The sequence below is a fragment of the Aeribacillus sp. FSL K6-2848 genome, assembly GCF_038004325.1.
GTDB classification, from domain to species: Bacteria; Bacillota; Bacilli; order Bacillales; family Aeribacillaceae; genus Aeribacillus; species Aeribacillus composti.
Window position 1 is genome coordinate 954,043 of record NZ_JBBOQQ010000001.1, and the last position, 57,164, is coordinate 1,011,206.

62 protein-coding genes and 1 other RNA gene (2 of these 63 only partly in view) are annotated in these 57,164 nt (G+C 39.3%); 49 read left to right on the forward strand and 14 right to left on the reverse strand.

The features are described from left to right. The 8 genes from gpmI to ssrA all read left to right on the forward strand — a co-directional run. Nucleotides 1-961, forward strand: partial view of a 2,3-bisphosphoglycerate-independent phosphoglycerate mutase gene (gene gpmI, locus NSS70_RS04730; RefSeq protein WP_066249157.1) — the 3' portion only. The gene continues 575 nt to the left of window position 1, outside the view; 961 of the gene's 1,536 nt are visible here — the last part of the coding sequence; the start codon falls outside the window, past its left edge; it ends in the stop codon at nt 959-961. Nucleotides 962-980: 19 nt separating this feature from the next. Beyond that, the gene (gene eno, locus NSS70_RS04735; RefSeq protein ID WP_340881035.1) at nt 981-2,273 is read left to right on the forward strand and encodes a phosphopyruvate hydratase; all 1,293 of its coding nucleotides are present in this window, start codon (nt 981-983) and stop codon (nt 2,271-2,273) included. 255 nt (nt 2,274-2,528) lie between these two features. Next, nucleotides 2,529-2,837, forward strand: coding sequence for a YjdF family protein (locus NSS70_RS04740; RefSeq protein WP_340881036.1), 309 nt, complete (start codon nt 2,529-2,531; stop codon nt 2,835-2,837). A gap of 236 nt (nt 2,838-3,073) precedes the next feature. Then, entirely contained in the window at nt 3,074-3,307 is a 234-nt protein-coding gene (gene secG / locus NSS70_RS04745; RefSeq protein ID WP_063386955.1) for a preprotein translocase subunit SecG, read from the forward strand. 154 nt (nt 3,308-3,461) lie between these two features. Continuing rightward, on the forward strand, nt 3,462-4,208 hold the full coding sequence (locus NSS70_RS04750) for an alpha/beta hydrolase (protein WP_063386954.1): 747 nt from the start codon (nt 3,462-3,464) through the stop codon (nt 4,206-4,208). A gap of 30 nt (nt 4,209-4,238) precedes the next feature. Beyond that, nucleotides 4,239-6,521 (forward strand): ribonuclease R, encoded by a 2,283-nt coding sequence (gene rnr, locus NSS70_RS04755; protein ID WP_066249291.1) that lies wholly within the window; start codon nt 4,239-4,241, stop codon nt 6,519-6,521. Between the two features lie 135 nt (nt 6,522-6,656). Then, a complete protein-coding gene (gene smpB, locus NSS70_RS04760) occupies nt 6,657-7,130 on the forward strand; it encodes an SsrA-binding protein SmpB (RefSeq protein ID WP_063386953.1) in 474 nt (157 codons plus the stop codon). A gap of 109 nt (nt 7,131-7,239) precedes the next feature. Further along, nucleotides 7,240-7,570, forward strand: a transfer-messenger RNA (tmRNA) gene (gene ssrA, locus NSS70_RS04765). 413 nt (nt 7,571-7,983) lie between these two features. Here ssrA and NSS70_RS04770 read toward each other — a convergent pair. Together NSS70_RS04770 and purU are read right to left on the reverse strand one after the other, a co-directional pair. Continuing rightward, nucleotides 7,984-8,256 carry a hypothetical protein gene (locus NSS70_RS04770; RefSeq protein ID WP_340733049.1) on the reverse strand — a complete coding sequence of 91 codons (273 nt, stop codon included), beginning with the start codon at nt 8,254-8,256 and terminating at the stop codon, nt 7,984-7,986. A 95-nt stretch (nt 8,257-8,351) separates the two neighbouring features. Next, on the reverse strand, nt 8,352-9,251 hold the full coding sequence (purU, locus tag NSS70_RS04775) for a formyltetrahydrofolate deformylase (protein WP_063386952.1): 900 nt from the start codon (nt 9,249-9,251) through the stop codon (nt 8,352-8,354). A gap of 215 nt (nt 9,252-9,466) precedes the next feature. Here purU and NSS70_RS04780 point away from each other — a divergent pair, with 215 nt between their 5' ends. The 3 genes from NSS70_RS04780 (at nt 9,467) to NSS70_RS04790 (ending at nt 12,659) form a co-directional block, all read left to right on the forward strand. Next, the gene (locus NSS70_RS04780) at nt 9,467-9,784 is read left to right on the forward strand and encodes a MerR family transcriptional regulator (protein ID WP_063386951.1); all 318 of its coding nucleotides are present in this window, start codon (nt 9,467-9,469) and stop codon (nt 9,782-9,784) included. A 144-nt stretch (nt 9,785-9,928) separates the two neighbouring features. Then, entirely contained in the window at nt 9,929-11,308 is a 1,380-nt protein-coding gene (gene fumC, locus NSS70_RS04785) for a class II fumarate hydratase (RefSeq protein ID WP_130156803.1), read from the forward strand. Between the two features lie 589 nt (nt 11,309-11,897). Next, nucleotides 11,898-12,659 carry a FixH family protein gene (locus NSS70_RS04790; protein ID WP_130156801.1) on the forward strand — a complete coding sequence of 254 codons (762 nt, stop codon included), beginning with the start codon at nt 11,898-11,900 and terminating at the stop codon, nt 12,657-12,659. Nucleotides 12,660-13,173: 514 nt separating this feature from the next. On the opposite strand, the gene NSS70_RS04795 is transcribed toward NSS70_RS04790, so the two are convergent. After that, a complete protein-coding gene (locus NSS70_RS04795) occupies nt 13,174-14,166 on the reverse strand; it encodes an ABC transporter substrate-binding protein (RefSeq protein ID WP_340881037.1) in 993 nt (330 codons plus the stop codon). A gap of 161 nt (nt 14,167-14,327) precedes the next feature. On the opposite strand from NSS70_RS04795, the gene NSS70_RS04800 reads away from it, so the two are divergent. From NSS70_RS04800 to NSS70_RS04820, 5 genes are read left to right on the forward strand one after another with little or no spacing between them, the layout of a single operon-like run. Continuing rightward, a complete protein-coding gene (locus NSS70_RS04800; protein ID WP_235600414.1) occupies nt 14,328-15,329 on the forward strand; it encodes a FecCD family ABC transporter permease in 1,002 nt (333 codons plus the stop codon). Continuing rightward, nucleotides 15,326-16,378, forward strand: coding sequence for a FecCD family ABC transporter permease (locus NSS70_RS04805; RefSeq protein WP_339194470.1), 1,053 nt, complete (start codon nt 15,326-15,328; stop codon nt 16,376-16,378). The genes NSS70_RS04800 and NSS70_RS04805 overlap by 4 nt, the downstream gene beginning before the upstream one ends. Nucleotides 16,379-16,389: 11 nt before the next feature. Beyond that, nucleotides 16,390-17,211 (forward strand): ABC transporter ATP-binding protein, encoded by an 822-nt coding sequence (locus tag NSS70_RS04810; protein WP_063386944.1) that lies wholly within the window; start codon nt 16,390-16,392, stop codon nt 17,209-17,211. Continuing rightward, nucleotides 17,199-17,963: an IucA/IucC family C-terminal-domain containing protein gene (locus NSS70_RS04815; RefSeq protein ID WP_082829501.1), complete on the forward strand. Its 765-nt coding sequence runs from the start codon at nt 17,199-17,201 to the stop codon at nt 17,961-17,963. The genes NSS70_RS04810 and NSS70_RS04815 overlap by 13 nt, the downstream gene beginning before the upstream one ends. A 15-nt stretch (nt 17,964-17,978) precedes the next feature. Further along, a complete protein-coding gene (locus tag NSS70_RS04820) occupies nt 17,979-18,230 on the forward strand; it encodes a DUF2573 family protein (RefSeq protein WP_063386943.1) in 252 nt (83 codons plus the stop codon). Between the two features lie 361 nt (nt 18,231-18,591). Here the strand turns inward: NSS70_RS04820 and NSS70_RS04825 are convergent, their stop codons facing one another. Further along, nucleotides 18,592-18,942 carry a spore coat protein gene (locus tag NSS70_RS04825; protein ID WP_063386942.1) on the reverse strand — a complete coding sequence of 117 codons (351 nt, stop codon included), beginning with the start codon at nt 18,940-18,942 and terminating at the stop codon, nt 18,592-18,594. A 14-nt stretch (nt 18,943-18,956) separates the two neighbouring features. Then, nucleotides 18,957-19,220: a hypothetical protein gene (locus tag NSS70_RS04830; RefSeq protein WP_198318588.1), complete on the reverse strand. Its 264-nt coding sequence runs from the start codon at nt 19,218-19,220 to the stop codon at nt 18,957-18,959. Nucleotides 19,221-19,392: 172 nt separating this feature from the next. Between NSS70_RS04830 and NSS70_RS04835 the strand changes: the two genes are divergently transcribed. The 19 genes from NSS70_RS04835 (at nt 19,393) to sufB (ending at nt 38,046) form a co-directional block, all read left to right on the forward strand. After that, complete coding sequence (locus NSS70_RS04835) at nt 19,393-21,774, forward strand: 3-hydroxyacyl-CoA dehydrogenase/enoyl-CoA hydratase family protein (protein ID WP_205419943.1); 2,382 nt, start codon at nt 19,393-19,395, stop codon at nt 21,772-21,774. 18 nt (nt 21,775-21,792) lie between these two features. After that, nucleotides 21,793-22,968 (forward strand): acetyl-CoA C-acetyltransferase, encoded by a 1,176-nt coding sequence (locus NSS70_RS04840; RefSeq protein WP_339198982.1) that lies wholly within the window; start codon nt 21,793-21,795, stop codon nt 22,966-22,968. A gap of 133 nt (nt 22,969-23,101) precedes the next feature. Continuing rightward, complete coding sequence (locus NSS70_RS04845; protein WP_063386989.1) at nt 23,102-24,841, forward strand: acyl-CoA dehydrogenase family protein; 1,740 nt, start codon at nt 23,102-23,104, stop codon at nt 24,839-24,841. Nucleotides 24,842-25,060: 219 nt separating this feature from the next. Then, on the forward strand, nt 25,061-25,420 hold the full coding sequence (locus NSS70_RS04850) for an arsenate reductase family protein (RefSeq protein WP_066249190.1): 360 nt from the start codon (nt 25,061-25,063) through the stop codon (nt 25,418-25,420). Between the two features lie 63 nt (nt 25,421-25,483). Beyond that, nucleotides 25,484-25,867 (forward strand): glycine cleavage system protein GcvH, encoded by a 384-nt coding sequence (gcvH, locus tag NSS70_RS04855; protein WP_063386938.1) that lies wholly within the window; start codon nt 25,484-25,486, stop codon nt 25,865-25,867. A gap of 595 nt (nt 25,868-26,462) precedes the next feature. Further along, a complete protein-coding gene (gene ltrA / locus NSS70_RS04860) occupies nt 26,463-27,722 on the forward strand; it encodes a group II intron reverse transcriptase/maturase (protein ID WP_094245397.1) in 1,260 nt (419 codons plus the stop codon). A 181-nt stretch (nt 27,723-27,903) separates the two neighbouring features. Beyond that, nucleotides 27,904-28,254 (forward strand): toprim domain-containing protein, encoded by a 351-nt coding sequence (locus NSS70_RS04865; protein ID WP_063386937.1) that lies wholly within the window; start codon nt 27,904-27,906, stop codon nt 28,252-28,254. Nucleotides 28,255-28,270: 16 nt separating this feature from the next. Then, nucleotides 28,271-28,582 (forward strand): thioredoxin family protein, encoded by a 312-nt coding sequence (locus NSS70_RS04870; RefSeq protein WP_327862665.1) that lies wholly within the window; start codon nt 28,271-28,273, stop codon nt 28,580-28,582. 114 nt (nt 28,583-28,696) lie between these two features. Further along, a complete protein-coding gene (locus NSS70_RS04875) occupies nt 28,697-29,011 on the forward strand; it encodes an SCP2 sterol-binding domain-containing protein (protein ID WP_339194480.1) in 315 nt (104 codons plus the stop codon). Between the two features lie 265 nt (nt 29,012-29,276). Then, nucleotides 29,277-30,302 carry a methionine ABC transporter ATP-binding protein gene (locus NSS70_RS04880; protein ID WP_063386934.1) on the forward strand — a complete coding sequence of 342 codons (1,026 nt, stop codon included), beginning with the start codon at nt 29,277-29,279 and terminating at the stop codon, nt 30,300-30,302. After that, nucleotides 30,295-30,963 (forward strand): methionine ABC transporter permease, encoded by a 669-nt coding sequence (locus tag NSS70_RS04885; RefSeq protein WP_066249196.1) that lies wholly within the window; start codon nt 30,295-30,297, stop codon nt 30,961-30,963. The genes NSS70_RS04880 and NSS70_RS04885 overlap by 8 nt, the downstream gene beginning before the upstream one ends. Before the next feature lie 18 nt (nt 30,964-30,981). Continuing rightward, a complete protein-coding gene (locus tag NSS70_RS04890; RefSeq protein ID WP_094245247.1) occupies nt 30,982-31,827 on the forward strand; it encodes a MetQ/NlpA family ABC transporter substrate-binding protein in 846 nt (281 codons plus the stop codon). 66 nt (nt 31,828-31,893) lie between these two features. Beyond that, on the forward strand, nt 31,894-32,082 hold the full coding sequence (locus NSS70_RS04895; protein WP_063386931.1) for a hypothetical protein: 189 nt from the start codon (nt 31,894-31,896) through the stop codon (nt 32,080-32,082). Next, complete coding sequence (locus tag NSS70_RS04900; RefSeq protein ID WP_186439304.1) at nt 32,079-32,240, forward strand: hypothetical protein; 162 nt, start codon at nt 32,079-32,081, stop codon at nt 32,238-32,240. Before NSS70_RS04895 ends, NSS70_RS04900 begins: the two co-directional genes overlap by 4 nt. 619 nt (nt 32,241-32,859) lie before the next feature. Continuing rightward, nucleotides 32,860-33,645, forward strand: a complete 786-nt coding sequence (gene sufC, locus NSS70_RS04905) for a Fe-S cluster assembly ATPase SufC (RefSeq protein ID WP_063386930.1) — start codon at nt 32,860-32,862, stop codon at nt 33,643-33,645. A gap of 17 nt (nt 33,646-33,662) precedes the next feature. Further along, a complete protein-coding gene (gene sufD / locus NSS70_RS04910; protein ID WP_066249201.1) occupies nt 33,663-34,973 on the forward strand; it encodes a Fe-S cluster assembly protein SufD in 1,311 nt (436 codons plus the stop codon). Then, nucleotides 34,973-36,193, forward strand: a complete 1,221-nt coding sequence (locus NSS70_RS04915) for a cysteine desulfurase (RefSeq protein WP_339194488.1) — start codon at nt 34,973-34,975, stop codon at nt 36,191-36,193. Before sufD ends, NSS70_RS04915 begins: the two co-directional genes overlap by 1 nt. Further along, nucleotides 36,183-36,617 carry a Fe-S cluster assembly sulfur transfer protein SufU gene (gene sufU / locus NSS70_RS04920; protein ID WP_063386927.1) on the forward strand — a complete coding sequence of 145 codons (435 nt, stop codon included), beginning with the start codon at nt 36,183-36,185 and terminating at the stop codon, nt 36,615-36,617. The genes NSS70_RS04915 and sufU overlap by 11 nt, the downstream gene beginning before the upstream one ends. Before the next feature lie 31 nt (nt 36,618-36,648). Continuing rightward, nucleotides 36,649-38,046 (forward strand): Fe-S cluster assembly protein SufB, encoded by a 1,398-nt coding sequence (gene sufB, locus NSS70_RS04925; RefSeq protein ID WP_063386926.1) that lies wholly within the window; start codon nt 36,649-36,651, stop codon nt 38,044-38,046. 885 nt (nt 38,047-38,931) lie between these two features. Here sufB and NSS70_RS20780 read toward each other — a convergent pair. Together NSS70_RS20780 and NSS70_RS04930 are read right to left on the reverse strand one after the other, a co-directional pair. Further along, complete coding sequence (locus tag NSS70_RS20780) at nt 38,932-39,258, reverse strand: hypothetical protein (protein ID WP_445206707.1); 327 nt, start codon at nt 39,256-39,258, stop codon at nt 38,932-38,934. After that, nucleotides 39,255-39,440: a hypothetical protein gene (locus NSS70_RS04930; RefSeq protein WP_339198991.1), complete on the reverse strand. Its 186-nt coding sequence runs from the start codon at nt 39,438-39,440 to the stop codon at nt 39,255-39,257. The genes NSS70_RS20780 and NSS70_RS04930 overlap by 4 nt, the downstream gene beginning before the upstream one ends. A gap of 471 nt (nt 39,441-39,911) precedes the next feature. Between NSS70_RS04930 and NSS70_RS04935 the strand changes: the two genes are divergently transcribed. Genes NSS70_RS04935 through NSS70_RS04945 form a run of 3 tightly spaced genes read left to right on the forward strand, consistent with a single transcriptional unit; the run spans nt 39,912 to nt 42,570 of the window. Continuing rightward, nucleotides 39,912-40,802 carry a DUF72 domain-containing protein gene (locus NSS70_RS04935; protein ID WP_063387097.1) on the forward strand — a complete coding sequence of 297 codons (891 nt, stop codon included), beginning with the start codon at nt 39,912-39,914 and terminating at the stop codon, nt 40,800-40,802. After that, nucleotides 40,795-42,204 (forward strand): bifunctional metallophosphatase/5'-nucleotidase, encoded by a 1,410-nt coding sequence (locus tag NSS70_RS04940; RefSeq protein ID WP_339198994.1) that lies wholly within the window; start codon nt 40,795-40,797, stop codon nt 42,202-42,204. Before NSS70_RS04935 ends, NSS70_RS04940 begins: the two co-directional genes overlap by 8 nt. A gap of 57 nt (nt 42,205-42,261) precedes the next feature. After that, the gene (locus NSS70_RS04945) at nt 42,262-42,570 is read left to right on the forward strand and encodes a YunC family protein (RefSeq protein WP_063387095.1); all 309 of its coding nucleotides are present in this window, start codon (nt 42,262-42,264) and stop codon (nt 42,568-42,570) included. A 252-nt stretch (nt 42,571-42,822) separates the two neighbouring features. Here the strand turns inward: NSS70_RS04945 and NSS70_RS04950 are convergent, their stop codons facing one another. After that, a complete protein-coding gene (locus NSS70_RS04950; RefSeq protein ID WP_130157080.1) occupies nt 42,823-43,800 on the reverse strand; it encodes a M23 family metallopeptidase in 978 nt (325 codons plus the stop codon). Between the two features lie 196 nt (nt 43,801-43,996). Here NSS70_RS04950 and lipA point away from each other — a divergent pair, with 196 nt between their 5' ends. Beyond that, nucleotides 43,997-44,893 (forward strand): lipoyl synthase, encoded by an 897-nt coding sequence (lipA, locus tag NSS70_RS04955; protein ID WP_063387093.1) that lies wholly within the window; start codon nt 43,997-43,999, stop codon nt 44,891-44,893. 93 nt (nt 44,894-44,986) lie between these two features. Here lipA and NSS70_RS04960 read toward each other — a convergent pair whose 3' ends face one another. Further along, nucleotides 44,987-45,619, reverse strand: a complete 633-nt coding sequence (locus NSS70_RS04960) for a YhcN/YlaJ family sporulation lipoprotein (RefSeq protein WP_094245251.1) — start codon at nt 45,617-45,619, stop codon at nt 44,987-44,989. Between the two features lie 114 nt (nt 45,620-45,733). Here NSS70_RS04960 and NSS70_RS04965 point away from each other — a divergent pair, with 114 nt between their 5' ends. Beyond that, nucleotides 45,734-46,009: a YutD family protein gene (locus tag NSS70_RS04965; protein WP_063387091.1), complete on the forward strand. Its 276-nt coding sequence runs from the start codon at nt 45,734-45,736 to the stop codon at nt 46,007-46,009. A 62-nt stretch (nt 46,010-46,071) separates the two neighbouring features. On the opposite strand, the gene NSS70_RS04970 is transcribed toward NSS70_RS04965, so the two are convergent. Together NSS70_RS04970 and NSS70_RS04975 are read right to left on the reverse strand one after the other, a co-directional pair. Next, nucleotides 46,072-46,353, reverse strand: a complete 282-nt coding sequence (locus NSS70_RS04970) for a hypothetical protein (RefSeq protein ID WP_063387090.1) — start codon at nt 46,351-46,353, stop codon at nt 46,072-46,074. Between the two features lie 58 nt (nt 46,354-46,411). Then, nucleotides 46,412-46,678: a DUF3055 domain-containing protein gene (locus tag NSS70_RS04975; RefSeq protein ID WP_063387089.1), complete on the reverse strand. Its 267-nt coding sequence runs from the start codon at nt 46,676-46,678 to the stop codon at nt 46,412-46,414. A 583-nt stretch (nt 46,679-47,261) separates the two neighbouring features. On the opposite strand from NSS70_RS04975, the gene hepT reads away from it, so the two are divergent. After that, entirely contained in the window at nt 47,262-47,699 is a 438-nt protein-coding gene (gene hepT, locus NSS70_RS04980) for a type VII toxin-antitoxin system HepT family RNase toxin (RefSeq protein ID WP_094245252.1), read from the forward strand. Nucleotides 47,700-47,725: 26 nt separating this feature from the next. Further along, complete coding sequence (locus NSS70_RS04985) at nt 47,726-48,493, forward strand: TIGR01457 family HAD-type hydrolase (protein ID WP_339198996.1); 768 nt, start codon at nt 47,726-47,728, stop codon at nt 48,491-48,493. 50 nt (nt 48,494-48,543) lie between these two features. Here the strand turns inward: NSS70_RS04985 and NSS70_RS04990 are convergent, their stop codons facing one another. Next, entirely contained in the window at nt 48,544-49,026 is a 483-nt protein-coding gene (locus NSS70_RS04990; protein WP_063387086.1) for a phosphatidylglycerophosphatase A family protein, read from the reverse strand. 213 nt (nt 49,027-49,239) lie between these two features. On the opposite strand from NSS70_RS04990, the gene yutH reads away from it, so the two are divergent. From yutH to thrB, 5 genes are all read left to right on the forward strand, one after another. Next, nucleotides 49,240-50,223, forward strand: a complete 984-nt coding sequence (gene yutH, locus NSS70_RS04995; RefSeq protein ID WP_339198999.1) for a spore coat putative kinase YutH — start codon at nt 49,240-49,242, stop codon at nt 50,221-50,223. A 138-nt stretch (nt 50,224-50,361) separates the two neighbouring features. Further along, nucleotides 50,362-51,321 (forward strand): 2-hydroxyacid dehydrogenase, encoded by a 960-nt coding sequence (locus NSS70_RS05000; RefSeq protein ID WP_066249221.1) that lies wholly within the window; start codon nt 50,362-50,364, stop codon nt 51,319-51,321. 147 nt (nt 51,322-51,468) lie between these two features. Then, complete coding sequence (locus NSS70_RS05005; protein WP_186439305.1) at nt 51,469-52,767, forward strand: homoserine dehydrogenase; 1,299 nt, start codon at nt 51,469-51,471, stop codon at nt 52,765-52,767. Beyond that, nucleotides 52,764-53,825, forward strand: coding sequence for a threonine synthase (gene thrC, locus NSS70_RS05010; protein ID WP_063387082.1), 1,062 nt, complete (start codon nt 52,764-52,766; stop codon nt 53,823-53,825). The genes NSS70_RS05005 and thrC overlap by 4 nt, the downstream gene beginning before the upstream one ends. After that, the gene (thrB, locus tag NSS70_RS05015; RefSeq protein ID WP_063387081.1) at nt 53,822-54,742 is read left to right on the forward strand and encodes a homoserine kinase; all 921 of its coding nucleotides are present in this window, start codon (nt 53,822-53,824) and stop codon (nt 54,740-54,742) included. The genes thrC and thrB overlap by 4 nt, the downstream gene beginning before the upstream one ends. Nucleotides 54,743-54,775: 33 nt before the next feature. On the opposite strand, the gene NSS70_RS05020 is transcribed toward thrB, so the two are convergent. Next, complete coding sequence (locus tag NSS70_RS05020; protein WP_375338782.1) at nt 54,776-55,039, reverse strand: NifU family protein; 264 nt, start codon at nt 55,037-55,039, stop codon at nt 54,776-54,778. A gap of 121 nt (nt 55,040-55,160) precedes the next feature. Here NSS70_RS05020 and NSS70_RS05025 point away from each other — a divergent pair, with 121 nt between their 5' ends. Beyond that, complete coding sequence (locus NSS70_RS05025) at nt 55,161-55,484, forward strand: YuzD family protein (protein ID WP_066249224.1); 324 nt, start codon at nt 55,161-55,163, stop codon at nt 55,482-55,484. Nucleotides 55,485-55,696: 212 nt separating this feature from the next. Here NSS70_RS05025 and NSS70_RS05030 read toward each other — a convergent pair whose 3' ends face one another. Then, entirely contained in the window at nt 55,697-56,767 is a 1,071-nt protein-coding gene (locus NSS70_RS05030) for an NAD(P)/FAD-dependent oxidoreductase (RefSeq protein ID WP_063387078.1), read from the reverse strand. Nucleotides 56,768-56,990: 223 nt separating this feature from the next. On the opposite strand from NSS70_RS05030, the gene NSS70_RS05035 reads away from it, so the two are divergent. Beyond that, nucleotides 56,991-57,164, forward strand: partial view of a YuzB family protein gene (locus NSS70_RS05035; protein ID WP_094245256.1) — the 5' portion only. 63 nt of this gene lie beyond the right edge of the window; 174 of the gene's 237 nt are visible here — the first part of the coding sequence; it begins with the start codon at nt 56,991-56,993; its stop codon lies off the right edge, out of view.

Here is a 57,164-nt window from a genome sequence, read left to right on the forward strand (position 1 = left end):
TAAAAGATGGGATCGAGTAGAAAAAGCATACAGAGCGATGGTGTATGGCGAAGGACCAGCTTATAAAAACGCATACGAATGTATTGAAGATTCTTATGCACACGGGATTTATGATGAGTTTGTCATCCCTTCTGTTATGACAAAAGAAGACGGCAGTCCTGTTGCAACCATTCAAGATGATGACGCGGTCATTTTCTATAATTTCCGTCCGGATCGCGCTATTCAAATTTCGAATACATTCACAAATGAAGATTTCCGTTCCTTTGATAGGGGACCGAAACATCCAAAACGTTTATTCTTCGTTTGTTTGACGCATTTTAGCGAAACGGTGAAAGGATATGTTGCCTTCAAGCCGGTTAACTTGGACAACACAATTGGCGAAGTCATTTCCCAAGCCGGATTGAGGCAGCTGCGCATAGCAGAAACAGAAAAATATCCGCATGTTACGTTCTTTATGAGCGGAGGCCGGGAAGAGAAGTTTCCTGGCGAAGAACGGATTTTAATTAATTCACCGAAGGTAGCCACGTATGATTTAAAACCGGAAATGAGCGCATATGAAGTAACTGATGCGCTTTTAAAAGAAATTGAGGCTGACAAGCATGATGCGATCATATTGAATTTTGCCAATCCGGACATGGTCGGCCACTCCGGCAAACTTGAGCCAACGATAAAGGCAGTCGAAGCGGTTGATGAATGTCTCGGAAAAGTGGTGGATTTGATTCTCGAAAAAGGCGGAACAGCTATTATAACTGCTGACCACGGAAATGCGGACGAAGTCGTCACACTTGACGGAAAACCGCAAACCGCACATACGACAAATCCAGTGCCGGTTATTATAACGAAAAAAGGAATCGAATTAAGAGAAGACGGAATTTTAGGCGATTTAGCACCAACGATGCTCGAGCTGCTCGGGCTGGAAAAACCGAAAGAAATGACAGGGAAAAGTCTTATTAAATCATAAATAAAGGAGATGAAGCAACATGCCAGCTATTACTGATGTTTATGCACGTGAAGTGCTTGATTCAAGAGGAAATCCGACAGTTGAAGTAGAGGTGTATACAGAATCAGGTGCATTTGGACGGGCGCTTGTACCTAGCGGTGCATCCACAGGTGAGTACGAGGCTGTTGAATTGCGTGACGGTGATAAAGAACGCTACCTTGGAAAAGGGGTTTTAACAGCAGTTAAAAACGTGAACGAAATTATTGCCCCAGAACTGTTAGGCTTTGATGTGACGGAACAAAATGCCATCGATCAATTATTAATTGAACTTGACGGAACAGAAAATAAAGGAAAGCTGGGAGCAAACGCAATTTTAGGTGTTTCTATGGCCGTTGCTCGTGCTGCAGCTGATTATTTAGGTGTTCCGCTGTATCAATATCTCGGCGGCTTCAATGCGAAAACTCTTCCTGTGCCGATGATGAACATTTTAAACGGCGGCGCTCATGCAGACAACAATGTTGATATTCAAGAATTCATGATTATGCCGGTCGGCGCGGAAAGCTTCCGGGAAGCACTGCGGATGGGAGCGGAAATTTTCCATTCATTAAAATCTGTATTAAAAGGAAAAGGATATAATACAGCTGTTGGTGATGAAGGTGGATTCGCTCCAAATTTACAATCAAATGAAGAAGCTTTGCAAACTATTATCGAAGCAATTGAAAAAGCCGGCTACAAACCTGGCGAACAAGTTAAGCTTGCGATGGATGTTGCTTCTTCTGAACTGTTTAATAAAGAAGACGGCAAGTACCACCTAGAAGGAGAAGGCGTTGTAAAAACGTCGGAAGAAATGGTGAAATGGTATGAAGAGCTTGTCTCCAAATATCCGATCATTTCGATTGAAGACGGACTTGATGAGAACGACTGGGAAGGCCATAAACTGTTAACAGAACGTTTAGGCGGAAAAGTTCAGCTTGTCGGAGACGATTTATTTGTAACAAATACAAAAAAATTAGCGGAAGGCATTGAAAAAGGAGTCGGCAACTCTATTCTGATTAAAGTTAACCAAATCGGAACGTTAACAGAAACGTTTGATGCGATCGAAATGGCAAAACGCGCCGGCTATACAGCGGTCATCTCCCACCGCTCAGGCGAGACGGAAGACAGCACCATTGCAGACATTGCTGTGGCAACAAACGCAGGCCAAATTAAAACAGGCGCACCTTCCCGCACGGACCGCGTTGCGAAATACAATCAATTGCTTCGCATCGAAGATCAACTTGGCGATACTGCAATTTACCAAGGAATTAAATCTTTCTATAACTTGAAAAAATAACACTATCTATGAAAAGGTCTAACCGAGTTATTTGGTTAGACCTTTTTTAATTAAAGCTCAAAGAACACAAAATCATAGCCTAGACGATGTGTAAATATTTTCTTTTTGCCAATAAACAACATATAATAAAAACATAGACAGCATAAAAACACAGTCCCGGTTGGTAGTCCGGGCGCACTCCGAAAGAGTGTCAGTATCCTTCCCCTCCTTGGGATGTCCATCGCTGTCGTTACGTTTTACAAGGAGGGACCTTTCATGAAGTTGACGGTTTTTTACGATGGACAATTCTGGATCGGTGTGGTTGAGCAAAAGGAAGGTGAAGCTTTAAAAGCGGTTCGCTACGTATTTCGTCCAGAGCCAAAAGATGATGAAGTTTTGGCATTTGTGAATGGTCCGATGCTATCGTTACTGCACAAGTGCCGCACAACAACCGCCGTGCCGCTTGAAATGAAAAAGCGCAAAAATCCGAAGCGACTGCAACGTGAAGCTGCAAAGGAAATGAAAACAAGGCCGCTTTCCACATATGCACAAACAGCCCTTCAGCTAGAATTTGAAGCATCGTAAAAAAGAGAGAAAAGTTTTGCGCAAGGAGCTTTCGCGAAGCTCTCATCAAGCGAAAAAGAGAGTTAAAGCGTTTAAAAGCGAAGGCAAAACATCGTGGAAGGTAATACAGAGTTGGATGACTTGGTTCAATACATCCGCTTTCGTATTTTCTGAATGGATACGCTATTGTGTAATGAGCCAATTTATGATACATTAAAACTATTGTAATGTGCGTTTTTTTAGGAGGTGGAGTGGACATGCATACTCTGCTTGTCATACTATTAGCAATTGTATCTATTGCGCTGATCGCTGTGGTGATACTGCAGTCTGGAAAAAGTGCTGGATTATCTGGAGCCATTTCCGGCGGTGCTGAACAGCTTTTTGGGAAGCAAAAAGCGCGTGGAATAGATTTAATCTTACATCGTATTACAATCGTTCTTTCTGTGTTATTTTTTGTTTTAGCAATTGCTGTTTCATGGTTTGGATTATAATAGCTAGAAAGGTCTGTCAAACAGGCCTTTTTTCTATGGGAAATTAAAGCAGTTGAATGAATAATGTTTTTGGTATATAATGGAATTTAAACTTTTTTCATACTACAGTTCGTTGTAAAAAATAAAGAATTTAAAAAGAGAAGGAGATTTTAAAATGAAAGTTTTACCGCCGAAACCTTTTACGTTTGAAGGTGGGAATCGTGCTGTACTGCTGCTTCACGGCTTTACTGGAAATTCAGCAGATGTGCGGATGCTTGGGCGTTTTTTGCAAGATAAAGGGTATACTTGTCATGCCCCTCAATATAAAGGCCATGGGGTTCCTCCGGAAGAATTGGTTCATACCGGTCCCGATGACTGGTGGCAAGATGTGATGGGTGGCTACGAACATCTGAAAGACTTAGGTTTTAAAGAAATTGCAGTTGCCGGTTTGTCTCTTGGAGGAGTTTTTTCCTTAAAACTGGGATACACTGTACCTGTAAAAGGAATTATTCCAATGTGCGCCCCGATGTATATTAAAAGCGAAGAAACGATGTATAAAGGAATTTTAAAATATGCCCGCAAATATAAACAATTTGAAGGAAAGCCGGAAGAACAGATTGAGGCGGAAATGGAAGAGTTTCAAAAAACACCAATGAAAACGTTGAAAGCTCTGCAGCGTTTGATTTCTGATGTGAGAGAAAATGTCGATATGATTTATGCCCCGACATTTGTGGTTCAGGCGCGCCACGATGAAATGATCAATCCGGATAGTGCAAATATTATTTATAACGAAGTAAGCTCAAATATAAAAAAAATCAAATGGTATGAAGAATCGTCGCATGTTATTACGCTTGACAAGCAGCGAGATGAACTGCATCAGGACGTCTATGAATTTTTAGAGAGCCTTGATTGGCAGGAGTAAAAGGAGGTTATCGTATTGGCAGAACCCGATATGCAATTAGCTGAAAGGCTTCTTTCTTTTATGAAGGAAGAGGCTTATAAACCTTTGACTGTGGAGGAATTAGAAGAAGCTTTTCAGCTAGAGGACGCAGACGAATTTAAAAAGCTGATTATTACTTTAAATAAGATGGAAGAAAAAGGCCTCATTGTGCGGACGAGAGCAAATCGATACGGTGTTCCAGAAAAAATGAATTTGATCCGCGGAACACTGGTCGGACATGCCCGCGGATTTGCTTTCGTTGAACCGGATGAACCAGGTTTTGATGACGTGTTCATTCCGCCCGGCGAGCTGAATCATGCGATGCATGGAGACAAAGTTCTTGTGCGGCTAAGCCCGAAAACAAGCGGGGCGAGACAGGAAGGCACGGTCATACGCATTTTGGAAAGAGGAATAACGGAAATTGTCGGAACATATACGGAAAGCAAAAACTTCGGATTTGTCATACCTGACGACAAAAAGATTGTCAACGACATTTTTATTCCGAAAAATGCATCAAATGGGGCAGTTGAAGGTCATAAAGTAATTGTCCGACTCACGTCATATCCTGAAGGACGAATGAGTGCAGAAGGAGAAGTCGTACAAATTTTAGGCCATAAAAATGATCCTGGCGTCGATATTTTATCAATCATTCATAAGCATCAGCTGCCATTGAGCTTTCCAGATGATGTATTAAAGCAAGCAAACGAAACACCTGATGAGATTAAGAGCGAGGAAATCAAGAACAGACGAGACCTTCGCAACGAATTAATCATTACCATTGATGGTGAAGATGCAAAAGATTTGGATGATGCCGTAACAGTAACAAAGTTAAATAACGGCTGCTATAAGCTTGGCGTGCATATCGCAGATGTCAGTTATTATGTAAAAGAAGGAACTCCGATTGACAGAGAGGCATTTGCACGCGGGACAAGCGTATATTTAGTTGATCGCGTCATTCCGATGATACCGCATCGTTTATCAAACGGAATTTGTTCGCTGAATCCGAAGGTGGATCGTCTGACATTATCGTGCGAAATGATTGTGGATGAATATGGGAACGTAGTTCAGCATGATATTTTTCAAAGTATTATTCGCTCCGCTGAGCGGATGACTTATTCAAATGTCAATAAAATTTTGATTGAAAAGGATGAACAGCTTCGGGAAAAATATCAAGAAATTGTCCCCATGCTGGAGGATATGGCTGAGCTTGCGTCGATTTTACGGAAAAAAAGAATGCTGCGCGGAGCTATCGATTTTGATTTTAAGGAAGCGAAAGTTTTGGTGGATGAGAAAGGCAAACCGTATGATGTCATTATTCGGGAACGATCTGTAGCGGAACGGTTAATTGAAGAATTTATGCTGCTTGCAAATGAAACAGTAGCAGAACATTTTCACTGGTTAAATGTACCGTTTATATATCGAATTCACGAAAAACCGAATGAGGAAAAACTAAGACGTTTCTTGGAGTTTATTACAAATTTTGGTTATGTCGTGAAGGGGACAGGAAACAATATTCATCCGCGCGCTTTGCAGCAAATTTTAGATGAAGTACGGGGAAAACCTGAAGAAATGGTGATTTCAACTGTCATGCTTCGGTCTATGAAGCAAGCGAAATATCATCCGGAAAGCGTCGGGCATTTCGGATTGTCGACCGAATTTTACACCCATTTTACTTCCCCGATTCGCCGTTATCCTGATTTGATAGTTCATCGACTCATTCGCAAATATTTGCTTGAAGGGAAAATAGACGAAAAGACACAGATGAAATGGGCATCAATTTTGCCGGAAATTGCAGAACATTCTTCCAATATGGAACGGCGAGCTGTTGATGCGGAGCGTGAAACGGATGATTTGAAAAAAGCAGAATTTATGCTGGATAAGATTGGGGAAGAATTTGATGGAATCATCAGTTCTGTCACAAACTTCGGCATGTTTGTCGAGCTCCCGAATACTGTTGAAGGTCTCGTTCATGTAAGCTATATGACGGATGATTACTACCATTATGATGAACGTCATTATGCGATGATCGGCGAAAGAACGGGAAATGTTTACCGCATCGGCGATGAAATTACCGTCCGCGTTGTGAATGTTGATAAAGAGGAACGATCCATCGATTTTGAAATTGTCGGTATGAGAAAAAAACGAAAAAAATCAACACGGCCTGAAACGGTGAAGGTGATTAAGAGCAAACATCAGGAAGAAGAGGAAGAATGGTCAACGAGACCGCCGAAATCAAAAAAGAAAAAGTTTTATAAAAACGTATCGAAAAAGAAGCGGAAGAAGAAAAAGCGTTAAAGCGAGGCCAGATGTCTAAAAAAACAAACTTATTGAAACAGCAAAATTTCACTTAGAAAGAATCTTGATTGAGGCGAAAATGTTCATTTGCTATAATTATCTTTACCCCTAATTTTCACGAAAGGGTGACAGAGAATGTCAAAGGGAGAAGGGAAACTGATTGCCCAAAATAAAAAGGCGCACCACGACTATTTTATTGAAGAAACGTATGAAGCTGGGATCGTCCTCCAGGGAACAGAAATTAAATCGATTCGCGCCGGCCGCGCCAATTTAAAAGATGCGTTCGCAAGAGTGGAAAAAGGGGAAGTTTTTCTTCATAACATGCATATCAGCCCGTATGAGCAGGGAAATCGATACAACCATGAGCCGTTAAGAACGAGAAAGCTTCTTTTGCATCGAAGAGAAATCAATAAGCTGATCGGGGCCACAAAAGAACAGGGCTATTCATTAGTTCCGCTGAAGCTTTACATTAAAAATGGATTTGCGAAAGTGCTTATCGGGCTAGGAAAAGGGAAAAAGAAATACGATAAGCGGGAGGATTTAAAACGAAAAGAAGCGAAAAGAGAAATTGAACGGGCATTTCAACAAAAACAAAAAGGGATCTATTAATGATAACAATAAATGACAATTGAAAAATATATTGTTTTTGTTATAATAATATATGTCGTTGCCAGTTGAATATATTTCTCAAGCACTAGCTCGAATAAAACGGGGACGTTTTGGATTCGACAGGGATAGATCGAGCTTAAGCTGCGAGCCGGAGGGATCGTCTCCGTCATCAACGTCGCCTAAAGATAACTGGCAAACAAAACAACTACGCTTTAGCTGCTTAATGCTAAAGGCTCCTTTCTTCCATCGCCCATGTGGAGGAAAAGGGGTTCAACTTAAGTGGGCTACGCCCGATTCCGCCGTCTGAGGAAGAGGGAAGAGACGAATCAGACTAGCTGTCCGGATGCCTGCCGACAGGCTAAGGAACAGTGAAATGTTAAATATGTCGGATACGCTCGTAGATGCTTAAGTGGCGATATCTCTGGACGTGGGTTCGATTAGGAAATAGTCGCCTTGTGTGGCAACACACAAGTGAAAATCCGGCTTAATCGGTGAAACCTAAGTCGTTTCTGCGATATGGCAACACCGAGCGGTATGTGGAGCAATCCAACAGCCGTGTATCGACTCATAGGCTGCCTTCAAGGTAGTACTAGGATGCGAAATTCTGCCGTACGGCAAATCTAAATTTCGCATAACACGCCGGAGGACCTGTTTAGGTTCAAGATATAGTCAGTGCCATTGCGAAAGCATGGATCAGCACGTCCCACCGTCTCCATTATAGAAAGACGTTTCCCGTGATTTTTATAAAATTAACAATGAAATAAAAGAAATCGGCAAACATGCCGGTTTCTTTTATTTACATGCTTTGCTAAAGGAAAGGGTTTCAGTTCAAAGCTGAGGTCCTTTTTTCTTATTATTGTGCAGCTTTCAATACTTTTTGAGCGAGAAAATAGGCTGTTGTAGCAATAAGCAATGATATAAGCAATGGTATGGAAGAAGGCTCGCCGAACACTACCTCTTGACTAAGACTGACCGTTTTGGCAGAAAAATCTGGCGTGTAAAAAGCAGTTAAAACAGTACCCGATAGTATTTGAAATACCGTATAGAGCAATAGAAAACGAATGATAAAAACAAAATATTTTTTCAAAAATGATCCCGCATTTTTTGTATTTAAGTATACCATCATTTTCTTTTTTGCCACATCCTTGTTAATTGAATTTATCAATAGAGCTCTTATTGAAAAAAAGCGCACATGCTGTGAAAAGCAAGTGCGCTTTTTGATTAAAAGACAATCGTTTTGTTTCCGTGAACAATGATGCGGTCTTCCAAATGTAATTGTACAGCGCGGGCGAGAACGTCGCGTTCAATCGTTCTTCCGACCCTTTTTAAATCTTCAACATTGTACCGATGGCTGACCTCTTTAACCCCTTGTTCAATAATTGGTCCTTCGTCCAAATCTTCCGTCACATAATGGGAAGTGGCTCCAATAATTTTGACTCCGCGTTCATATGCGCGCTCATACGGTCTTGCACCGACAAATGCAGGCAAGAACGAATGATGAATATTAATAATTCGATGCCGGTAATGCTTGATGAAATCTGGAGATAAAATTTGCATATAACGGGCGAGAACGACGAAATCAATATTATATTTCTTCAACAGTTCAAGCTGCTGCTTTTCCGCTTCCGGCTTATTGTCTTTATTGACCGGTATGTAATAATACGGAATTCCAAGCGATTCAACTGGTTCACGCAAATCTGGATGGTTGCTGATTACCAAAGGTATTTCGCAAAAAAAATCACCTGATTGATAACGCCAAAGAAGATCGAGAAGGCAATGATCTTGTTTCGATACGAAAATCGCCATTCGCTTTAATTGGTTCATATATGAAAATTGCCATTTCATTTGCAATTCTTTTCCGATCGGCTCAAAGTCTTTTTCAAGCTCGCCTTTTTTACGTTCTATATCCGGTAATTCAAATTCAACGCGCATAAAAAAAGTGCCGCCTGAAGGATCTGTTGAATATTGATCTGATTGGACGATATTGGCGCCGTGTTCATATAAAACTTTAGAAATTTTTGCAACAATTCCTGGCTGGTCGTTGCATGTAATAAGAAGACGTGCGCGATCTTTATATTGATGTAAAAAAGATTCAAGATTCGTTTGTTTCGTATGTAACATAAACCTTTCCTCCAACCCAAATGTGATCTGTACAAAGGATACTAATAGTTTGCTTTCTTGTCAATTTGAACAAGGAAAAAAATATTTATAAGTATTCAATGTAAGAAAATCTTACAACAAAAATTAAAAAATACGAAAAAAAATTGTATAATAAAGTTAATGGCTGAAAATGTTATAAATTTTAACGTAATAACGTTATAAAAGGAGGTATAACAATGTCAGAATCATATAAGGATAAAAAAGTCATTACGATCGGTATCGTTAGTGAACTAACAGGACTATCACCAAGAAAAATACGATATTATGAAGAACGAAAATTAATTTTTCCCGAAAGAACGAAACAAGGAACGAGAAAATATTCCTTTTCAGATATTGAAACATTAATGGAAATTGCAGATAAAATCGAAGACGGCGTTCAAACGTTTGAAATTAGAAAAGAAATGCTGAAAAAAGAAAGAGATAAAATGCTCGAAGATAAGAAAAAAATGATTCAAGGCCAGCTGAATGCACACTTCAAAATAAGAAAACAATAGTTCAGGGCGGTTAAAACCGCTTTTTTTTTATGATTTAAAAAAGTTCTTCATTTTTATAAAAAATTATCAGAGTTTTTTTGCTTTTAACAAAATATTAGAGGTATATTTAAAATAGATGATTATTTAAAAAGGAGGAAGAAGAAAATGGACTATCGTATAGAAAGAGATACGCTGGGAGAAGTAAAAGTTCCCAAAGACCGCTACTGGGGTGCACAGACGGAACGGAGCAGAAACAATTTTAAAATCGGTACTGAAACGATGCCGATTGAAGTCATTCGTGCATTTGCCATTTTAAAAAGAGGTGCAGCGATCGTTAATGAAAAATTAGGAAAGCTGCCAAAAGAGAAAAAAGATGCGATCGTTCATGTTTGCGATGAAATTATAGAAGGGAAGCTTGATGAGCATTTCCCGCTCGTAGTATGGCAAACCGGAAGCGGAACGCAGTCGAACATGAATGTCAATGAAGTGATTTCGTTTAAAGGAAATGAATACTTGAAAGAAAATGGGTTTGAATCATTAAAAATTCATCCAAATGATGATGTGAATATGGGACAAAGCTCAAACGACACATTCCCTACAGCAATGCATATTGCTGGTGTCATAGCGATAAAAAACAAGCTGTTGCCGGCAATTGATTTGTTGACAGAGACGCTCGATAAGAAATCTAAGCAGTTTGAGAATCTTGTGAAAATTGGCCGCACCCACTTGCAGGATGCAACACCGCTCACGCTTGGACAGGAAATCAGCGGATGGGTACATATGCTGAGAAAAAGCAGAAAAATGATTGTCGAAGCAATGGATAACTTGAGAGATTTGGCGATCGGCGGAACAGCAGTCGGAACAGGAATTAATACGGATCCTCAGTTTGGACAGCTTGTTGCAGATGAAATAAGCAAGCAAACGAATGAATCATTCCGTTCCTCTGAAAACAAATTCCATGCGCTAACTAGCCATGATGAAATCGTTCATGCACACGGAGCGCTAAAAGCCTTGGCAGCTGATCTTATGAAAATTGCAAATGATGTTAGATGGCTGGCAAGCGGTCCAAGATGCGGAATTGGCGAGATCACGATACCAGCAAATGAGCCCGGAAGCTCCATTATGCCGGGAAAAGTGAATCCGACGCAAAGCGAAGCATTAACGATGGTAGCAGTCCAAGTCATGGGAAATGATGCAGCGATCGGTTTTGCTGCAAGCCAAGGAAATTTTGAATTAAATGTTTTCAAACCGGTTATTATTTATAACTTTTTACAATCGATCCGGCTTTTATCGGATAGTATAATTTCCTTCAACGACCGCTGTGCTGTGGGAATTGAAGCAAACAAAGAAGTGATTGATAAATATGTACAAGACTCGCTCATGCTCGTAACTGCTTTAAATCCTCATATTGGATACGAAAATGCAGCGAAAATTGCAAAGCTTGCATATGAAAAACGATTGACTTTAAAGGAGGCAGCTGTTCAACTGAACCTTCTGTCAGCCGAAGAATTTGACCGCATTGTCCAGCCGGAGAAAATGGTGTAACAGAAAACATTGAATTTTTGCTGGGAGATGAAAATATATACCGATACTCACTACTTGATACGATCCCTCTTGTCTAGATAGAAAGAAAAAAACCTATACTGTCTATGAACTGCACCCCTTAAAGTAGATGTTGAAAAATCCCTATTTGGTCAACACTGCTTTAAGAGGTGATTTTTTATGGCAAGAAAATAAACTATTCAGTTGAGTTTAAACTCTTAGCAGTTAAAAAATATCTTCGAAGACAGTGCTTCTTTCTTCAGCTTACAGACCTACTGAGTTATATGGGGAGGAATTGTCAGATGATTTCTTTAACAGTGATTCCTTCTACAACTATTCTGTAAGCCGCTGAATAAGGGGGAATTTTTAATACTGTCTATTTGATCTTTGATCGGGATATGTTCAATTTGTGCGTCCGGTTTTCTTATTTATATTCAATGCTGCCAGGTGCAAAAACCATTATCCTCCACATAAAAATTTCATGAATCCTACACAAAATATTCACCTTTGCAATGTTGCAATATGTATGTATTAAATTTATTCTTTATTTAATAGTTCTCAATTAATTTTTATTGAGGAAAGGAGATTTATTGTGAAAAAAATCATTATATTGCTTGCCGCCGTTTTCCTTCTTGCAGCTTGCGGTCAAAATGAAACGAAACAAGAGAACAGCGGAGAAAGTGCCGAAGTTCATCCGCTCGAAGTCAATTTGAAAGTGCCAGACCATGCGAATATTCATGAAAAAGTTTCGTTGACTGCTGAAGTGAGCTACGGAGGAGAAGCGGTTGAAGATGCTGATGAAGTAAAATTTGAAATATGGAAAGAAGGAGAAAAAGAAGAAAGTAAAATGATAGAAGCAAAACATGAAAAAGACGGCCAATATACGATTGAACACACATTTGATGAAAATGGAGTTTTTTTTGTTCAATCACACGTTACGGCGAAAAATCAGCATAATATGCCCAAAAAACAAATTGTGATTGGTGAACTACATAAAGGTGGAGCTTCAACGGGAGAAAACGAAGAAACCGCAAATCATACTCATGAACATTCTCAAGGATCTGTAGACATCCAATTGGAGCTGCCGACAAATGTAAAGGCGAATGCGGAAACATTGATTCAAACAAAAATTCAAGCAGAAAACGCTCCGTTGCTAAACGCAAACGTCCGTTATGAAATTTGGAAGGACGGTTCTGATAAGCATGATTGGGTAGATGCTGCAGGAGACGAGAAAGGTACTTATGAAGCGAAATATACATTTTCTTCCTCAGGAACTTATCAAATCCAAGTTCATGTCAACAATGATGAAGGACTACATGAGCATGTCACGAAGAAGGTAACGGTTCAAAAATAAAGATCGGAATGGATATTGTTTATGGTAGAAAAGAATTGAGAAAGAATCGCTGAAAAAGTGTATATGTATGGACAAAAATAAGAGCGGGGAAAGAAATCAATTAAGTCGTGGCGAACTAATTGAACGGCAGGAACCAGATATGTTCGAAGCACGTAACGTCGATACGTATGAATAGATTAATTAAAAACATGAAAAGCCGCCCTTCCCTTAAAAAGAGAATGTATGGCAAAAGAATTTTAAACGAAATAATTGATTGGCATTGAATACGAAAAAGAATTCCTTTTTATAAATGAATGAAGATTCGTCCAGTATAACTTGTTCGAACATAAGTTAAATAACAAATGCAAAGTAGTCTTATAAACCAAAATAAAGCGAAAATTTAGTTAAACGAAACAAAAGTGCATAAAAGCTGAACAACCTTACTCCAATGAATTTTGAAGTAAGGTTGCTTTGGCTTTATTCATATTGCTTATTTTCAAGGTAAGAAAAAATTATCTTTTCGACCATCTCAATTTTATTGAGTTAACAATTTTTCTAAGTCGTCCAGCATATGGTTTGCAGCAAGCACACCGCCGGCTGTGTTCCAAATAGCGTCGTCAACTTTGTAAGCTTTTCCGTTTTTAACAGCATTTAAGTTTTTCCAAAGTGGATCGTTTGTCCATTCTTTTTCTGCTTGCAAAGCTTCTTTGTCTCCTTGCGGTGCATAGGTGAAATAGAAGATGATGTCACCGTCCATTTCCGGAATTTGTTCTTTTCCGACTTCAACTGCCAAATCTCCTAATTTATTTGCATCTGTAAACAATTTTTCTTGCTGAGCAGGACGTTTAAATCCAATTTGATCGAAAATCACACCAGAAAATGAATCTTTCCAATATATTCTCGTTACACCAGCCATGAAACGAACAACTGAAACTTCTTGATTCACTTGATCTCCTAATTTTTGTTTTACTTCTTCTACATGATTATTAAAATCATCTAATACTTTTTGTCCTTCTTCTTCACGATCGATGGCTTTTGCATATAGCTTAAAGTTTTCCTGCCAGTCGCCTCTTAATGTTTCCGAAAAAACTGTTGGCGCTATTTGATTGAGCTTGTCGTAGATTGCTTCTTGGCGAAGCTTATTGCCTATAATCAAGTCAGGCTGAAGAGCTGCAATTTTTTCAACATTGACTTCACTTTCTGTACCAACGACTTCAACGTCTTTCATTTCATTTTTAATATGATCGTACCAAGGATCGCCAAGCCAAGATTGAACGGCTCCGACTGGTTTTAATCCCATTGCTAAAAGCGCTTCGGTTCCTTCATTCGTTAATACGACGACACGTTCAGGTTTTTTTGGAATTTCAGCTGTTCCCATTGCATGCTCAACTTTGTATGATTGACTTTCAGTTGAGCTTTCTTTCTTTTCTTTTGAAGCTTCTTTACTGTCCCCGTTGCCGCAAGCAGCAATTACTGCCAGCATGAGTATGGCAACGATGGAAAATAATAATTTTGATATTTTTTTCATTATGTAACCCCCTAAAATGTAGTTGAAAATGATTTTCAATTCCTTAATAATAGTAATCAGTGAGAAATAAAAAGTCAATAATTAATTGAAAATGATTTTCACATTCAAAATGATTTGGTACAATTGGTTCAGAAGTTCGACTTGTTAGGAGAGACGTGAAGTTGTCATTATCTAGTAATCGTAAAGCAATCTTACTTTTTCTTTCCTTTTTGCTTCTATTATTCTGCATGTGTGCAAGTATTGTATATGGATATACGGATACAAGCTGGAAGATGGCTTGGGATGCTTTTTTTCATTTTAATGGTTCCAATGAACATATTATTATACAAAATGTTCGACTTCCTCGATCCGTCATAGCGAGTGTAGTCGGCGCTTGTCTTGCTTTATCCGGTGCATTGATGCAAGCTATTACGAAAAATCCTCTTGCATCGCCAAGCGTTTTTGGCATCAATGCCGGTGCAGGATTTTTTATTGTTCTAGCTTTTTCCTTATTTTCTGTAAACAGCTTACAAGCGTTTACTTGGATTGCTTTTGCAGGCGCAGCTTTTGCTGCCATGCTTGTGTACATGATCAGCTCATTGGGTAGTGATGGATTGACGCCTGTAAAGCTTACTTTGGCAGGAGCGGCCGTTGCGGCACTTTTTTCTTCCCTTACGCAAGGTTTGTTAGTTTTAAATGAAGCAGCGTTGGATCAAGTATTATTTTGGCTTGCAGGATCTGTGCAAGGCCGCAAAATGGAGGTAATGACAGCTGTTCTTCCATATATTTTGATTGGATTAGTTATTTGTACATTTATCGCCTCTAAATTAAACGTCTTAGTAATGGGAGAAGAAGTGGCGAAAAGTTTAGGACTAAAAGTAGGAACAGTGAAGTTTTTTGCAGCCTGTGCTGTCATATTTTTTGCGGGCGGTGCAGTTGCGGCGGCTGGTCCTATTGCATTCATCGGCGTAGTCGTGCCCCATATTGCAAAGTATGTGGCCGGAAATGATTACAGATGGATTTTGCCGTTCTGTGCAGTATTTGGTGGGATTTTGCTAGTTGCAGCAGATATTGGCGCCCGTTTCATTGTCATGCCTGAAGAAGTCCCTGTAGGGGTCATGACGGCGATAATTGGAACCCCATTTTTTGTTTATATTGCAAGGAAGGGGGTTCGTGCATCATGAAAAAATATGTTTCGCTTCGGATCGGAAATGTCATTTCATTTTTAATTGATAAAAAAGCCTTTTTCCTTTCGTTCGTTTTCTTTCTTGCGGCGTTTTTCGTAATCCTTGTCAGTGCAAGTGTAGGCGAAGTGATGATCAGCCCTGCCCAAGTTTTTCAAACAATTTTTGGAATAGGGGATGGAACGAACGAGCTTGTTATTAAACAATTTAGGCTTCCGAGAATTCTTATTTCCCTTTTGGTCGGCATGTGTTTGGCTGTTGCGGGCGGAATTTTGCAAAATTTAGTTCGAAACCCTTTAGCATCCCCTGACATTATCGGAATTACCGGCGGTGCTTCGGCAGCGGTTGTACTATTTTTAATGCTGTTTTCCGATAAGAATCATTCTTTAACTGTAAGCATTCATTGGATGCCTTTGGCAGCTTTCATAGGAGCAGCCGTTACAGGCATTTGTGTTTATTTATTGTCGTGGAAAAACGGTGTGACTGCCATCAGGCTTGTGTTGGTCGGCATTGGAATCTCCTTTTTAACTAAAGCATTAACGACTTTGTTAATGATAAAAGGGCCTATTTACCAAGCATCCCAAGCAAATATTTGGATAACCGGCTCAGTTTATGCGGCAAACTGGTCTCAAGTAAAGATTTTGTTTCCAGCAACTATCATTCTTCTCTTGATAACGGTTGTTACTGTAAGAACGATCAATATTCAAAGTTTTGGCGATGAGATCGCAATCGGTATGGGAAACCGGGTACAATTAACCCGCTTTTTCCTCTTATTTCTAGGAACCGCTTTGACTGCTGTTGCTGTCGCTTTTGGAGGAGGGATAGGGTTTGTAGGTCTTATTGCTCCTCACATTGCAAGAAAGCTTGTCGGTTCAAGCTTTGGTTTGATGCTGCCGATTTCAGCCTTTGTCGGGGCACTCATTGTTATGCTTTCTGATTTATTGGGAAAAACAATCTTTTTGCCGCATGAAATTCCAGCTGGTGTGTTTACTTCAGCGATCGGGGCTCCTTATTTTATTTACTTGTTAATGAAGCACAGAAATATTTAGGAGGTGATGGCATGCATAGATTGTATACTCATGAGTTAACTTTTGCTTATGGACAGAATATGATTATTGAAGATCTTAATCTTACTATTCCAACGGGAGAAATTACTGTATTAATTGGAAGCAACGGTTGCGGAAAGTCGACCTTATTAAAATCTTTGGCAAGAATTTTAAAGCCAGCAGGCGGTTCAGTACTCTTGGAAGGAAAGGACATTGCCGAGCTACCGACAAAGGAAGTGGCAAAAAAACTGGCTATACTTCCGCAAGGGCCTGAAGCCCCAGAAGGATTAACTGTTTTGCAGCTTGTTAAACAAGGACGGTATCCTTATCAAAATTGGCTGAACCAATGGTCCAAGGAAGATGAAGAATTAGTTTTTCGAGCGCTTGAAGCAACTAGAATGAGTGAATTGGCAGAACGAACAGTGGACTCTTTATCAGGAGGACAAAAACAGCGTGCATGGATCGCCATGACTTTGGCGCAAAATACAGATATTATTCTTTTCGACGAGCCAACAACTTATTTAGATATAACACATCAAATTGAAATACTCGATTTATTATTTGAATTGAATATGAAAGAGAAAAGAACGATCATCATGGTTCTTCACGATTTAAATTTAGCCTGCCGTTATGCTCATCATATCGTCGTATTAAAGGATAAAAACATTTATAAACAAGGAAAACCGGAAGATGTAATGAATGTACAACTGGTCAAAGATGTTTTTGAAATGGATTGCAAAATTATTCGCGATCCGATTTTTGGAACACCGCTATGTATTCCGTTCGGAAAAGGGAGAAATATTAATAAAGTAGGGATGCAGGCATGGGAAAGTTGACGTTCGATGAAATAAAGGTGCTGTCAAAATTTCGATATTCAGAAGCAAAACGTGCAACCGATTCATCAATTGACATGGAGGAACTGCTAAAACCGGAAAAACTGCAGCTGTTTTTAAAAAATATTCAGCCTAAATTTAATGCACCTCTTTATGTAGCCGGGTCAATGTTTATTAAAAGATATGCTTTTTTAGCCGCTTTAGCTCTTTATACCATGACAATGTTTGATAAAGCTTTAAAAGTGGATATAAAAAATCTTGTCCTGATCACTGATGACGAAGATCCGCTTTGGCTGCCGGGCTTTTATTTCAAATCGAACGAAGTCACAATTGCTCCCCAAGAAAGAAAAAAATGGCGGGATGAAATGTTAACCTTATTATTTAAAGAAAACATCACCCGTCTTTTACAGGTTGTCTCAACAGAGGCAAAAATTTCAAAATGGATTCTTTGGGAAAATGTTGCGATCTATATATTTTGGATGTATGAAACATTGCTCAATGAAAAGCAGCATGAAGATAAACATGAAAAAATAAAAGAAGATTTTATTTATTGCGTGAAGGAAGCAAAAGGTGAATTGTTTGGGGATTTTAATCGGAACCCTTTAAAAAAATTTTTTGGTCCTAAGACATATTCTGATCAATATGATGATTATATTCGAAAAAGAAAAACATGCTGCCTGTTTTATTTGACAGACGATGAAGGGAAAAAGTGCAGAACATGCCCGAATGTTAGTGAATGTACAATAAAAAAGTAATTGGAGAGATTAAAAATGGATAACCAGTTTCAAGCTCAGATTGATGCGCTTGTTGAAAAGTATACCGAACTCTTGCTTGGAAAATCGTCTCCTGAATTAAAAGAAAAAGTGAAAATTTGGGTGTTGTATACGTACATGGCAAAATCGATGCCGCCGCTAGTGAAACATTGGAATGAAAAATTTCCAGAAGCAAAAGAACAAATGAAAGCTATTATTAATGAAATAAAAGAATTAAATGAACAGCATAGAAATAATAAAAAACGTTGATCTAAATTTGAAGTTGTCCTCCTTATAAGCAGCAGGGGGATTTTTTATGCGGACAGAATAGTATCATTCAAAATAACTTTAAGGTTTCATAGCATTGACGTTGGACGAAACAATGGAATGCTGATAAAGGTTAAAAATTTTTTGTGCTAAAGCAAAATGCTTCTTACTTTAAAAACAGCAGATAAATAGTGATCATATAGAACGGAATGAGCATTCGATCGCCTATTCAGTAATCGATTGGGAATAACATTTCAACCCGTAAAGAAATAAAACCTTACTCCGCTTGTTTACCGGAATAAGGCTGCTTTAACTCTTTATTTGCTGTCTGCTCGAATGGGGTCAGACACTTTTAAGTTCATTTTTATTGAATGTTTTGATTGTAAGGAGATTGCTGCTGCAAATAATTAGCATATTGCTGATAGCTTTGTTGTATTTTTTGGTTGTCGCACGCCTCAAGGGAATACCATCCATTTTTAAACATGACATTAAATAACTGCCGCTGGCATTTTTGCGTTTCGTCGCAAATCATTTGAATATTTTCGTATAAAACGGTGTGGCTAAGCTCATTCAAAGCTGTACTATAACCTTGTGTCATATATTTTTCAGTTGCAAGCAAGTCATTTATAAAGTCGCGGTCGTTCATTTGCGGGCTTTTTTGAACTGTTGTTTCCGGATTGCTGATTTTCGTGTTGTTTGATTGCTGGGCTTGCATAATAAATCTCCTTTCTACTGCATTTGTGGATTGCCATTTAATTGATTTAATATCTGCTGATAGTGGCGATGATGCATTTCTCCTACCTTTTCCAACTCAGCTTTAATTTCAGGAATTTGGCATTGTGAAGCAAAAAAATGTGCTTTTTTCATCGCAATTAAATTCCATGACATCATATCTGTTAAATATAGTTGATCTTTTACAGAAATAATTTGCGGCGGTTCGTTATAAACTTGATTTTGCTGCATATTTTGCATATTGGTTGGCATTTGATTCATCATAAAAGCCCCCTTTTTCAAAAATGTACAAATTTAATATCCCACAATTTTTAAAGAGTTATGCAAAAATTTTTTAACAGGAATATTGAACAAAAATTTTAAATATTTTATACTTTAGTAAAACAGAAAAAAATGAATGAATGTTCATTCAAATGAAAGGGGATTTGAAATTGTGCGTCAAATAAAAAAAGCTGCAGTACTCGGATCAGGAGTGATGGGATCCCAAATTGCAGCACATTTAGCGAATGTCGGGATTCATGTATTACTCCTGGATATTGTACCGACAGAACTAACGGCAGAAGAAAAACAGCAAGGATTGACGCTGAAAGATCCAATCGTTCGAAACCGTTATGCTCAAAAGGCCGTGCAAAGACTGCAGAAGCAGACTCCTGCTCCATTGACTGCAAAAGAAAATATAGAGCGAATTGAGATCGGGAATTTTGATGATGACATTGAGAAAATTGCTGAAGCTGATTGGGTGATTGAAGCAGTTGTGGAAAGGCTCGATATTAAACAGAAAGTTTTTGAAAAAGTGGACAAATGGCGGCGGCCAGGCAGCATTATCAGCACAAACACATCTGGAGTTTCCGTTCATTCGATGTCAGAAAACCGCTCAGAAGATTTCCGCAAACATTTTTTAGGCACTCACTTTTTTAACCCGCCACGCTATTTGAAGCTGCTCGAAATTATTCCAACAAAAGATACTGACGAACAAGTTGTAGCATTTATGAAGAGATTTGGTGAAGATGTTCTTGGCAAAGGGGTTGTTTGCGCAAAGGATACACCGAATTTCATTGCCAACCGCATTGGAACATATGGTTTTCTTGTAACCGTACGTGAAATGCTGAAAGGGAATTATTCTGTCGGAGAAGTTGATTCCGTGACAGGACCTTTGATCGGCAGACCAAAAAGCGCCACATTCCACACACTTGATGTAGTCGGTTTAGACACGTTTTTTCATGTCGTAAACAACGTATATGAAAGAGTGGATGGCGAAGAAAAAGAAATTTTTCGTGTCCCGGATTTTATGAAGAAAATGCATGAAAACGGCTGGATTGGATCAAAAGCCGGGCAAGGATTCTACAAAAAAACAGGCAAAGAAATTTTAGAATTAAATGTAAATACGATGGAATATGAAAATAGAAAAAAACTTCGTGCCGATTCTATCGAAATAGCGAGACGTGAAAAAGGCACCGGGGAGAAGTTAAAAGCCGTTGTTTATTCGAACGACCGTGCAGGCACTCTTATTTGGAAAATTCTTATTCCAACGCTTCTTTATTCCGCAGAACAGCTGGACAGCATTGCCGAAACGATCGTTGACATTGACCAAGCGATGAAGTGGGGATTTGGCTGGGAGCTTGGACCGTTTGAAATGTGGGATGCAATCGGGATAAAACGATCTGTTGAAACCATTGAACAGCAGGGCGGAACAGTGCCAGCATGGGTCAAGCAAATGCTGAAGGATGGAAATGAAACGTTTTATAAGCAAAGCGAAGGCGCCACTTATTTTTATCATCGGGGCGAGTACAGACTGCTGCAAACAAATATGAAACAAATTCATGTGCAATCGTTGAAAAATGGAAAATCAATCATTAAAGAAAATAACGGGGCAAGCTTAATCGATATCGGCGATGATATCGCACTGCTCGAGTTTCATTCGAAAAACAATGCGATCGGCTATGATATTGTGCAAATGATCGATTTTGCCATCGACGAAGTTGATAAAAATTATAAAGGGCTAGTCATCGGCAATGAAGGAAAACACTTTTGTGTAGGCGCAAACCTTGCGTTTATGTTAATGGAGGCACAGGATGAAAATTATTTTGAAATTGAGCTGATGATAAGAAAGTTCCAGCAAGCGATGATGAAAATTAAATATAGTCCGAAGCCGGTTGTAGCGGCCCCTTTTCATATGACATTGGGAGGCGGCGCGGAAGTATGTTTGCCTGCCTCAAGCATTCAAGCAGCTATGGAAACTTACATTGGCCTAGTTGAAACAGGTGTTGGACTGATCCCGGGCGGGGGAGGAAACAAAGAACTGTATATAAAAATTCTTGACCAAATCGGCAATGATATTGAAATTGATTTGCAAAAGGTCGCAAATAAAACATTTGAAACGATCGCCATGGCTAAGGTGTCCAAATCCGCACAGGAAGCGCAGCAAAACGGGTTTCTTCAACCGACAGACGCCATAACCATCAATAAAGATCACCTGCTGTATGATGCGAAGCAAAAAGCGCTGTTTTTATATGAAAGCGGATACCGTCCTCCTGTCCGCAAAAAAATTCCGGTAGTTGGCGAGACCGGATATGCCGCCATGATATTAGGGGCACAAAATCTTTATTTATCGGGATACGCTTCGGAGCACGATGTAAAGATTGCTAAAAAATTAGCCTATGTGATTGCGGGAGGCAAGCTTCCATACAGGACAAAGGTAGATGAACAATATTTGCTCGATTTGGAACGGGAAGCATTTTTAAGTTTAATAGGTGAACCGAAAACACAAGCCAGGATGCAGCACATGCTGTTAAAAGGAAAACCGCTGCGCAACTGACAGAAAGGAGTTAGAAAAATGAGGGAAGCTGTCATTGTCGCTGGTGCTAGGACACCGGTTGGAAAAGCAAAAAAAGGGGCATTAGCCAACATACGACCGGATGATTTAGGAGCATTAGTAGTAAAGGAAACATTGAAGCGGGCCGGAAGCTATGACGGACATATTGATGATGTCATTATTGGTTGTGCTATGCCTGAGGCAGAACAAGGCTTAAACATTGCAAGAAATATCGCGGCGCTGGCAGGGCTCCCCTATACAGTGCCGGGAATAACCATTAACAGGTTTTGTTCTTCAGGGCTGCAGGCTATTGCTTATGCAGCTGAACGGATCATGCTTGGGCATGCGGAAGTCATTATCGCAGGAGGAACAGAATCAATGAGTCTTGTTCCAATGACTGGAAATGTATTGCGGCCAAATGCAAAGCTTGCCGAGGAAGCGCCTGAATATTACATGAGCATGGGACATACAGCCGAGCAGGTCGCACAAAAATACAATATCAGTCGAGAGGAACAAGATGAATTTGCTGCGCGGAGCCACCAAAAAGCAGCATTAGCAATTCAAAACGAAGCATTTGCTGAAGAAATCGTTCCTGTAGAAATCACGAACCGAACAGTTGATGCTAATAACAAGCTGCAGGAGAAAAAAACAATATTTCGCCAAGATGAAGGGGTTCGACCAGAAACAACAAAAGAGGTTCTTTCATTTTTAAAACCGGTATTTGCAGTAAACGGATCTGTAACGGCGGGAAATTCTTCGCAAATGAGCGACGGAGCGGCTGCCGTTATGGTAATGGATCGAAAAAAAGCGGAAGAGCTTCAGCTAAAGCCGCTGGCCAAATTCCGTTCTTTTGCTGTAGGAGGAGTGCCGCCTGAAGTGATGGGAATAGGCCCTGTCGTTGCGGTGCCAAAAGCGCTTGAATTAGCGGGTCTTGAACTTTCCGATATTGGACTCATTGAATTAAACGAAGCATTTGCTTCACAAGCGATTCAAGTAATTAGAGAACTCAAATTAGACGAAGAGAAAGTAAACGTAAACGGAGGTGCCATAGCTCTTGGACATCCTCTTGGATGTACAGGTGCAAAATTGACATTAACTCTTATCCACGAAATGAGAAGAAGAAATGAACAATTTGGATTGGTGACGATGTGTATCGGCGGAGGAATGGGTGCAGCGGGAGTTTTCGAGCTTCTATAAAAAACCAAAAGGTTAGGTTTTCTACACATGATGGAAAATGACATGGAGTCTTCGAACTTATTTATGAATCCAAAAGGGGGAATATTGGGTGGCAAACAAAACAGAGGCATATATAAAGGGCGGAAGCTTCATCATGGAAGAAATTCCTTTTGATCGGATCTTCACGCCGGAAGACTGTACAGAAGAACATAAAATGATTGCGAAAACAGCTGAAGATTTTGTCCTGAACGAGGTTGTTCCTTTTATTGACCGTCTTGAAAACCATGAATTTGATATTTCGGTGAAATTGCTGAAGCAAGCTGGCGAACTTGGTCTGCTCGCAGCAGATATTCCAGAAGAATATTCCGGACTAGGTCTTGATAAAGTAAGCTCTGCTCTTATTGCAGAACAATTTTCCCGCGCAGGGGGCTTCTCAATTACATTTGGAGCCCATGTAGGCATCGGCTCGCTTCCAATTGTATTGTTTGGAAATGAAGAACAGAAGAAAAAATATTTGCCCAGCCTTGCAGTCGGTGAAAAAATCGCTGCATATGCATTAACGGAACCAGGATCAGGATCAGATGCTCTTGGTGCAAAAACTACAGCGAAGCTAAATGAGGCAGGAACACATTATATTTTAAACGGAGAAAAACAATGGATCACAAATTCAGCTTTTGCAGATGTTTTTATCGTGTATGCAAAGGTGGACGGCAAACATTTCACAGCATTTATTGTTGAAAGAGATTTTCCGGGTGTTTCAACAGGTCCTGAGGAAAAGAAAATGGGGATCAAAAGCTCTTCAACAAGGACATTGATCTTAGACAACGTTTTAGTGCCAAAAGAAAATGTTTTAGGGGAAATCGGCAAAGGGCATAAAATTGCCTTCAATATTTTAAATATCGGACGATACAAATTAGCCGTCGGGGCAATCGGAGCCTGCAAGCGCATCATCGAATTGTCGGTCAAATATGCGGTGCAAAGGAAACAATTTGGACGGCCGATAGCCCAATTTCCGTTAATCCAAGAAAAGTTGGCCAATATGGCGCTGAAGCTTTATGCAATGGAAAGCTCAGTCTATCGAACGGTTGGATTGTTTGATGACCGGATGAGTTATTTAACACCTGAAGAGCAAAAGGATGGAAATGCTGTTGCCCAATCGATTGCTGAATATGCGATCGAATGCTCATTAAACAAAGTATTCGGTTCTGAAACGCTTGATTATATAGCGGATGAAGGAGTTCAAATTCATGGCGGATACGGATACATGGCGGAATATGAAGTGGAAAGGGCCTATCGCGACTCCAGAATTAACCGCATTTTTGAAGGAACGAATGAAATCAACCGCTTGCTTGTTCCGGGAATGTTTTTGAAAAAAGCAATGAAAGGGGAGCTACCTCTTCTTCAAAAAGCACAAAGCCTTCAAAAAGAACTGTTGACATGGATGCCGGAAGAAATCGGCGATGGCGTATTGGAGCAAGAAAAATATTTGTTGAAACAAGCGAAAAGAGTGACGCTTTTGCTGGCAGGTGCTGCAGCTCAAAAATTTGGCCAATCCTTGCAGCAGGAACAAGAGATTCTTGCAAATATCGCGGATGCGGTAAATAACGTTTATGCGATGGAATCCGCTATTTTGCGCACAGAAAAGGCCATTGTGAACTCAGGAGAAGAAAAGAATAAACAGAAGCTTCTTTATACACAAGTGTTTGTGCAAGAAGCGTTTCAGGAATTAGAGGCGAATGCAAAAGAAACGATTGTTGCGATCGAGGAAGGAGACGACTTGCGGATTCTTCTCTCTGCTCTAAAAAAATTGATGCGACAAATCCCTGTAAATGTCATTAAGAAAAAACGCCAAATTGCAGCTAGAGTGATTGAAGAGGAAAAATATATAGTATAGCTGCGGGACTTAGGGGTGTCTAATAAGTCGTTTTTACGGCTAATTGACACCCCCTTTAATGTTTTAGAAACGTTGATATATTGGTGTTTATGATCTTTTGTTTTCAATGGGGATTTGACTTTCTGGACAGCTCCAAAAATTTATTGATCAAGTTATTATGTTTGTCCAATTCGGATATGATAAAATATTATTGGTGTTGTATGAAGGAGGTGAGAAGGAATGGCTTTAACAATGTACTGGTATCCGAAGTGCGGAACTTGCAGAAAAGCGAAAAAATGGCTGGAAGATCACGGAATTGATTTTCGTGAAATACATATCGTGGAAAATCCTCCTTCTAAAGAAGAGTTAAAATCCTTTTATGAAAAGAGCGGATTGGAGTTAAAAAAGTTTTTTAACACGAGCGGTCAAAAATATCGTCAATTAGGTTTAAAAGAAAAAGTAAAAACAGCAACAGATGAGGAGCTCTTTGATTTGCTCGCATCAGACGGTATGCTCATTAAGCGGCCGATTGTTACTGATGGGGAAAAGGTGACCGTTGGCTTTAAAGAAGAGGAATTTGAGAAGATTTGGGGAAATTAAATTTAGAAAAGATTCTATTTAAATAGAATTCTTATATAAAAATGATAATTGGAGGGAATGACATTGAATACACCAAAAGAATTGCGTTATTCTGAAGAGCATGAATGGGTAAAGGTGGAAGGTGACAAAGTAAGAATTGGGATCACTGATTTTGCGCAGTCTGAACTCGGTGACATCGTATTTGTTGAACTTCCAGAAGTTGGAGATGAAATAGTCGCTGACGAACCTTTCGGTAGCGTTGAATCAGTGAAAACAGTTTCTGAGCTTTATGCCCCTATCAGCGGAAAAGTTGTTGAAGTGAATGAGGAATTGGATGACAATCCTGAATATGTAAATGAATCTCCTTATGAAAAGGCTTGGATGATTGTTGTTGAACCAAATGACATTCAAGATGTTGAAAAATTAATGACAGCTGAAGAATATGAAGAAATGGTAAAAGAAGACTAATATGAAACCCCCGTCTCCCTTTGAGAAGGGGGTTTCCTTTTCGTGCGCCCGGCATGTACATGAACTATAGGGTGTAAGTCCCGAACCCCGAAGACAGAAGTAGAGGTTAGCCAAGAGCAAGGGTGTCCGTGGTGACGCGGAATCTGAAGGAAGCTGGAGGCAAAACACCGGTCCGAGGAACACGAACCTCATATAAGGCTAGGTATGATTGAGTGAGTTTGCGAAACAAAACAAAGCTCTTTCTGTCGAAGGTCATATCGAGTAAATGAGGCGGATAGATGGTGTGAAAGTGCATGTACTTACCCGGGGAGATCTGGCTGGCACGCCAAGTAACCTTGGTAACCTATCTAGTGATAGATAACTGAACAGTCAGAAGTCAGCAGAAGTCATAGTACTCTTTTCGAGCTCGAGACGAAAGAGGAAGGACTGAACAATTAAGGAGAACGAATCGCTAGGCGTTCACCTTCTGTGTGGAAGCAGACAATCCGATAGGACTTACTTGAAGGAGGAAGTGGTGAACCCCACGGGGGACTTCAAGAGGGTGGAGCAGAAGATGGCACAAATAGAAGAATTCGTTCACGTGGAGAGGATATCAATGTTGATGGAAATGATTTTGTCACGGGAAAATCTCCTGGCGGCACTGAAACGAGTCGAACAGAATAAAGGAGGTCACGGAGTAGATGGCATGTCCGTAAAAGACCTACGAAGACACCTCTACGAAAATTGGGACTCCATTCGACAGTCGTTGAGAGAAGGAACCTACAAGCCCTTACCCGTCCGTCGAGTCGAAATCCCGAAACCGAACGGTGGAGTAAGACTTCTAGGGATCCCTACCGTGACGGATCGTTTCATCCAACAAGCGATTGCCCAAGTGTTGACGAAAATCTTTGATCCGACCTTCTCGAACCATAGCTATGGTTTCCGACCAGGTAGAAGGGGACATGATGCGGTTAGGGAAGCAAAGGGTTATATCAAAGAAGGATATCGTTGGGTAGTCGATATAGACCTAGAGAAATTCTTTGACAAGGTGAATCACGACAAACTGATGGGGATCTTGGCGAAAACGATCAAAGATCGAATTCTACTGAAGGTAATTCGCCGGTATCTTCAATCAGGCGTGATGATCAATGGAGTGGTAATGGAAACGGACATGGGAACGCCTCAAGGCGGCCCGCTTAGTCCACTTTTATCAAACATCATGCTTCATGAATTGGATAAAGAGCTTGAGAAACGTGGACATAAGTTTGTTCGGTATGCGGATGACTGTAACATCTATGTGAAAACAAAGAAAGCAGGAATTCGTGTCATGAACTCCATTACGAACTTTATAGAGAAGGAGTTAAAGCTCAAGGTAAATAAAGAGAAATCGGCGGTAGACCGTCCTTGGAAACGGAAGTTTCTCGGTTTCAGCTTCACACTCAATAAGACTCCAAAGGTACGGATTGCGAACGAAAGTGTGAAACGTTTGAAGAACAAGATCCGTGAAATTACATCAAGGTCGAAACCGTATCCAATGGAGAAAAGGATTGAGAAACTGAACAAGTATTTAATGGGATGGTGCGGATATTTTGCCTTGGCAGAAACACCAAGTAAGTTCAAAGAATTTGATGAATGGATTAGACGAAGGCTTCGGATGTGTTTGTGGAAAGAATGGAAAACCCCGAAAACAAGAATTCGGAAACTCAGAGGATTAGAAGTTCCAAGCCATAAAGCATTCGAATGGGGCAATACACGCAAGAAATATTGGCGGATTGCCTGCAGTCCCATTCTACACAAAACCCTCGACAACTCCTATTGGAAGCGTCGAGGGTTAAGAAGTCTATTCGAAAGATATCAAGCACTACGTCATACTTAATTGAACCGCCGTATACCGAACGGTACGTACGGTGGTGTGAGAGGTCGGGGGTTAGTCACCCCCTCCTACTCGATTTTATTAATGGAAAAGTGCGGACAATCAAAGTATTTTGTGTGAAGGAATCAACCACTTCATTTAGAATAAGTATATATCAAAAAGCATCTATAAGCAGGTGATAACAATGGCACTGATAGAAATTGAGAAAGTTATCATTGTTGAAGGAAAGTCTGATAAGAAAAAAGTAGAGAAAATTATTAATGAACCTGCTGAGATTATTTGTACAAATGGCACGTTAAGCTTGTCCAAGCTCGATGAATTGGCGGAAAGCTTATTTTTCAAGGATGTTTATATTTTAGTCGATGCGGATGAAGCAGGAGAAAAATTGAGAAAACAAATTAAGCGGGAGCTTCCGGAAGCCAACCATCTATATATAGACAAAATGTACCGTCAAGTTGCATCCGCACCTGAACAGCATATTGCCGCCGTCTTGCTGAGAGCAAATATTGATGTACATGCAAGATATTTATCATAAATGTGGAGTGTGTTCAATGATTGAAATAACAAAAGAGCAATTAGATGCGATTAGCGATGAAGAGAAAACCATTATATTTTTATATACACCTTTTTGCGGGACGTGTAAATTAGCTAAAAGCATGCTGGAAATTGTAGAAAAAATCATTCCTTCCATAAACATATATACGAAAGATTTGAATTATATCCCTGAATTTGCCGAAAAATGGAAAATTGAAAGTGTTCCATGTTTATTGATCTTTGAAAAAGGACAAATTGCCGAAAAAATATATGCGTTTCATTCTATTGACTATTTATATCAAAAGTTAAAAAGTTTTTCTACCATATAATTATATTTCCTGAGAAATATGTCAGTTTTTTCTAGAAAGCGTCGACAACTCCCAGCAGGAAGAAGGAAAGCTAGAAAGAATGAGTAAAATAAAATATTTGCTGGGGGGTTGTCAATGTTTGATTTTTTATTAGAAAAGGCAAATGATCATCATTTTTTAAAGCCTTTATTTCCGGCACATCCTATGTTTATTGCTTTTGAGTATGGCCAAAGCATTTATTGTTATCAATTGGATTTGGAAGGATTAAGACGAGTTGATGGAAATATCGAATCCATTGATGTAAAAATTATAGGAAATGAAGAGCAAATGGAAGAGCTCATTACAGGCCAGCTAAAGCTCCAACAACTAATGAAATTGAAAGCAGTAAAAGTTGAGGGGAGATTTCGGGATATTTTAAGATTAGAATCTGTCTTGTCTTTATTGGCCTAACAGGTTAAAATAGAGTAAAGATATCGGAAAAGAATATATTGACACAATGTTTGTTGAATGGTACAATCTCTCCCAGTTAGTTTGTATTGTTTAAAATAATGTTTTAATAGAAAAATAGCGGGTGCACATGTACAATAAAGCTTTGTCTACAATTGCGTTGAAAAAAAGGAAGGTCAATTGAATGTAATCGTGCCTTTCTGCATCTGTGCAGGAAGGCTTTTAGTATTAAACCGAAGCTGCTGCATGTGTGAAAGAAGGTGTAAACTTGATTTCTCTCAACGGTGTTACAAAAATTTATCATACGAATCATAGCCAAGTAAAAGCTGTCGATCAAGTTGATCTTCAAATCCAGAGCGGAGAAATTTTTGGGATCATCGGATACAGCGGTGCTGGGAAGAGTACATTAATACGCTTGTTAAATGGTCTTGAAAAGCCGACAAATGGGACAGTTGAAGTGGCGGGAAAAAGAATAGACCAAATTAAAGGAAAAGAACTGAGATCCGCCAGAAAAGAGATTAGTATGATCTTTCAGCATTTTAATCTATTGTGGTCAAGAACAGTGCGGGAGAACATCGCTTTTCCATTAGAAATTGCCGGCATGAAGAAAAGCGATCGGCTCAAAAGAGTTGATGAACTTATTAAACTAGTAGGTTTAGAAGGAAAAGAAGATGCATATCCCTCGCAATTGAGCGGAGGACAAAAACAAAGAGTCGGCATAGCAAGAGCTCTTGCGAACAATCCGAAAGTTCTTTTGTGCGATGAGGCGACTTCTGCTTTAGATCCTCAAACGACTGATTCCATCCTAGATTTGCTTGTAGATATTAACAAGCGATTAGGTTTAACGATTGTTTTGATCACCCATGAAATGCATGTAATTCGAAAAATTTGTCATAGAGTGGCTGTGATGGAAAACGGGAAGATTGTTGAACATGGTGATGTGTTGACGGTTTTCCGAAATCCGAAGGCTAACATTACAAAACGATTTGTTAAACAAGTTACAGAACCTGATGAAACAATGGAAACGATTGATTACCTGCTTGAAAAGTACAAGCATGGAAAGGTTGTCAAACTTACCTTTGTAGGAGACAGAGCGGAGCAGCCTATGATTTCAAAAATCATTAAAGAGTTCGATGTAGAGGTTAATATTTTGCAAGGGAAAATTTCACAAACTCAAAGTGGATCCTACGGAACGTTAATCATCCATTTTGATGGAGATGAAACTACAGTTGAACAAGCCATTGAATTTATTCGCAATCAACAAGTGGAGCTGGAGGTGATTGCGAATGTTTGAGACATTGTTGCCAAATGTAAAATGGGACAAAGTCATTGATGCAACTTATGAAACGGTTTATATGACAGCTGTTTCTGTATTTGCTACATTTTTTCTCGGAATTATTTTAGGTCTCTTATTGTTTTTAACGTCAAAGGGGAACATGTGGGAAAATCGGTTTATCCACTCGTTTGTTGCAGCAGTTGTCAATGTATTCCGTTCAATTCCCTTCATTATTTTGATCATTTTGCTGCTTCCTTTTACAAAAGCAATCGTTGGTACCATTTTAGGTGCTAATGCTGCACTTCCTGCACTCATCATTGGTGCTGCACCTTTTTATGGAAGGATGGTGGAAATTGCACTGAGGGAAGTTGACAAGGGGGTGATTGAAGCTGCAAAATCGATGGGAGCTACAATGAGCACAATTATTTTCAAGGTACTGCTTCCAGAATCGATGCCTGCTTTAGTTTCAGGAATAACTGTCACAGCAATTGCGTTGGTAGGTTATACAGCCATGGCAGGCGCCATTGGTGCCGGTGGTCTTGGAAACCTTGCCTATTTAGAAGGATTTCAGCGTAATCATAGTGATGTAACATTTGTTGCAACTGTACTCATATTGATTATTGTATTTATCATCCAATTGATCGGCGATATGATTACAAGAGCAATTGATAAGCGTTAAACGAAGGAGGAGAATAATATGAAAAAATGGCTTTTAGCGACTGTTTTAGGTGCGACGATGATATTTGCTTCTGCTTGCGGAGGTGGAAGTAATCAGGGAGGCAGCTCCGGCGGCTCTGACAATGAGAAAAATGAAGTAATTAAAGTTGGCGCATCTCCTGTTCCACATGCAGAAATTTTAGAGGAAGCAAAACCGCTTCTTGAGAAAAAAGGATATAAATTGGAAATTGAAGAATTCACTGATTATGTATTGCCGAATAAAGCTTTAGCGGAAAAGGATATTGATGCAAACTACTTCCAGCATATCCCTTACCTTGAAGCACAGAAACAAGAACATGGATATGATTTTGTCAATGCCGGCGGAATTCATATTGAGCCAATTGGCGTATATTCAAAAAAATATAAATCTTTAGAGGAGCTTCCGAATGGAGCTACTATTATCATGAGTAACTCAGTTGCTGACCATGGACGCATGCTGTCAATGCTGGAGGAAAAAGGTTTAATTAAGCTGAAAGATGGCGTTGATAAAACGAAAGCGACAGTTGATGACATAGCAGAAAACAAAAAGAATTTGAAATTCAAAACAGACATCGAAGCGCCAATGTTGACGAAAGCTTATGAAAACAATGAAGGCGACGCTGTATTAATTAACGGGAACTTTGCTCTGGATGCAGGACTTGACCCATCAAAAGATGCCATTGCTCTTGAATCGCCAAAAGACAATCCGTATGTAAACGTCATTGCTGTCCGCAGTGAAGATAAAGACTCTGAAAAAATTAAAGCTCTTGTAGAAGTGTTACAATCAGATGAAATTAAAGAATTTATTCAAACAAATTATCAAGGCTCCGTTATTCCTGCTGAATAATCAATTGGGAAGCTGTGCATATTTACGCGCAGCTTCTTTTTTTGGATCAAGCTGAGCTGGTATTGTTTGGACAAAATTTCATTTGAGAAAAAACGTACGAACTTAGGTGAAATTTATGCCGCCAAAAAAGCAAATAGAAAGTGCTGTTCATTTCAATTAAGCGCTTCAGCAGAACATAAGAAAGGGAATGGGGCATTTACTCAACATAATTTTACAATTGCTTGTTTCAAAAAGGTTGAGCTATCAATAGCATGAAAGATCAGTGTCAAATGCAAGATGAATATTGTATTTTTTCTCTCCAGCGGGAATGCAGCCGAAAGGAAATATATGAAGCAGCAGGATTTGCACCAGCTTTCGAAGAAGGACTTGTGATGAGCTTAGCGGCCGCATTTAGAACGGAATGTTTTGCATGAAAAACAAATAAAGATGTAATTTTCAGTATTTTGGAGCATTTGTAAGATTGAACCTTTAATCCTTTCTCATTGGCTTAAAATGGGTTTTAAGCTGTTTTAATCAGCGATACAGCAGGTTGCTTGCAAGCTGTAATCATTGCTAACATTAAATTGTATAAAAAATGAAAGGATTGGTTCATTATTTATTTAAACCAAGAAATGATAGACATTAAATTTACGTCTGAAATGGAAAAAGCAATGCATCAATTTCACGGAATGGGATATAACGAATATAGGAGAACACATAAGAAGCGAATGAAGGTTGAAAGAAAAAGAGAACGAAATTACCGCAGCAGCCAAATTGTAACAGCTAATCTGAAAGGGAAATTGTTTTTGTCTACGCTAAACTAAATCAGCCAGTCGGCAAAGACTGGTTTTTCTTTTTATTGAATACATACAACAAGTTTGTTTGAATGATACTAAGATGACTATATACTTTGTTCCTAAAAATTTGGTAATATGAATAATGTTGTGAGATATTAAAAGGTTGTATTCACTTTTAATTTGTTATAAAATAATAATGAGAATAAATTGAGAATGATATTAATATTTGACCTATAGATTAATGGAGGTATTGGTTATGTCAGGATCTACATTAACGATTAAAGATTTGCATGTTTCCGTAGAAGGGAAAGAAATTTTAAAAGGTGTGAACCTTGAAATAAAAGGCGGAGAAATTCATGCGATCATGGGGCCGAACGGAACAGGAAAATCAACTCTTTCCTCCGCGATCATGGGACATCCAAAATATGAAGTGACACAAGGATCCATAACCCTCGACGGACAAGATGTGCTTGAGATGGAAGTAGATGAGCGTGCGCGTGCAGGACTTTTTCTTGCCATGCAATATCCAAGTGAGATCAGCGGAGTCACAAATGCTGATTTCTTGCGTTCAGCTATCAACGCCCGCCGAGGCGAAGGCAACGAAATTTCTTTAATGAAATTTATTCGCAAAATGGATGAAAAAATGGAATTTCTTGAAATGGATCAAGGGATGGCGCAGCGATATTTAAATGAAGGATTCTCGGGCGGTGAGAAAAAACGGAATGAAATACTTCAATTAATGATGCTTGAGCCTAAGATTGCCATCTTGGACGAAATCGATTCAGGCTTAGATATTGATGCGTTGAAAATTGTTTCCAAAGGTATCAACGAAATGCGGAGCCCTGAGTTTGGCTGCCTGATTATTACACACTATCAACGTCTGTTAAACTATATTACACCAGATTTTGTTCATGTTATGATGCAAGGAAGAATCGTGAAATCCGGCGGAGCAGAACTAGCTCAGCGTCTTGAAGCAGAAGGATATGACTGGATTAAAAAGGAATTAGGCATCGAAGACGAAACAGTAGGGCAAGAAGCGTAAGCGTTAGGAGGATCAAAATGACTGTAGAAACGAAACTACCGTTTGACCAGAAATATATAGAAAATTTCTCCAAACAGTTAGGAGAACCGGACTGGCTGAAAGATCTTCGCTTGCTTGCTCTTGCAAAAGCTGAAGAGCTTCCATTGCCAAAGCCGGATAAAACAAAAATCGACAAATGGAATTTCTCACAGTTTTCTAAACATGTCGTTTCCAGCAGCACTCTATCTTCTCTTGATGAGCTGCCGGAAGAAGTAAAAACGCTTATTGAGGCAGATGAAGAACATAAAAATCTCTATATACAACGTGACAATACGCCTGCTTTTTTGACAGTCTCTGAAGATTTGAAAGAAAAAGGAGTTATTTTTACTGACATTCACACGGCTGCAAAGGAACACGGAGACTTGCTTCAGCAATATTTTATGAAAGATGGAGTAAAAATTGATGAACATCGGCTGACAGCTTTGCACGCAGCCTATTTGAACGGCGGGGTCTTTGTGTATGTGCCGAAAAATGTAGAAGTGGAAAAGCCTCTTCAGGCGGTTTTTATACATGAAAACCCTGAAGCCAATTTGTTTAATCATGTGATCATCGTTGCGGATGATAATAGTTCTGTTACGTATGTCGAAAACTACATCTCGACCACCGAAACAGAGGGTGCTGTGTTTAATTTAATTACCGAAGTTATCGCCAATACTAATGCGAAAGTTTCCTACGGTGCGGTTGACAATCTGACTGAAAACATCACAACATATGTGAACCGCCGCGGGGTTGCTGGACGCGATGCAAAAATTCTTTGGGCATTAGGATTAATGAATGACGGCAATACGATTTCTGAAAACACAACAAATCTTGTCGGAGACGGTTCTATAGGCGATACAAAAACAGTTGTTGTTGGGAGAGGAAGCCAAATTCAAAACTTTACGACGAAGGTCGTTCACTTTGGCAAACATACCGAAGGCAACATTTTAAAACATGGTGTTATGAAAGACAGTGCGACGTCCATTTTTAACGGCATCGGCAAAATTGAGCACGGTGCATCGAAATCAAATGCTGAGCAGGAATCCCGCGTTTTAATGTTAAGTGAAAAGGCAAGAGGAGACGCAAATCCGATTTTGCTTATTGATGAAGATGATGTTGTCGCCGGCCATGCCGCATCTGTGGGACGTGTTGACCCGATTCAGCTCTATTATTTAATGAGCAGAGGAATTTCAAAATCGGAGGCTGAGCGATTAATTATTCATGGATTTTTAGATCCTGTTGTAAGACAAATGCCGATTGAAAGTGTAAAAAACCAATTGACAGAGGTTATTGAAAGGAAAGTTCGGTAATGGATATTAAAGAAATTCGCAAACAGTTCCCGATCCTTAGTCAAAAGGTCAACGGCCGCGATTTAGTTTATTTGGATAATGCTGCAACATCGCAAAAGCCAAATGTCGTCATTGATGCAATCACAAAATACTACCGCGAGTACAATTCAAATGTGCATCGCGGTGTTCATACACTTGGTACAAAAGCTACAGATGCCTATGAAGGTTCACGGGAAAGAGTTCGTCAATTTATTAACGCAAAATCCGTCCAGGAAATTATTTTTACACGGGGAACAACAACAGGACTAAATATGGTGGCACAGAGCTATGGAAAGGCCAATTTAAATGAAGGCGATGAAATTGTCATTACGTACATGGAGCATCATGCCAATTTAATTCCATGGCAGCAAGTTGCAAAAGAAACAGGAGCTACGTTAAAATATATACCACTAAAAGAAGACGGAACTATCTCGTTAAGTGATGTTCGAAATACGATTACAGCCAATACGAAAATTGTTTCGATTGCGCTCGTATCCAATGTTCTTGGCACGATCAATCCAGTAAAAGAAATAGGCGAAATTGCTCATCAAAACGGAGCTGTTCTTGTCGTAGATGCTGCTCAAGGAGCACCACATATGAAAATTGATGTTCAAGATTTAAATTGTGATTTTCTTGCTTTCTCGGGACATAAAATGTGTGCTCCGACAGGAATCGGTGTTCTATACGGAAAAAAAGAGCTGCTCGAAAATATGGAACCGGTTGAAACCGGCGGAGAGATGATTGATTTTGTCGGTTTATATGAATCTACATGGAAGGAGCTCCCATGGAAATTTGAAGCTGGTACACCAATTATTGCCGGAGCAGTTGGATTAGCTGCAGCAATTGACTTTTTAGAAGAAATTGGGCTTGAGAATATTTTCAATCATGAACATAGACTTGCCCAATATGCATTGGAACAATGCTCAAATATTGAAGGCATGACAATTTACGGACCGAAAGAACGGGCTGGGCTCGTTACCTTCAACCTCGAAGGCATTCATCCTCACGATGTGGCAACTGTTCTGGATGCGGAAGGTATTGCGATCCGAGCCGGGCACCATTGCGCCCAGCCATTGATGAAATGCTTAGAAGTATCAGCGACAGCACGGGCGAGCTTTTATCTATATAATACTGAAGAAGAAATTGATTTATTCATTCGCGCAATTCAAAAAACAAAGGAGTATTTCGGCAATGTCATTTGATAATCTTGACACATTGTATCGTCAAGTCATTATGGATCACTATAAAAATCCTAGAAATAAAGGCTCTCTTCAAGACAGCGTTACGGTTGACATGAACAATCCAACCTGCGGTGATAGAATTCATCTGACAATGAAAATTGAGGATGGAAAAGTCATCGATGCGAAGTTTGAAGGGGAAGGCTGCTCCATTTCGATGTCATCGGCATCCATGATGACCGAAGCGATCAAAGGACAAACGATTGAAAATGCTCTTAAGCTTTCTAAAATCTTCTCCGATATGATGCAAGGCAAGGAATACGATGATGATATTGATTTAGGAGATATTGAAGCATTGCAAGGCGTTTCAAAATTTCCAGCTCGAATCAAATGTGCAACGCTTGCCTGGAAAGCGATGGAAAAAGGTGTGCGATCTGAAGTCGAGTGATAAAATTTAAATTAGATTGGAGTGAGAAAGTATGGCGAAAAAAATGCCTGAAATAGGCGATTATAAGTATGGCTTTGTCGATAAAGACGTTTCTATATACCGAGCAGAACGCGGATTGACAAGAGAAATTGTTGAACAAATTTCGAAAATGAAAAATGAGCCTGAGTGGATGCTGCAATTCCGCTTGAAAGCTTTAGACCATTTTTATAAAATGCCAATGCCTCAATGGGGCGGCGATTTGTCTGCTTTAGATTTCGATGAAATTACTTATTACGTAAAACCTTCTGAACACTCAGGACGTTCTTGGGATGAAGTTCCAGAAGAAATTAAACGCACTTTTGATAAGCTCGGAATTCCTGAAGCGGAACAAAAATATTTAGCAGGTGTTTCTGCCCAATACGAATCAGAAGTTGTGTATCACAATATGAAAGAAGACCTTGAAAAAATGGGCATCATTTTTAAAGATACAGACAGCGCCTTAAAAGAAAACGAGGACATCTTTAAAAAATATTGGGCGACGGTCGTTCCGCCGACTGATAACAAATTTGCCGCTTTAAACTCTGCAGTTTGGTCAGGGGGTTCATTTATTTACGTTCCGCCTGGAGTAAAAGTTGATACGCCTTTGCAAGCATATTTCCGAATTAATTCAGAAAACATGGGACAATTTGAACGGACGTTAATTATAGTTGATGAAGGTGCCCACGTTCATTATGTTGAAGGATGTACGGCGCCTGTCTACACAACTAACTCGCTGCACAGTGCTGTTGTAGAAATCATTGTGAAAAAGGGAGCCTATTGCCGCTATACAACAATTCAAAACTGGGCAAACAATGTGTATAACTTAGTAACGAAACGTGCGGTTTGTGAAGAAAATGCAACAATGGAATGGATTGACGGAAACATCGGTTCGAAATTAACTATGAAATATCCTGCAGTCGTTTTGAAAGGTGAAGGTGCACGCGGCATGACATTGTCCATTGCCCTTGCCGGTAAAGGTCAACATCAAGATGCAGGAGCGAAAATGCTTCATTTAGCGCCGAATACTTCATCTACGATTGTTTCGAAATCGATCTCGAAACAAGGTGGAAAAGTAACGTACCGAGGTATAGTCCATTTTGGTCGGAAAGCAGACGGAGCACGTGCAAACATTGAATGCGACACATTAATCATGGATAACCAATCAACTTCCGACACGATTCCATATAATGAAATCCTAAACGATAATATATCTTTGGAACATGAAGCAAAAGTATCGAAAGTATCTGAAGAGCAGCTGTTTTATCTCATGAGCCGCGGCATTTCTGAAGAGGAAGCAACCGAAATGATCGTTATGGGATTCATTGAACCATTCACAAAAGAGCTGCCAATGGAATACGCCGTTGAAATGAACCGCCTCATCAAGTTTGAAATGGAAGGAAGTATTGGATAATCCTTATAATACTAAGGGGGTGTCTAATAAGTCGTTTTTACGGCTTATTGACGCCCCCATTATTTTAGAAAAGTTGATATATCGGTGTTTATAATTTTTTGTTTTCAATGGGGATTTGACTTTTCGGACAGTCCCACAATTCACCCACAAAAATTAGATATTCATGTTTGTATTATACCGTTAATACAACTCCAGTGCCTCGTCCTCAATTTTCTTGGTCACATGGAGATATGTGTCAGCGGTATTTTTATGCTTTAGTATCTTAATCTTTCGCTCCAGCTAAAGGAGAGCATCATGTAAAGAAAAAACAGGGAGTTTGCATGTTTGCACACTTCTGTGGCGGTCACAAGCAGGAAACGTCACTCACCGGACTATTTCTAATAGTTTACATTGCATAACAGCTTTTCTCCAATGCCAATAGTGGCTGTGAGAAAGAAGAATCAGAAGGCTTTAAAATTTCGCTTGCCCCTCTCCTCTAGAACACCATAAATGATGACTTACGTTTTTCTATGAGGCTTGAACATCTTCTCATACCAAAATAAAACCGAGCCGCAAATCATTGCAAGGAGAATAAAAGATAACAAGAAAAATAATGGATTGATAAAACCAAATGCCATATTATTTGCAGTAATTTCATCTCCTAATAAAAATTCATCATATTAGGAGTATAAGATGTTGGCCAAATATAACTGTTCCTAAAATATATAATTATGGAGTACAAGAGAAACAATCACGGCTTCTTTCACGATCTTCAACACAACCACCTCAATACATATGTATTGCGCGTCATTTTCTGAAGCCGCATCCTTTTTAATGAGATCCTTTCATAAAGAAGAAGCAAACTCATTTATACGATCAAAATATATTTAGCCCCTAAGCGATAATTTACCTATTAAAATCCCATGTCCATTCCCAAAACTTACTACCTTGGGCTACTATAAAGTAATCAAACCATTTTTCAAAAGTCAGGTTTAGAAACCCAAACGGATCGTCCAAACTTCCGCCGTTGTCAAGCCAATAAAGATATCCTTTTCTTTCGGGAGCTAAAGCTATAATGAGCCGGCAGCCATCGTAGCCATATCCAATAGGAAACCAATCTGGAGGATAATCAATATATTGATAATCCTCTAGTATCTCTTCGACAGATAATAATTGCAGTCCACCTCCGTTTTCAGGATCATCAAATAATGTAGCACCATTACATATTTTCAGAAAGTCTTCATAGTCACAGGAATATTAAAAGGCAGCTTCTTGATTTCTTCTTCTGTTGCAGGGGGATTGAAACGAAATTGTAGTTTTCCTAAAAATCCTTCTTCATTTTGAACAACCAGCATATTCTTTTCATCTAGTCTTTTATTCAAAGCATCTAAAGTTATTTTGATTCGTACTGACATGTTGTGGCTATCACTCCTTTTATCATTCATCCAACAAGGACTAACAATCTTTCTGTGGAAATCCTTTTACAGTTGTATGAGGTTACTAAAATTGTAGAATACGGTGTATTTTATCATTTGGCCAAACTGTGCTCTTATATGTTTATTATACCATTTTCTGTAATTTTTCTATCTGAAGTAGTCCAATTGGCAGCATCAGCTTTTTCAAGTTGTAAATGATGAATCTGTGAATTATTTCCTGATCATAGATCCTTATAACATCTTTACTTTACCTGTTTTTTCGATCAGCAACTGTACAGGATGAGATATTTGAACTTTTTTGTTGCAAAACTCTTTATTTTTATTGTTGTTATAAATACAATGTCCAAAAATACTGCCAGCCTTTTATAACAAAAAAATGCTTAAATCGTGAATCTTTTTCGATGCTGTATTATGATGAGTATATAAAGACTACATTGATAGGAGTAAGAAATGATTTACATAGGCTTGACAGGTTGGGGAGATCATGATTCTCTCTATCCATCCGGAACATCATCGAATGATAAATTAACGATTTATGCAGGACATTTTCCTGTTGTTGAGGTCGATTCCACTTTTTATTCGATACAGCCTGAGAAAAACGTTCGAAAATGGGTGAACGAGACGCCCAAAAATTTTCAATTCATTGTAAAGGCGTATAAAGGAATGACTGGACACGAAACAGGCTTAGGATCTTTCGAAAGCCGCTCAGAAATGTTCGCTGCTTTTTATAAAATGATTCAGCCCTTTCAAGAAGCGAATAAATTGGCAATGGTTCTTTTTCAATTTCCCCCTTGGTTTCACTGCAAAAGAGAAAATGTTGATTTCTTGCGATGGTGCAAAGAGCAAATGAAGGATGCCCCTTGTGCACTAGAATTTCGCCACCGCTCCTGGTTCCTTCCTACATATTATGAAAAAACGCTTCAATTCATGGAGAAGGAAGGGTGGATTCACACCATTTGTGATGAGCCGCAGGCAGGGGAAAATTCAGTTCCGACCGTATTATATTGCACGAATAGAGAAAAGACCTTGGTAAGATTTCATGGACGAAATGTTCATGGATGGCTGAGGCCAAAAGAAGGGAATTGGCGTGAAGTACGATATTTATATAGATATAATGAACAAGAGCTTGATGAATGGAAAGGACACATAAAAATGCTGAAAAAGCAAACTAAAGATCTCTATCTCATTTTCAACAACAACTCGGGCGGAGACGCGGCGGACAATGGAAAAGAACTGATGAAAAAGTTAGGAATTACATATCATGATTTAGCGCCAAGGCAGCTTGATTTATTTGAGTGTTTTGAAAAGTATCCCACTGAAGGAGAGAGCGACTTTGATTGAGACGGTTCATATATATCATACGAATGATCTGCACAGTCATTTTGAAAATTGGCCGAAAATCGTTCATTATCTAAAAACAAAAAAACATATTCATAAAAGTAAAAACGAAACTGTTTTTTTATTCGATATCGGCGATCACGTCGATCGCTTTCACCCAATTACTGAAGCGACCGGGGGAGTCGCAAATGTTGAGCTGCTGAATCATTTAACTCCAGATGCAATAACGATTGGAAATAATGAAGGAATTACTCTTCCTTTTGAAGCATTGGATCGGCTGTATAATCATGCACAATTCCCGGTCATTGTGTCTAATTTATTTTACTTAGACGGTACTAGACCAAAATGGGCAAAGCCTTATGTGATTAAACATTTACAAAATGGAGTCCGAATCGGTATTTTAGGCGTAACGGTTTGCTTTGAGCAATTTTACCGTCAGTTAGGGTGGATGATAACAGAACCGATGGCAAATATAAAAGAAACATTGGAGGAAATCCGGGGCAAAGCAGATGTTATCATTCTTTTATCACACCTTGGAATATCCGATGATGAATGGATTGCTCAACAATTTCCTGATATCGATGTTATATTAGGAGCCCATACACATCATGTGCTTGATCGTGGAAAGCTTGTAGGCAATACGCTTTTGGCGGGAGCAGGAAAGTTTGGACAGTGGCTTGGACATATTGAACTTAAGATCGACTCTGCTCAAAAGAAGCTGGTAAATAAAAAAGCGGAGATTATTGAAACGAAAACGATTGAAAAAGAAGATGTTTTTACCATAAAGTGGCTTGATCAAAAAAAAGTTGAAAGTGCTCAAAAACTTAACGAAGTTGTTGTGGAATTAAAAGAAGAATTACGGATTGATTGGTTTTCAGATTCACCATTTGCAAAGCTGTTGGCTTCCGCTTTAAAAGAATGGTGCGATGGGGAAGTTTCCATGGTGAATGCCGGAGTATTGCTTGAATCGCTTCCGAAAGGACTCGTCACAAAAGGCGATTTGCACCGGATTTGTCCTCATCCGATTAATCCTTGTAAAATCATGGTTCAAGGCGATCAATTAAAAGAAGTTATTTTACAAGCACGGACAAAAGAAATGGAGCAATTGAAGCTTAAAGGATTAGGCTTCAGAGGCAAAGTAATGGGGCGTATGGTTTTTGACGGCATTGAAACGGTCATGGAAACGTTGGAAGATGGCAAGGAACATGTGAAAAAGATCTTTGTAAATGGAAAACATCTTGATCAAAATCATGTGTATGCAGTGGCAACTATTGATATGTTTACATTAGGTCCATTATATCCGCAATTAAGCCGTGTAAAGAATAAAATATACTTCATGCCTGAATTGCTAAGAGATGTACTTGCTTGGAAATTATCGAAACAGTTCCTGCAAATCCATCAATAAATTTTTGTCAACATCTCCTTTCCTTTCATAAAGTGAAGTAGGGAAGGAGGGTATTTTATGGTATCTGTATCGCCGGTTAAAATTGGTGATCATCAATTTACCGCCATTACCATTCAGCTGCCAAAAACGAATTTCATGGCTGTTACAGCCGAAAAAGGTTATATTATGTGCGGTGCGCTTGATGTAGCCTTATTGAATGAAAAATTAAAAGAGAGAAAAATTATTGCCGGCCGCGCTGTCGGAGTGAGGACAATTGAGCAGCTTCTTGAAGCCCCATTGGAATCAGTCACAACAGAAGCGGAGGCAATTGGCATTAAAGCAGGGATGACAGGCAAAGAAGCACTATTGAAAATGGTAGAAAAATAAAAAACAACCATTATCTTTTTATAAAAGAATGATTATTGCTCATCTATAGTGTACAGATGAAAGAAGTTTCCAAAACGTACCATCTATGAATTTAAATAAGATGTATTCCTTAATGGATTTTTTTTCAACAGACATGAAAAAGTATTTTCTATCATTTGATCAGCGATAAAGTCGCAAGTAATTGCCATTCAGTCGAGTAAAAAACATAAAATTGATTCATAAAGAGCCCGTTCCTGAGTTGGTGCGGGCTCTTTATTTTTTTTCTTTTTGCCATTCAAGCCGTTCCCATAGTTTTAAATGCGGATAAGGGTCAAAAGACCACTCGGTTTTACCGTTGTCTTTATACATCCCGTAATGCAAGTGCGGCGGGAATTTGCCAGATGTTCCTGGAGGGCCGTAGCCGCTGCTTCCGACAGAACCGATGATTTGCCCCGGTTTTACGATTTGTCCAACGTGAATGTCTTTGGCAAAGCCGTTTAAATGTGCAAAATAATGGTACGTATTCTGAATGTCCCGAATACCGATTCTCCAACCCCCATAGCGATTCCAGCCTTTCATTTCGACAATTCCGTAGCAAGTGGAACGAACCGGTACGCCATAATGTGCAAATATATCTGTGCCTTCATGAATTCTCCGGCCGCCCCAGCCGCGCGCATCTCCCCATGTATCACGGTAGCTGTAATCAGTTCTGACGGGAAGAGGAAAAGCATGCTCGTTTAATTGCAGATGCCCGAAATGTTTGAACAATTTCATATGACCTAAAATAATTCCGACCGTTTTATCACGGTGATAATAAGACCATAAACCAATTTTTAAATTTTCTATATCATTACCATATTTTGATAAAAAATGTGCAAAACTATATAAGACATCTTCATCATGATCCATTTGCGCTTTGCCGTCGCCGTTTCCATCCATTCCGATTCCCCCGAATAGCTGAATGCTAACCGGATTTTGGTCGTTCAGATTCGGATTAGCTGTCCCAGCCCATTTATCAGGAGGAATGTAAATGCCAATAACTCCTTTTTGTTTTGGGATATCATTTTTTATTTTTCTGACGTTTCGTTCGTATTGGTCGCACGCAGCCAATACATACCAAGGAATCTGGGTGATGGCTTCCACCTTTTTATACAGGCTCATTCGCAAATGATTTATTTGTTGTTCAGTTAATTGACTGGACGCATTGGCATGGCTGGAAAATAAAGATAAAAGTGCAGCCAATAATAACATTTTTCTGAGAACCACAATTGATAAACTCCTTTCCATCATGTCATGTCTTAGTGTAAGAAAAAAGTAAAGTTTCAATGGCTGGAAATTGAAGGAATATAAAATTCCTTTTTCTTGTCCAATATCTTTCATTATGTTAAATTGACTATAGTGTATCATCTTTATTTTTTTAATGATTACATATTGGAGATGATGAAAAATGGCTCAAAAAGAAGAAAGTTTACGAAAACCTGAATGGCTTAAAATAAAATTAAATACAAACGAGAATTACACAGGGTTAAAAAAATTGATGCGCGAGCAAAAGCTTCATACGGTTTGTGAAGAAGCGAAATGCCCCAATATTCATGAATGCTGGGCAGTGAGAAGAACGGCAACATTTATGATTTTAGGAAGCGTTTGTACACGCGCATGCCGCTTCTGTGCAGTGAAAACAGGACTGCCAACCGAGCTTGATTGGCAAGAGCCGGAGCGTGTAGCGGATTCCGTCCGCATTATGAACTTAAAGCATGTTGTCATCACTGCAGTTGCCCGTGATGATTTGAAAGATGGCGGAGCAGCCGTTTTTGCTGAAACGGTTCGTGCTGTGCGCAAAAAAAATCCATTTACTACAATAGAAGTTCTTCCATCTGACATGGGCGGAGTGTACGAAAATTTAAAAACATTAATGGATGCTAAACCTGATATTTTAAACCATAATATTGAAACTGTTCGGCGCTTAACCCCAAGGGTTCGCGCTCGTGCAACCTATGAACGTTCTTTGGAGTTTTTGCGGAGAGCAAAAGAAATCAATCCGGATATTCCGACAAAATCAAGCATTATGATCGGGCTTGGGGAAACGAAAGAAGAAATTATCGAAGCGATGGACGACCTTCGTGCAAATCATGTTGACATCATCACAATCGGACAATATTTGCAGCCTACGAAAAAACATTTAAAAGTTCAAAAATTTTACCATCCAGATGAATTTGCAGAATTAAAAGAAATTGCTTTGTCAAAAGGATTCAGCCATTGCGAGGCAGGTCCGTTAGTCCGTTCGTCTTATCATGCTGATGAACAAGTAAATGAGGCAGCCAAACAGCGGCAGGCAAAAGCTTAAAGCCACAGAGCCGTCAAGAATTTCTTGACGGCCCGTTTTAATAAAAATAGGTAAATAACCTCTAAAAAATTCACCTATGCATCAACGTTTATTTCATTGATCTTTTATGTCGTGATCAATACTTTCGTTCATTTCTCCGAATCCTTCGCCATTTGCATTTTCACCAGCATTCAATTTTCTTCCTTGGGGAGACTTTAACATGCGCTGAATGGTCTGGTTTAAATTGCGGTTAATATTTGGAGACTCTCCATCAAGAGTGCTGTATGATTCGATTTCTTTAAACAGATTAGGATTATCGGTTACATAAATATGAAAATAACGCGGAACAATGGATGCAGCTGTCTTTTTCACTTGGTCAGCTGTTTCAAATTTGTTGTTTGAATCGGTTTTATACGCTATAAGAACTTCTTCATCTGTTACGAGCGTAGCAGCATCATGAACATTTGGAAGCTGGACGGCAAGCCTTCCGATTACGTCTGCTAATTGTTCCCGATTGATGACAGGAGTTTTTACTGTGGCTTTCTCTATTCCGGCTGTTGGACTTTTTTGATGCCGGACATATCCAAAGCTGTCTGAATCTTTATTGCTGTTATAATTATCATTTCTTTCTGCCACGTTTACCGTATTCCCGTTTTCATTATATAGACCTTTTCCTTCTTGATCATATTGGCACCCGCTGGCTGCAAGCGCAGCTATGATAAAAGGAGTAAAAAGCCTTTTTTTCATTTCAGCACCTCCTTATAATTTTAGGATTGCCGCTTTTAAAAAATTGTTGTCAGGCAATTGATGGAGGGAAATCATTTGTTTATGATAAACATATGGAAGAGGGTGAATTTGTAAATGATCACAATTTTTAATCAAACATACGAGCTTATAAAAGATTTTAAAAATGGTTTTAATGAAGAGGCTTTTAAAGCAAGGTACAGTGAAATTTTAAACAAATATGATTATATTGTCGGCGATTGGGGATATAGCCAATTGCGGCTGAGAGGATTTTTTGATGATCAAAACCAAAAAGCAACACATGATACGAAAATCAGCTCATTAGATGAATATTTGTATGAATATTGCAATTTCGGCTGTGCTTATTTTGTATTAAAGAAAATAAAAAAATAAACGCCAGATGCAAAAACATCTGGGTGTGAAAAAGTAATCAGGACGGCATACAGCCGTCCTGATTACTTTATTTCATACGGGTCTTCTTCATTTTTATCAGGTTCATCATGAGGAGGATGACTGCCCGGAAATTGTCTCGGCAAATTCTGATGCAAGGATTTGAATTCATAGTTAAAACTGCTATATGGACGCTGACCTTCTTCCCAAGGTGTGCTTTTATTCTCCACAGGTTCATCCTTTCCCCGCGGAGCTCCGTAGGCGCCTTCCGGCATATCCTCCGGGATAATATAGTTTCGCATTGTTTCCACTACTGAAAAATCAGTATATTCATTTTGTTTGTCCATTTTGTTCACCTGTCCATGATTTTACCATTATCGTTCCTCATGGAAGGTAATTTATACATTAGACGATCTCATATAAAAACTCCCGAAGCTCTTTTGCGTCTTCATCATTTAATTGATAAACATCTTCTAAATACCCCGGTTCTTTAAGATCATCTTCCCCAATGATCGCAAACCGGTTGCTTTGCAAATTTAGTACAAGATATTTTCCGTAATAGCGGTCCGATTGAATAATGGCTAAATCAAAGCGTTGATTTTCTCCCATAAAGCTAACAAATCTTGTTTTTGTCTCGACGGTTTCATCATACAAAAAAAAGCGTTCGGCCATGGTTCATTACCTCCGTTTCTTATAATTGCATTGTAGCATAAGATGATGCATTCACAACGATTTATCGCAAATTTGTGAGAAAACTTACCTCTGTTTCGATTCGCATAGCGATTTTTCTGTTGAAATAGAAGCAAAATAACACAATTTTTTTATCAGCCCGCACATCTGCTGCCAATCAGCCATGATTTCTGTATCGAATGGGAAGTTAATTGGAGAAACATATCATGAATCGGCACGAAAGTCATATTCAAAATCCTCCTCTGCTTGTCATGAAAAATCGTCATCTGTAAAAGCAATTTTTTGTGCGCGTTTAGGAATTTCTTTACTAAATTGAAAAAATCTAAGCGGATCCTACCCGGCATGCAAGATGTATCAAACCGCGGAAAGCTTGCGCCTGCTCAATCACGAAATCCAAATTTTAGAAACATCAGCTCTGTTTGCCAAAATCGATCCGTCTAACGAGAGGATTTTAGTGCTCTGCTTTAAAAAACTCAAAAGTGTGTAAAGTAGTAGGTAGTTCAAATGGCCGAGTATGGTAAAATAAAAAACGGATACAAAAACCTTAAGAAAGGAAAGAAATCATATGTATTTTGTGGACAGAAAAAAGATTGAAGATACTGTAAAATTTGTAGAAGATCTTGTATCCATGTTTGAAGGACATCAACAGTGGGAGTCTGATGTTGAAAAAAAAGCGTTGGAGCGGATTGCCCAATTGTTGATTGAGGCGATTTTAGATATCGGAAACGGAATTATTGACGGTTTTATTATGCGGGACCCGGGAAGCTATGAAGACATTATTGACATTTTAGAAGATGAATCTGTCGTTGACAGCAGGGATGCGGAAGGATTAAAGAAATTAATTTCCTACAGAAAAATGCTCGTTCAAGATTATTTAAACATACGGCATGAAGAACTGTATGATTCAATATCAACCCATTTACAAGTTTTGAGAAATTTTTGCCATCGTGTTCGAACCTACTTGGAAGATGAACTTGGACCAGTTACAGCTTTTAAGCCGTAATGGATTGATTGAAGGAGTGAAAAAAATTGAAGAAATATAAAGGATATTTCATCGATTTAGACGGCACCATGTATCGGGGTACAGAAAAAATTGAAGAAGCTGAAGAATTTGTTAAAAAACTGAAGGAAAAAGGAATTTCGTACTTATTTATGACAAACAATTCTTCTAAAACCCCGAAGCAAGTAGCTGAAAAACTAATCAGTCTCGGCATTCCGGCGGAAGAGCATCAAATTTTAACTTCAAGCATTGCCACAGCCAACTTTATTTGGGAAAGAAAACAAAATGCTTCTATATATGTAATCGGTGAAGAGGGGCTGCGAAAGGCCTTGGAGGAAAAAGGTTTTCGCTTCGTCGATGAAAATCCGGATTTTGTCGTTGTGGGTATTGACCGAAACATCAATTATGAAAAGCTTGCCAAGGCCTGTTTAGCGGTTCGCGCAGGTGCAACATTTATTTCAACAAACGGGGATACTGCTCTGCCGACTGAGCGAGGACTGCTTCCAGGCAATGGCGCCATTACATCGGTCATTTCAGTATCTACAAATGTTCAGCCGATTTTTATCGGAAAACCTGAAAAAATTATTGTAGAGCAAGGGCTGAAAATGCTGAAAACGAAAAAAGAAGAAACGCTTCTTGTCGGAGATAATTACGAGACGGATATTAAGGCAGGTATCCAATCAGGGATGGACACCCTTCTTGTGCATACAGGCGTAACAACGAAAGAACACTTAAAACACAAAGAAATACAACCGACTTATATAGTGAATAACCTTTCGGAATGGCATGTGCTATGATGAAGCCTTTTTCTTTTCCAGCTGATTTCACAATAGGTGCTCCGCTGCCCCTACTGTGAATCAGTGGATCGATGGGCGAGCCGGCTTGAAGCTGCCGCTGCAATGGCTCCGACAATATCATCTAGAAAAGTATGACACTTACCTGTGCTTTTATCGTTTAAATGAGCAAGTATACCAGGCTTTTGTTTATCGATATAGCCATAGTTCGTAAACCCGATTGATCCGTAAATATTCACAATGGAAAATGCAAGAATTTCATCAATTCCATATAATCCTTCATCCGATTGGATGATCGATTGAAGAGGCTCCTGTAAACCCCCCTTTTCTGCTAGAACATCTAATTGAATTCCAGTTAAAATGGCATTTTGAACCTCTCTTTTCGAAAGAACTCTTTCCACGTTTTGCAAACAGTCTTCCTTTGTTAAGTTCGGATAATATTGCTGCTGTAAAAAATAGACGAGCTCTGCGATGTCATCCGGTGTAACTCCTCTATCTTTCAGCCATTTTCTTGCAGTTTGCTCTATTTTATCCATGTCGTTCACCCTATCTTTTACAAGTATATGAAAGTGCTGAAATCGGCTGTGACGCCGATTTCAATAAATTCTTGCTTAAATTTTCAAAAAGCATCAACATCTTTTTTATATTGTATACACAAAAGCTTTTCTACATGTTATAGTTTATGGCATTTTTTCATTATTTATATTGGGGTGTTTTTTTGAAAAATGGATTTATAGGGGGAATTAGGAATGAAAGAGCTTTTAAAAAAGCATTATGGAATAGATGTACTCGACTTTTTTTCAATTGGGCAATGGCAGGGGTTTAAAACAAAAAGAAATATCGGTTTTATTGCTGCTGTTTCACATATTGACCATAAGGAGCTTTATGAACTGTATGAAATGAGTCGTTATCTCCTTATGACAAACGAGAGAAAAGCTGCTTCGTTTTTATTAACTGTAAATGGGGATCTTACGGCAGAACATAATGGAACGCGCTACGCTGTGTTTCAAATACCTCATCAAACAAAGCGGCTTAATATAACTTCTCTCGGAAAAGAGCTGTCATTTTTTCACGAAGTTGGCAGAAGGCTGCCTTTTACTCCCGTTCATTCGAATCGAATTGGGCAATGGAGAAATTTATGGGCAAGGCGGATCGATCAAATGGAGCAATTTTGGAGTATTCAAATTGCTTCAAAGCCTCATCACGCCTTTGACAAGCTATTTATTGAATCCTTTCCATATTATTTAGGCTTAGGTGAAAATGCCATCCAATATTTAGCGGATACTGAGCTTGATGATCGACCATTGCCGGTTGATTCCGGCACCATATGTCATCAACGTTTTACGAGAGAAACATGGGAAAACGCATTTTCATTGCCTATTGATTTCGTTTTTGATCATGGAGCAAGAGATATTGCTGAATGTTTAAGGTATGATTTTCTGACAGGAAGGCAAACAATTGATGAGCTTTTTTTGGCAGAATACGACCGAGTGTCTCCGTTATCCTCTTTTTTTTGGCGGTTAGTTTTTAGCAGGCTTTTGTTTCCTGTTCATTATTTTGAATGTGTTGAAAACTATTATCTTGCAGAGGAAGAAGAAAGGGATTCTCTGCAATTTCAAATGGAAAAAATTTTGCAAACATCTTCGCAATATGAGCAATTTTTATCTTCGTTTTCATCTATGATATATTTGAGGAAAAAGCAAATTGTCTTGCCGGCTTTGACATGGTTATAAAAGGTTCAGTCGCATTTTGTTGTGGTATCATAAAAAAGAAAGCAGCTAAAATCTTGCAGCTGTTTCGAACAAAGCATTGATTTTGTCATATCAATTCAAAACAATAGCTATTTATTAGAAGAAGGAGAAGATGAATCAGTGACCCAATATATTTTTGTAACAAGAAAACTGCCAGAAAACCTATTGGATCCTCTTCGTTCCATCGGAGTTGTCGACATGTGGGAGCAGGATTCTCCATGTCCGAGGTCTGTATTATTGGAAAAGGCAAAAAAAGCTGATGCTCTGCTTACAATGCTGTCAGACCGGGTGGATGAAGAACTGCTTCAAAAAGCCAAAAAATTAAAAATCGTTGCTAATTTAGCAGTCGGGTATGACAATATCGATCTCGAAGCGTCGAAAAAGTACGGCGTGACTGTAACTAATACACCGGATGTACTAACAGATACGACTGCCGATTTAACCTTTGCTTTGTTAATGGCAGCGGCAAGAAGATTGGTTGAAGCTGCGGAGTATGTAAAAGAAGGAAAATGGACAGGGTGGTCTCCATTTTTGTTGGCAGGAAGCGATATCCATCATAAAACGATTGGGATCGTTGGGATGGGGAAAATTGGAGAAGCTGTTGCGAGACGGGCAAAAGGATTTGATATGGAAATTTTGTATCATAATCGTTCAAAGAAACCGGAAGTGGAAAAAGAGCTTGGAGCGAAATACTGCACATTTGATGAATTGCTAGAGAAAGCCGATTTTGTCGTTAATTTAACACCATTAACAAATGAAACGAAAAACTTGTTTGACGAGGAAGCCTTTAAAAAAATGAAAACAAGTGCAATATTTGTTAATGCTGGCAGAGGAGCATCTGTTGATGAAAACGCTTTGTATAATGCTCTAAAAACTGGTGAAATCGCTGGTTGTGGATTGGATGTGTTTAAAGAAGAACCGATTGATTCCAATCATCCGCTTTTATCATTGAAACAAGTTGTAGCACTTCCGCATATCGGCAGCGCGAGTCGGGAAACCCGCATAAAAATGATCGAACTTTGCGTCGAAAATATTCAACGTGTGTTAACGGGCGAGAAACCGAAAACAGCCGTTGTTTAAACGCCCAAAAAGCGTTTACATATGCGGATGATGAAAATTTCTCTTGTAAAATCAGTCATTGAAATTTATAATGTCTTATAAAACAGTTAATGTCTTTTTACGGCAGACAATTGTCTATTATAAATAAACATAAGGGAGATGAATTGGTTGGAATCAATCTCAGTAGGACTGCTCGGTTTAGGCACCGTTGGTAGCGGAGTAGTAAAAATCATTGAAGACCACCAGGATAAGCTCATTCATTTAATCGGGTGCCCGGTGAAAGTAAAAAAAATTCTTGTTCAAAATACAAATAAAAAAAGAGACGTTCATGTAGAACCTTCCCAATTAACGACAAATGTTCATGAGGTAATAGAAGATCCGGATATTGACGTCATTATTGAGGTCATGGGGGGAATTGAGCAGACACGGGAATATTTGCTTGAAGCATTAAATCGGAAGAAGCATGTTGTGACGGCAAATAAAGATTTGATGGCAGTGTACGGAACTGAGTTGCTCAAAAAAGCGACGGATAACGGCTGCGATCTTTTTTATGAAGCAAGTGTCGCAGGCGGCATCCCGATTCTGCGTACATTGGTAGATGGATTGGCGTCAGACCGGATTACAAAAATGATGGGGATTGTTAACGGAACGACAAACTTTATTTTAACGAAAATGTCAAAATACGGAACCCCTTATGAAGAAGTGCTGAAGGAAGCGCAAAGATTAGGATATGCAGAAGCTGATCCGACTTCTGATGTAGAAGGCTTGGATGCAGCGAGAAAGATGGCGATTTTGGCAAGACTTGGATTTTCTATGGAAGTAGATTTAGAAGATGTGGAAGTAAAAGGGATAACGGATATTACACAAGAAGATATTGATTACAGTAAACGGCTCGGCTATACGATGAAATTAATCGGCATCGCCCATCGAAGCGGTGATAAAATTGAAGTTAGTGTACAGCCTGCACTGCTGCCCGATCATCATCCGTTAGCTTCCGTCCAAGATGAATATAATGCGGTTTATGTGTACGGCGAAGCAGTAGGGGAAACAATGTTTTACGGTCCTGGCGCAGGAAGCTTGCCAACTGCAACCGCTGTTGTTTCGGATTTAGTAGGCGTATTGAAAAACATGCGTCTAGGTGTAAATGGAAGAAGCGCCGTAGCCCCGCAATATCAGAAACAATTGAAGGCACCTGAAGAAATTTTTGCCCAATACTTTTTACGAATTCACGTAGAAGATCAAGTTGGAGCTTTTTCAAAAATTACATCCCTCTTTTCAGACAGAGGTGTAAGCTTTGAGAAAATTCTCCAATTACCTCTGAAAAATAAAGATTTAGCGGAAATTGTCATCGTTACCCATAAAGCATCGAAAAAAGATTTTGAGGAAATTTTAATGGAGCTCCGAGATTTGCAAGTTGTTAAGGAAGTTAAAAGTACGTATCGAGTAGAAGGGAACGGCTTATTATGAAATGGAATGGACTAATTGCAAAATATAAAGAATTTTTGCCAGTAACGGACAAAACACCGATGCTGACATTGAACGAAGGTAATACTCCTCTCATTCATTTAGAAAAATTATCTGAAAAATTAGGCGTTGAGCTGTATGTGAAAACAGAAGGAGCGAATCCTACCGGTTCATTTAAAGACCGCGGTATGGTGATGGCAGTTGCAAAAGCGGTGGAAGAAGGAAGCACAACTATAATGTGCGCTTCAACTGGAAATACGTCTGCAGCTGCTTCCGCATATGCGGCACGTGCAGGATTGCGTTCCATTGTTGTTATACCGAACGGAAAAATCGCTTTTGGAAAGCTTGCCCAAGCAGTTATGTACGGCGCAGAAATTTTTGCAATTGAAGGAAACTTCGATGATGCCTTAAAAATGGTTCGTGAAATTTGTGAAGAGCTGCCAATTACTCTTGTCAATTCTGTAAATCCTTACCGAATTGAAGGGCAAAAAACAGCGGCGTTTGAAATTTGTGAACAGCTGGGAAAAGCTCCGGATTATTTGGCGATTCCGGTTGGAAATGCTGGAAACATTACAGCATATTGGAAAGGATTTAAAGAGTTTAATGAGCGGCACCAAACAGGGCTTCCAAAAATGCACGGTTTTGAAGCGGAAGGCGCCGCAGCCATTGTAAAAAATCAAGTGATTGAAAATCCGGAAACAGTGGCAACTGCCATTCGAATTGGAAACCCAGCAAGCTGGGAATTTGCTGTCAATGCTGCCAATGAATCAGGCGGAAAGATCGATATGGTAACAGATGAAGAAATTTTGGATGCTTATCAATTAATTGCAAGAACGGAAGGCGTTTTTGCTGAACCTGCTTCAAGTGCATCTATTGCAGGAGTGATGAAAGATGTAAATTCGGGGAAAATCCCGAAAGGAAGCACAGTTGTAGCAGTATTGACCGGCAACGGATTAAAAGATCCGAATACTGCGATCGATGTGTCATCCATCCAGCCGATCGTGCTGCCTAATGAAAAGAAAGCTGTGATGGACCATCTCAAGGGAGATGGGCATGTATGAAAGAAGGAGACATGTTAAAAATTCAAGTTCCCGGAAGTACAGCCAATCTTGGCCCCGGTTTTGATTCTGTAGGGCTCGCTTTAAACCGCTATTTAACACTAGCCGTTACATTTGCGGAAAATTGGACATTTAAGCCGGTAAGTGAAGAAGTAGCAAACGTACCGGAAGGGAAAGAGAATTTAATTTATAAAGTCGCTTCCAAGCTAGCAGAAAAACATAGTGTTAATCTTCCTGCATGTTATGTGGAAATTTCAAGTGATATTCCGATGACAAGAGGACTCGGAAGCAGCGCGGCCGCCATTGCAGCAGGGATTGAGCTTTGCGATCGTGTTTGTAAACTGAATTTGAGCGATGAAGAAAAAATTCATTTTGCCAGCAAGTTTGAGGGACATCCGGATAATGCCGGAGCTTCTATAGTAGGCGGTCTAGTGGTCGGCTATTTAACAGATGACCACACATATTTTGTAAAAGTGGATAATCTGGATGTGGATATTATCGCGGTTATTCCGCCATATTATTTATATACGAAGGATTCTAGAGGCGTTTTGCCGAAGACATTTAAATTTCAGCAGTCGGTGAAAGCCAGTGCGATCAGCAATGTGCTTGTTGGGAGCATCATGAATAATAATTGGGAATTGGCAGGCCAAATGATGGAAATGGACATATTCCATCAACCGTATAGGGAAAGTCTAGTTCCTGAACTGTCAGCTGTTCGAAAGATCGGAAAAGAGCACGGTGTGTACGGGACTGTATTGAGCGGTGCAGGTCCAACGATATTGTGTTTTGCTCCAAAAGGCATGAGACACTCATTGCGTCCTAAACTAAAAGAGGCTTTTCCTCATTGTGAAGTAACACAGCTAGAAATTGATTATGAAGGGACAAAGTCTTGGTTTACTCATATTGAAAGCTTGATATAAAGAAACAAACCGGCTTTTCGCCGGTTTGTTTCATTAAAATACTTGTTCTACTTCTACGATGCCTGGAACTTCTTCCAGCAGAGCCCGCTCAATACCTGCTTTCAAAGTAATGGTAGAACTTGGGCAGCTCCCGCACGCACCTAAAAGGCGCAATTTCACAATGCCCTCTTCAACATCAACTAATTCGCAGTCTCCGCCGTCACGAAGCAAAAACGGGCGCAGCTTATCTAAAACTTCTTGTACTTGTTCTTTTATTTGAACATCTGACATACTATCGACTCCTTTCTTATCCATCATTATATTCAAAATGAGCGATAAAATCTATTTGTAAGTTTCAAATTCATTGTATCACATTTTTTTTTAATCTAATATGGATAATCTAGGAGATCATCATTTTATTAAATAGGAGAGAACAAACATGAGAAAACCGGTAGAAATTTGTGTTTATGGTGCAGAAAACTTATGCCCAAGCTGTGTAAATTCGCCTTCAGCAAAAGATACATTTGAATGGCTGGAAGCAGCACTGACTAGAAAATATCCAGATCAGCCATTTGACATCACATACATTGATATATATTGTCCTCCGGAAGATGAAGAGAAAAAGAAAATAGCCGATCAAATCGTGAAGGAAGAATATTTTTATCCCCTTGTTGTCATAAATGGAGTGGTAGTAGGGGAAGGAAATCCAAAGATAAAAAGGATTTTTCAAGAGATGGAAAAACATGGTTACCAACCTGTGTAAGAAAGAGTTTACTCGTCATCCAGAACTGTGAAAGAAAAAGTGCATTGTCGATTTCTTCAAGCCAAAAGAACAGATCCGCTAAAAAAAAAAAACGCTGCTTCGTTTTTTTGCATGCAAAATAATAGACAACTGTATTTCTCTTGATTTATATTTTCCAGTGAAAGAGTTCCGGAAAAAGAGAAGCCGGACGTACAAATGAACGCCCGGTTTTCTCATGCTCCACTATGATATTTATAAATCCAAAGAATTCCTGATTTTAAAAGACGTGGCACACGTCCAGTGAGTGCGCGATCTCCTACCATCCCAAAACCTGATTTTTTTCCGAGAGAACCGAGAACGCCTTTTAATTTGAACGGCGGCAGTTCCTCTGGAAGAGGTTCGTTGTTCCATTTTTTGAGCAATACTTGTACAATTTGTTCAGCCTGCGCTTCGGCAAGTTGAGCACTTGGTGCGTAAGGAAGGCTTGCACAGTCTCCAACAACATACACATGTTCATCTTGAGGAAGATGATGGTATTTTGTTAAAATAACCCGTCCTTGCCGGTCTTTTTCAACATTCAATTTCCTTACGACATAATTCGGTTGAATTCCTGCGGTCCAAACGACAACATCACAAGGAATCGGTTCATCATGGTTATAAACCATATTTGGCTCAACTTTTGTAATATTGGCGCTGTTGATTACTTCAACCCCGTGCTCTTCAAACCATGTTTGGACATATTTGCTTAATCGTTCCGGGAAGTTTGATAAGATCACTTTTCCGCGGTCAAACAGCTTGATTTTTAAATCGGATCTGCTTTCACGCAGTTCGCTTGCCAATTCAACGCCGCTCAATCCGGCTCCAACTATGCAGACTGTTGCACCTGCTCCTAAATTGTTCAGCTTTTGATACGTTTCACGTGATTGATCGATTGTTTGAATGCTGCAAGTATATTTGTCAGCACCCGGAACATTATGATATTTGTCTTCACATCCTAATCCGATGATAAGATCATCATACGTGATTGGAGATTGATCTTTTAAATGTACAAGCTTTTGTTCAAGGTCAATGTCCGTGACTTCACCGTAATGAACGTTCAATTTCGGGTGTTCTGGAAAGGCCACGCGCACATGCTGATCTGAAATCGTTCCCGCAGCCAGCGCATAGTATTCCGTTTTTAAACAATGATAAGGGTTTTTATCCACTAATGTTATTTCGACACCATCCGGCAAGTTATTGGGAAGCAGCTTGTGAAGAATTCTCATGCCGCCATAGCCGCCTCCGAGGAGCAGTAACTTTCTCATCGCGATTCCCCTTTTCCCTGCAAATGTTTACCCCAAAACTGTGACAATCGTAACAAATGCCACTAAAAGTATAACGAATTTATGTATAAATCACAACATACTTAAGGAAAAATAGCACAATTGTTATGGCAAAATGTTAAATGAGCCTTGAAGTTCAATGCTTTGACAATGAAGAAAAAAAGCATTATGATAGGCTACTGAGTATAGAAGGAGGACAATTCACGTGAAACCAATTATAGAGTTTTGTGTCAGCAACTTAGCAAACGGTTCACAAAAAGCATTAGAACAATTAGAAAAAGATCCTAATTTAGATATAGTTGAGTACAGCTGCCTAGGGTATTGCGGCCAATGCTACGAATCGCTTTTTGCCCTTGTAAACGGAGAAGCGGTAGAAGGG

Bases quoted from the DNA above. Each gene is read 5' to 3' on its own strand.
- eno (WP_340881035.1), top strand. From the start codon at position 981: ATGCCAGCTATTACTGATGTTTATGCACGTGAAGTGCTTGATTCAAGA.
- NSS70_RS04740 (WP_340881036.1), top strand. From the start codon at position 2,529: ATGAAGTTGACGGTTTTTTACGATGGACAATTCTGGATCGGTGTGGTT.
- secG (WP_063386955.1), top strand. From the start codon at position 3,074: ATGCATACTCTGCTTGTCATACTATTAGCAATTGTATCTATTGCGCTG.
- NSS70_RS04750 (WP_063386954.1), top strand. From the start codon at position 3,462: ATGAAAGTTTTACCGCCGAAACCTTTTACGTTTGAAGGTGGGAATCGT.
- rnr (WP_066249291.1), top strand. From the start codon at position 4,239: ATGCAATTAGCTGAAAGGCTTCTTTCTTTTATGAAGGAAGAGGCTTAT.
- smpB (WP_063386953.1), top strand. From the start codon at position 6,657: ATGTCAAAGGGAGAAGGGAAACTGATTGCCCAAAATAAAAAGGCGCAC.
- NSS70_RS04770 (WP_340733049.1), bottom strand. From the start codon at position 8,256: ATGATGGTATACTTAAATACAAAAAATGCGGGATCATTTTTGAAAAAA.
- purU (WP_063386952.1), bottom strand. From the start codon at position 9,251: ATGTTACATACGAAACAAACGAATCTTGAATCTTTTTTACATCAATAT.
- NSS70_RS04780 (WP_063386951.1), top strand. From the start codon at position 9,467: ATGTCAGAATCATATAAGGATAAAAAAGTCATTACGATCGGTATCGTT.
- fumC (WP_130156803.1), top strand. From the start codon at position 9,929: ATGGACTATCGTATAGAAAGAGATACGCTGGGAGAAGTAAAAGTTCCC.
- NSS70_RS04795 (WP_340881037.1), bottom strand. From the start codon at position 14,166: ATGAAAAAAATATCAAAATTATTATTTTCCATCGTTGCCATACTCATG.
- NSS70_RS04805 (WP_339194470.1), top strand. From the start codon at position 15,326: ATGAAAAAATATGTTTCGCTTCGGATCGGAAATGTCATTTCATTTTTA.
- NSS70_RS04810 (WP_063386944.1), top strand. From the start codon at position 16,390: ATGCATAGATTGTATACTCATGAGTTAACTTTTGCTTATGGACAGAAT.
- NSS70_RS04815 (WP_082829501.1), top strand. From the start codon at position 17,199: ATGGGAAAGTTGACGTTCGATGAAATAAAGGTGCTGTCAAAATTTCGA.
- NSS70_RS04820 (WP_063386943.1), top strand. From the start codon at position 17,979: ATGGATAACCAGTTTCAAGCTCAGATTGATGCGCTTGTTGAAAAGTAT.
- NSS70_RS04825 (WP_063386942.1), bottom strand. From the start codon at position 18,942: ATGCAAGCCCAGCAATCAAACAACACGAAAATCAGCAATCCGGAAACA.
- NSS70_RS04830 (WP_198318588.1), bottom strand. From the start codon at position 19,220: ATGAATCAAATGCCAACCAATATGCAAAATATGCAGCAAAATCAAGTT.
- NSS70_RS04840 (WP_339198982.1), top strand. From the start codon at position 21,793: ATGAGGGAAGCTGTCATTGTCGCTGGTGCTAGGACACCGGTTGGAAAA.
- NSS70_RS04845 (WP_063386989.1), top strand. From the start codon at position 23,102: ATGGAAGAAATTCCTTTTGATCGGATCTTCACGCCGGAAGACTGTACA.
- NSS70_RS04850 (WP_066249190.1), top strand. From the start codon at position 25,061: ATGGCTTTAACAATGTACTGGTATCCGAAGTGCGGAACTTGCAGAAAA.
- ltrA (WP_094245397.1), top strand. From the start codon at position 26,463: ATGTTGATGGAAATGATTTTGTCACGGGAAAATCTCCTGGCGGCACTG.
- NSS70_RS04865 (WP_063386937.1), top strand. From the start codon at position 27,904: ATGGCACTGATAGAAATTGAGAAAGTTATCATTGTTGAAGGAAAGTCT.
- NSS70_RS04870 (WP_327862665.1), top strand. From the start codon at position 28,271: ATGATTGAAATAACAAAAGAGCAATTAGATGCGATTAGCGATGAAGAG.
- NSS70_RS04875 (WP_339194480.1), top strand. From the start codon at position 28,697: ATGTTTGATTTTTTATTAGAAAAGGCAAATGATCATCATTTTTTAAAG.
- NSS70_RS04885 (WP_066249196.1), top strand. From the start codon at position 30,295: ATGTTTGAGACATTGTTGCCAAATGTAAAATGGGACAAAGTCATTGAT.
- NSS70_RS04890 (WP_094245247.1), top strand. From the start codon at position 30,982: ATGAAAAAATGGCTTTTAGCGACTGTTTTAGGTGCGACGATGATATTT.
- NSS70_RS04900 (WP_186439304.1), top strand. From the start codon at position 32,079: ATGAAAGATCAGTGTCAAATGCAAGATGAATATTGTATTTTTTCTCTC.
- sufC (WP_063386930.1), top strand. From the start codon at position 32,860: ATGTCAGGATCTACATTAACGATTAAAGATTTGCATGTTTCCGTAGAA.
- sufD (WP_066249201.1), top strand. From the start codon at position 33,663: ATGACTGTAGAAACGAAACTACCGTTTGACCAGAAATATATAGAAAAT.
- NSS70_RS04915 (WP_339194488.1), top strand. From the start codon at position 34,973: ATGGATATTAAAGAAATTCGCAAACAGTTCCCGATCCTTAGTCAAAAG.
- sufU (WP_063386927.1), top strand. From the start codon at position 36,183: ATGTCATTTGATAATCTTGACACATTGTATCGTCAAGTCATTATGGAT.
- sufB (WP_063386926.1), top strand. From the start codon at position 36,649: ATGGCGAAAAAAATGCCTGAAATAGGCGATTATAAGTATGGCTTTGTC.
- NSS70_RS04930 (WP_339198991.1), bottom strand. From the start codon at position 39,440: ATGTCAGTACGAATCAAAATAACTTTAGATGCTTTGAATAAAAGACTA.
- NSS70_RS04935 (WP_063387097.1), top strand. From the start codon at position 39,912: ATGATTTACATAGGCTTGACAGGTTGGGGAGATCATGATTCTCTCTAT.
- NSS70_RS04945 (WP_063387095.1), top strand. From the start codon at position 42,262: ATGGTATCTGTATCGCCGGTTAAAATTGGTGATCATCAATTTACCGCC.
- NSS70_RS04950 (WP_130157080.1), bottom strand. From the start codon at position 43,800: ATGTTATTATTGGCTGCACTTTTATCTTTATTTTCCAGCCATGCCAAT.
- lipA (WP_063387093.1), top strand. From the start codon at position 43,997: ATGGCTCAAAAAGAAGAAAGTTTACGAAAACCTGAATGGCTTAAAATA.
- NSS70_RS04960 (WP_094245251.1), bottom strand. From the start codon at position 45,619: ATGAAAAAAAGGCTTTTTACTCCTTTTATCATAGCTGCGCTTGCAGCC.
- NSS70_RS04965 (WP_063387091.1), top strand. From the start codon at position 45,734: ATGATCACAATTTTTAATCAAACATACGAGCTTATAAAAGATTTTAAA.
- NSS70_RS04970 (WP_063387090.1), bottom strand. From the start codon at position 46,353: ATGGACAAACAAAATGAATATACTGATTTTTCAGTAGTGGAAACAATG.
- NSS70_RS04975 (WP_063387089.1), bottom strand. From the start codon at position 46,678: ATGGCCGAACGCTTTTTTTTGTATGATGAAACCGTCGAGACAAAAACA.
- hepT (WP_094245252.1), top strand. From the start codon at position 47,262: ATGTATTTTGTGGACAGAAAAAAGATTGAAGATACTGTAAAATTTGTA.
- NSS70_RS04990 (WP_063387086.1), bottom strand. From the start codon at position 49,026: ATGGATAAAATAGAGCAAACTGCAAGAAAATGGCTGAAAGATAGAGGA.
- yutH (WP_339198999.1), top strand. From the start codon at position 49,240: ATGAAAGAGCTTTTAAAAAAGCATTATGGAATAGATGTACTCGACTTT.
- thrC (WP_063387082.1), top strand. From the start codon at position 52,764: ATGAAATGGAATGGACTAATTGCAAAATATAAAGAATTTTTGCCAGTA.
- thrB (WP_063387081.1), top strand. From the start codon at position 53,822: ATGAAAGAAGGAGACATGTTAAAAATTCAAGTTCCCGGAAGTACAGCC.
- NSS70_RS05020 (WP_375338782.1), bottom strand. From the start codon at position 55,039: ATGATGGATAAGAAAGGAGTCGATAGTATGTCAGATGTTCAAATAAAA.
- NSS70_RS05025 (WP_066249224.1), top strand. From the start codon at position 55,161: ATGAGAAAACCGGTAGAAATTTGTGTTTATGGTGCAGAAAACTTATGC.
- NSS70_RS05030 (WP_063387078.1), bottom strand. From the start codon at position 56,767: ATGAGAAAGTTACTGCTCCTCGGAGGCGGCTATGGCGGCATGAGAATT.